48 protein-coding genes and 1 tRNA gene (2 of these 49 running past the window's edge) are annotated in these 51,313 nt (G+C 70.9%); 24 read left to right on the plus strand and 25 right to left on the minus strand.

What is annotated here, in order from left to right; all coding sequences use genetic code 11:
- The 4 genes from AC1PK7_RS02075 to AC1PK7_RS02090 all read left to right on the plus strand — a co-directional run.
- Window positions 1-661 carry the final stretch of a multidrug efflux RND transporter permease subunit gene (locus AC1PK7_RS02075; RefSeq protein WP_481099706.1) on the plus strand. Its footprint begins 2,468 nt before the window's first position, so the window shows 661 of its 3,129 coding nt (coding positions 2,469-3,129); the start codon falls outside the window, past its left edge; its stop codon occupies window positions 659-661.
- Window positions 658-2,106, plus strand: a complete 1,449-nt coding sequence (locus AC1PK7_RS02080) for an efflux transporter outer membrane subunit (RefSeq protein WP_481099707.1) — start codon at window positions 658-660, stop codon at window positions 2,104-2,106. Before AC1PK7_RS02075 ends, AC1PK7_RS02080 begins: the two co-directional genes overlap by 4 nt.
- A gap of 431 nt (window positions 2,107-2,537) precedes the next feature.
- A complete protein-coding gene (locus tag AC1PK7_RS02085) occupies window positions 2,538-3,395 on the plus strand; it encodes a PA4780 family RIO1-like protein kinase (protein ID WP_010341880.1) in 858 nt (285 codons plus the stop codon).
- Window positions 3,396-3,663: 268 nt separating this feature from the next.
- Window positions 3,664-4,617: an alpha/beta hydrolase gene (locus AC1PK7_RS02090; protein WP_010341879.1), complete on the plus strand. Its 954-nt coding sequence runs from the start codon at window positions 3,664-3,666 to the stop codon at window positions 4,615-4,617.
- A gap of 342 nt (window positions 4,618-4,959) precedes the next feature.
- On the opposite strand, the gene AC1PK7_RS02095 is transcribed toward AC1PK7_RS02090, so the two are convergent.
- The 3 genes from AC1PK7_RS02095 to AC1PK7_RS02105 form a co-directional block, all read right to left on the minus strand.
- Window positions 4,960-5,826: a nucleotidyltransferase domain-containing protein gene (locus tag AC1PK7_RS02095; protein WP_420008708.1), complete on the minus strand. Its 867-nt coding sequence runs from the start codon at window positions 5,824-5,826 to the stop codon at window positions 4,960-4,962.
- The gene (gene mnmG / locus AC1PK7_RS02100; protein WP_481099708.1) at window positions 5,826-7,715 is read right to left on the minus strand and encodes a tRNA uridine-5-carboxymethylaminomethyl(34) synthesis enzyme MnmG; all 1,890 of its coding nucleotides are present in this window, start codon (window positions 7,713-7,715) and stop codon (window positions 5,826-5,828) included. Before mnmG ends, AC1PK7_RS02095 begins: the two co-directional genes overlap by 1 nt.
- A 509-nt stretch (window positions 7,716-8,224) precedes the next feature.
- Window positions 8,225-8,746, minus strand: a complete 522-nt coding sequence (locus tag AC1PK7_RS02105; protein ID WP_420008710.1) for a hypothetical protein — start codon at window positions 8,744-8,746, stop codon at window positions 8,225-8,227.
- Window positions 8,747-8,910: 164 nt separating this feature from the next.
- Between AC1PK7_RS02105 and AC1PK7_RS02110 the strand changes: the two genes are divergently transcribed.
- The 4 genes from AC1PK7_RS02110 (at window position 8,911) to AC1PK7_RS02125 (ending at window position 12,584) form a co-directional block, all read left to right on the plus strand.
- A complete protein-coding gene (locus AC1PK7_RS02110; protein ID WP_481099709.1) occupies window positions 8,911-9,870 on the plus strand; it encodes a pyridoxal-phosphate dependent enzyme in 960 nt (319 codons plus the stop codon).
- On the plus strand, window positions 9,855-10,490 hold the full coding sequence (locus AC1PK7_RS02115) for a YdcF family protein (protein WP_420008712.1): 636 nt from the start codon (window positions 9,855-9,857) through the stop codon (window positions 10,488-10,490). Before AC1PK7_RS02110 ends, AC1PK7_RS02115 begins: the two co-directional genes overlap by 16 nt.
- Window positions 10,491-10,522: 32 nt before the next feature.
- Window positions 10,523-10,951 carry a ketosteroid isomerase-related protein gene (locus AC1PK7_RS02120; RefSeq protein WP_010341872.1) on the plus strand — a complete coding sequence of 143 codons (429 nt, stop codon included), beginning with the start codon at window positions 10,523-10,525 and terminating at the stop codon, window positions 10,949-10,951.
- A 118-nt stretch (window positions 10,952-11,069) separates the two neighbouring features.
- Window positions 11,070-12,584, plus strand: a complete 1,515-nt coding sequence (locus AC1PK7_RS02125; protein ID WP_371184394.1) for an ArnT family glycosyltransferase — start codon at window positions 11,070-11,072, stop codon at window positions 12,582-12,584.
- On the opposite strand, the gene bioC is transcribed toward AC1PK7_RS02125, so the two are convergent.
- From bioC to bioB, 6 genes are all read right to left on the minus strand, one after another.
- A complete protein-coding gene (gene bioC / locus AC1PK7_RS02130; RefSeq protein WP_481099710.1) occupies window positions 12,552-13,442 on the minus strand; it encodes a malonyl-ACP O-methyltransferase BioC in 891 nt (296 codons plus the stop codon). The two genes, AC1PK7_RS02125 and bioC, sit on opposite strands and share 33 nt — an antisense overlap.
- A gap of 251 nt (window positions 13,443-13,693) precedes the next feature.
- Window positions 13,694-14,476, minus strand: coding sequence for an SDR family oxidoreductase (locus AC1PK7_RS02135; RefSeq protein ID WP_152235892.1), 783 nt, complete (start codon window positions 14,474-14,476; stop codon window positions 13,694-13,696).
- 532 nt (window positions 14,477-15,008) lie between these two features.
- Window positions 15,009-15,770 carry a pimeloyl-ACP methyl ester esterase BioH gene (gene bioH, locus AC1PK7_RS02140; protein WP_481099711.1) on the minus strand — a complete coding sequence of 254 codons (762 nt, stop codon included), beginning with the start codon at window positions 15,768-15,770 and terminating at the stop codon, window positions 15,009-15,011.
- Window positions 15,771-15,819: 49 nt separating this feature from the next.
- A complete protein-coding gene (locus AC1PK7_RS02145; RefSeq protein WP_481099712.1) occupies window positions 15,820-16,173 on the minus strand; it encodes a DUF7079 family protein in 354 nt (117 codons plus the stop codon).
- Window positions 16,170-17,375 carry an 8-amino-7-oxononanoate synthase gene (gene bioF, locus AC1PK7_RS02150; protein ID WP_481099713.1) on the minus strand — a complete coding sequence of 402 codons (1,206 nt, stop codon included), beginning with the start codon at window positions 17,373-17,375 and terminating at the stop codon, window positions 16,170-16,172. The genes AC1PK7_RS02145 and bioF overlap by 4 nt, the downstream gene beginning before the upstream one ends.
- Before the next feature lie 100 nt (window positions 17,376-17,475).
- A complete protein-coding gene (gene bioB, locus AC1PK7_RS02155; RefSeq protein WP_420008719.1) occupies window positions 17,476-18,513 on the minus strand; it encodes a biotin synthase BioB in 1,038 nt (345 codons plus the stop codon).
- A 49-nt stretch (window positions 18,514-18,562) separates the two neighbouring features.
- Here bioB and AC1PK7_RS02160 point away from each other — a divergent pair, with 49 nt between their 5' ends.
- Entirely contained in the window at window positions 18,563-19,294 is a 732-nt protein-coding gene (locus AC1PK7_RS02160; RefSeq protein WP_481099714.1) for a double zinc ribbon domain-containing protein, read from the plus strand.
- Window positions 19,295-19,410: 116 nt separating this feature from the next.
- On the opposite strand, the gene ubiA is transcribed toward AC1PK7_RS02160, so the two are convergent.
- Complete coding sequence (ubiA, locus tag AC1PK7_RS02165; RefSeq protein ID WP_481099715.1) at window positions 19,411-20,313, minus strand: 4-hydroxybenzoate octaprenyltransferase; 903 nt, start codon at window positions 20,311-20,313, stop codon at window positions 19,411-19,413.
- 336 nt (window positions 20,314-20,649) lie between these two features.
- On the opposite strand from ubiA, the gene AC1PK7_RS02170 reads away from it, so the two are divergent.
- A tRNA-Arg gene (locus tag AC1PK7_RS02170) sits at window positions 20,650-20,726 on the plus strand.
- A 240-nt stretch (window positions 20,727-20,966) separates the two neighbouring features.
- The gene (locus AC1PK7_RS02175) at window positions 20,967-21,809 is read left to right on the plus strand and encodes an alpha/beta fold hydrolase (RefSeq protein WP_481099716.1); all 843 of its coding nucleotides are present in this window, start codon (window positions 20,967-20,969) and stop codon (window positions 21,807-21,809) included.
- A gap of 78 nt (window positions 21,810-21,887) precedes the next feature.
- Here AC1PK7_RS02175 and AC1PK7_RS02180 read toward each other — a convergent pair whose 3' ends face one another.
- Window positions 21,888-23,441 (minus strand): YifB family Mg chelatase-like AAA ATPase, encoded by a 1,554-nt coding sequence (locus AC1PK7_RS02180; RefSeq protein ID WP_481099717.1) that lies wholly within the window; start codon window positions 23,439-23,441, stop codon window positions 21,888-21,890.
- A gap of 13 nt (window positions 23,442-23,454) precedes the next feature.
- A complete protein-coding gene (ubiK, locus tag AC1PK7_RS02185; RefSeq protein ID WP_017908021.1) occupies window positions 23,455-23,724 on the minus strand; it encodes a ubiquinone biosynthesis accessory factor UbiK in 270 nt (89 codons plus the stop codon).
- Between the two features lie 176 nt (window positions 23,725-23,900).
- Between ubiK and AC1PK7_RS02190 the strand changes: the two genes are divergently transcribed.
- Window positions 23,901-24,239, plus strand: coding sequence for a P-II family nitrogen regulator (locus tag AC1PK7_RS02190; protein ID WP_010341856.1), 339 nt, complete (start codon window positions 23,901-23,903; stop codon window positions 24,237-24,239).
- 159 nt (window positions 24,240-24,398) lie between these two features.
- Here AC1PK7_RS02190 and AC1PK7_RS02195 read toward each other — a convergent pair whose 3' ends face one another.
- Both AC1PK7_RS02195 and speE read right to left on the minus strand, forming a co-directional pair.
- Window positions 24,399-25,130 (minus strand): hypothetical protein, encoded by a 732-nt coding sequence (locus AC1PK7_RS02195; RefSeq protein ID WP_481099718.1) that lies wholly within the window; start codon window positions 25,128-25,130, stop codon window positions 24,399-24,401.
- A gap of 245 nt (window positions 25,131-25,375) precedes the next feature.
- A complete protein-coding gene (gene speE, locus AC1PK7_RS02200) occupies window positions 25,376-26,227 on the minus strand; it encodes a polyamine aminopropyltransferase (RefSeq protein ID WP_017916998.1) in 852 nt (283 codons plus the stop codon).
- A 301-nt stretch (window positions 26,228-26,528) separates the two neighbouring features.
- Here speE and speA point away from each other — a divergent pair, with 301 nt between their 5' ends.
- Window positions 26,529-28,418 (plus strand): arginine decarboxylase, encoded by a 1,890-nt coding sequence (gene speA, locus AC1PK7_RS02205; protein ID WP_267093388.1) that lies wholly within the window; start codon window positions 26,529-26,531, stop codon window positions 28,416-28,418.
- A gap of 208 nt (window positions 28,419-28,626) precedes the next feature.
- Entirely contained in the window at window positions 28,627-29,745 is a 1,119-nt protein-coding gene (locus tag AC1PK7_RS02210) for an acyltransferase family protein (protein ID WP_481099719.1), read from the plus strand.
- Between the two features lie 15 nt (window positions 29,746-29,760).
- On the opposite strand, the gene AC1PK7_RS02215 is transcribed toward AC1PK7_RS02210, so the two are convergent.
- The gene (locus AC1PK7_RS02215) at window positions 29,761-30,672 is read right to left on the minus strand and encodes a LysR substrate-binding domain-containing protein (protein WP_481099720.1); all 912 of its coding nucleotides are present in this window, start codon (window positions 30,670-30,672) and stop codon (window positions 29,761-29,763) included.
- 100 nt (window positions 30,673-30,772) lie between these two features.
- On the opposite strand from AC1PK7_RS02215, the gene AC1PK7_RS02220 reads away from it, so the two are divergent.
- From AC1PK7_RS02220 to AC1PK7_RS02230, 3 genes are read left to right on the plus strand one after another with little or no spacing between them, the layout of a single operon-like run.
- Window positions 30,773-31,123, plus strand: a complete 351-nt coding sequence (locus AC1PK7_RS02220; RefSeq protein WP_481099721.1) for a carboxymuconolactone decarboxylase family protein — start codon at window positions 30,773-30,775, stop codon at window positions 31,121-31,123.
- Complete coding sequence (locus AC1PK7_RS02225) at window positions 31,123-31,521, plus strand: tautomerase family protein (protein ID WP_481099722.1); 399 nt, start codon at window positions 31,123-31,125, stop codon at window positions 31,519-31,521. Before AC1PK7_RS02220 ends, AC1PK7_RS02225 begins: the two co-directional genes overlap by 1 nt.
- A complete protein-coding gene (locus AC1PK7_RS02230; RefSeq protein ID WP_481099723.1) occupies window positions 31,518-32,072 on the plus strand; it encodes a DUF4865 family protein in 555 nt (184 codons plus the stop codon). The genes AC1PK7_RS02225 and AC1PK7_RS02230 overlap by 4 nt, the downstream gene beginning before the upstream one ends.
- An 18-nt stretch (window positions 32,073-32,090) precedes the next feature.
- On the opposite strand, the gene AC1PK7_RS02235 is transcribed toward AC1PK7_RS02230, so the two are convergent.
- The 6 genes from AC1PK7_RS02235 to radC all read right to left on the minus strand — a co-directional run bounded on the left by AC1PK7_RS02235 (window position 32,091) and on the right by radC (window position 40,274).
- Window positions 32,091-33,098, minus strand: coding sequence for a pyridoxamine 5'-phosphate oxidase family protein (locus AC1PK7_RS02235; RefSeq protein ID WP_481099724.1), 1,008 nt, complete (start codon window positions 33,096-33,098; stop codon window positions 32,091-32,093).
- Between the two features lie 323 nt (window positions 33,099-33,421).
- The gene (locus AC1PK7_RS02240; protein WP_481099725.1) at window positions 33,422-35,473 is read right to left on the minus strand and encodes a TonB-dependent receptor; all 2,052 of its coding nucleotides are present in this window, start codon (window positions 35,471-35,473) and stop codon (window positions 33,422-33,424) included.
- Window positions 35,474-35,721: 248 nt separating this feature from the next.
- Window positions 35,722-36,477 (minus strand): SDR family NAD(P)-dependent oxidoreductase, encoded by a 756-nt coding sequence (locus AC1PK7_RS02245; protein WP_010341843.1) that lies wholly within the window; start codon window positions 36,475-36,477, stop codon window positions 35,722-35,724.
- A gap of 375 nt (window positions 36,478-36,852) precedes the next feature.
- Window positions 36,853-37,689, minus strand: a complete 837-nt coding sequence (locus tag AC1PK7_RS02250) for an SPOR domain-containing protein (RefSeq protein WP_481099726.1) — start codon at window positions 37,687-37,689, stop codon at window positions 36,853-36,855.
- A 15-nt stretch (window positions 37,690-37,704) separates the two neighbouring features.
- Window positions 37,705-39,393 carry an arginine--tRNA ligase gene (gene argS, locus AC1PK7_RS02255; RefSeq protein WP_019800498.1) on the minus strand — a complete coding sequence of 563 codons (1,689 nt, stop codon included), beginning with the start codon at window positions 39,391-39,393 and terminating at the stop codon, window positions 37,705-37,707.
- A gap of 206 nt (window positions 39,394-39,599) precedes the next feature.
- Window positions 39,600-40,274 (minus strand): RadC family protein, encoded by a 675-nt coding sequence (radC, locus tag AC1PK7_RS02260; RefSeq protein ID WP_010342061.1) that lies wholly within the window; start codon window positions 40,272-40,274, stop codon window positions 39,600-39,602.
- Window positions 40,275-40,370: 96 nt separating this feature from the next.
- Between radC and coaBC the strand changes: the two genes are divergently transcribed.
- Genes coaBC through AC1PK7_RS02275 form a run of 3 tightly spaced genes read left to right on the plus strand, consistent with a single transcriptional unit; the run spans window position 40,371 to window position 44,464 of the window.
- Window positions 40,371-41,648: a bifunctional phosphopantothenoylcysteine decarboxylase/phosphopantothenate--cysteine ligase CoaBC gene (gene coaBC, locus AC1PK7_RS02265; RefSeq protein WP_481099727.1), complete on the plus strand. Its 1,278-nt coding sequence runs from the start codon at window positions 40,371-40,373 to the stop codon at window positions 41,646-41,648.
- Window positions 41,645-42,115, plus strand: coding sequence for a dUTP diphosphatase (dut, locus tag AC1PK7_RS02270; RefSeq protein WP_481099728.1), 471 nt, complete (start codon window positions 41,645-41,647; stop codon window positions 42,113-42,115). The genes coaBC and dut overlap by 4 nt, the downstream gene beginning before the upstream one ends.
- A gap of 15 nt (window positions 42,116-42,130) precedes the next feature.
- Window positions 42,131-44,464: a phosphomannomutase/phosphoglucomutase gene (locus tag AC1PK7_RS02275; RefSeq protein WP_481099729.1), complete on the plus strand. Its 2,334-nt coding sequence runs from the start codon at window positions 42,131-42,133 to the stop codon at window positions 44,462-44,464.
- 49 nt (window positions 44,465-44,513) lie between these two features.
- Here AC1PK7_RS02275 and AC1PK7_RS02280 read toward each other — a convergent pair whose 3' ends face one another.
- Entirely contained in the window at window positions 44,514-45,185 is a 672-nt protein-coding gene (locus tag AC1PK7_RS02280) for a hypothetical protein (RefSeq protein WP_481099730.1), read from the minus strand.
- Window positions 45,186-45,203: 18 nt separating this feature from the next.
- Complete coding sequence (gene pyrE, locus AC1PK7_RS02285) at window positions 45,204-45,863, minus strand: orotate phosphoribosyltransferase (RefSeq protein ID WP_481099731.1); 660 nt, start codon at window positions 45,861-45,863, stop codon at window positions 45,204-45,206.
- A 131-nt stretch (window positions 45,864-45,994) separates the two neighbouring features.
- On the opposite strand from pyrE, the gene AC1PK7_RS02290 reads away from it, so the two are divergent.
- From AC1PK7_RS02290 to AC1PK7_RS02300, 3 genes are all read left to right on the plus strand, one after another.
- A complete protein-coding gene (locus tag AC1PK7_RS02290; RefSeq protein WP_209245034.1) occupies window positions 45,995-46,795 on the plus strand; it encodes an exodeoxyribonuclease III in 801 nt (266 codons plus the stop codon).
- Complete coding sequence (locus AC1PK7_RS02295; RefSeq protein ID WP_481099732.1) at window positions 46,792-48,111, plus strand: AmpG family muropeptide MFS transporter; 1,320 nt, start codon at window positions 46,792-46,794, stop codon at window positions 48,109-48,111. Before AC1PK7_RS02290 ends, AC1PK7_RS02295 begins: the two co-directional genes overlap by 4 nt.
- Before the next feature lie 65 nt (window positions 48,112-48,176).
- Complete coding sequence (locus AC1PK7_RS02300; RefSeq protein ID WP_010342053.1) at window positions 48,177-48,404, plus strand: hypothetical protein; 228 nt, start codon at window positions 48,177-48,179, stop codon at window positions 48,402-48,404.
- Between the two features lie 15 nt (window positions 48,405-48,419).
- Here the strand turns inward: AC1PK7_RS02300 and AC1PK7_RS02305 are convergent, their stop codons facing one another.
- Both AC1PK7_RS02305 and AC1PK7_RS02310 read right to left on the minus strand, forming a co-directional pair.
- Window positions 48,420-49,550: an anhydro-N-acetylmuramic acid kinase gene (locus tag AC1PK7_RS02305; protein WP_481099733.1), complete on the minus strand. Its 1,131-nt coding sequence runs from the start codon at window positions 49,548-49,550 to the stop codon at window positions 48,420-48,422.
- An 89-nt stretch (window positions 49,551-49,639) separates the two neighbouring features.
- Window positions 49,640-51,094 (minus strand): peptidoglycan DD-metalloendopeptidase family protein, encoded by a 1,455-nt coding sequence (locus AC1PK7_RS02310; RefSeq protein WP_481099734.1) that lies wholly within the window; start codon window positions 51,092-51,094, stop codon window positions 49,640-49,642.
- Between the two features lie 168 nt (window positions 51,095-51,262).
- Here AC1PK7_RS02310 and tyrS point away from each other — a divergent pair, with 168 nt between their 5' ends.
- Window positions 51,263-51,313 carry the start of a tyrosine--tRNA ligase gene (gene tyrS, locus AC1PK7_RS02315; protein WP_481099735.1) on the plus strand. The gene runs 1,161 nt beyond the window's last position, so the window shows 51 of its 1,212 coding nt (coding positions 1-51); its start codon is at window positions 51,263-51,265; its stop codon lies beyond the right edge, outside the window.

The raw sequence follows: 51,313 nt of genomic DNA on the forward strand, positions 1-51,313 counted from the left end.
GGAACTGACCGGCCAGGCGGTGCCCGGGGTCAGCTCCGGCGCGGCGATGGATGCGATGGCCGAACTGAGCAAGCAACTGCCGCACGGCTTCGGCTACGCGTGGTCGGACATGGCCTACCAGGAAAAGCTGTCGGCCAACCAGGCGCCGGCGCTGTACGCGATCTCGCTGCTGTTCGTGTTCCTGTGCCTGGTGGCGCTGTACGAGAGCTGGTCGATCCCGTTCGCGGTGATGCTGGCGGTGCCGGTGGGCGTGTTCGGTGCGGTGCTGCTGATGACCTTGCGCGGCCTGGAGAACGACGTCTACTTCCAGGTCGGCCTGCTGACCACGGTGGGCCTGGCGGCGAAGAACGGCATCCTCATCGTCGAGTTCGCGCGCGACCTCGAGCACCGCGGCGAAAGCCTGCTCGCCGCGACCCTGCACGCAGTGCAGATGCGCCTGCGGCCGATCCTGATGACCTCGCTGGCGTTCCTGCTCGGCGTGCTGCCGCTGGTGTTCAGCAAGGGCGCCGGCTCGGCCGCGCGCCACTCGCTGGGCACCGGCGTCACCGGCGGCACCCTGGCCTCGATCACCCTGGGCTTGTTCTTCGTGCCGCTGTTCTACGTGATCGTGCGCCGCCTGTTCCCTGGACCGGCGGTCGCCAAGTCGGAGGCGCAGGCATGAGCGCGATCTCTCGGATGAGCGTGGCGGTGGCCACGTTGCTGGCCCTGTCCGGCTGCACCCTGGCGCCGACCTACGTGCGCCCGGCGGCGCCGGTGCCGGCGGACTTGGCGGCGGTCGACGCGGCACCCGCCGCGGGCACCGCCACCGATACGCTGGCGATGCCGGACTGGCAGCAGGTGTTCCTGGATCCGCGGCTGCGCCAGACCATCGCGCTGGCCTTGCAGAACAACCGCGACCTGCGCGTGGCGGTGCTGTCCATCGACAAGGCGCGTGCGCAGTACCGAATCCAGCGCGCCGCGCAGTTGCCCTCGTTCGATGCCAACGCCAGCATGAGCCGCGGCCGCAGCAGCGCCGCCAGCAACGACGACGGCGTCTCCCAGGTCAGCACCAGCGACACCCTGCAGGTGGGGCTGAGCAGCTGGCAGCTGGATCTGTTCGGGCAACTGCGCAGTCTCAAGCAGGAAGCCCTGCAGAACTGGCTGTCCAGTGCGGAAAACCAGCGTAACGTGCGCCTGACCCTGGTCGCCCAGGTCGCCGCGGCGTGGCTGACCGTGGGCGCCGACCAGGCGCAACTGGATCTGGCGCAGCAGACCCTGGACAGCCAGGCGCAGACCCTGCAACTGACCGAACGCCGCCACAGCATCGGCAGCGCGTCCGGGCTGGATCTGGCGCAGCAGCAGACCAGCGTGGAGTCGGCGCGCGTGGCCGTCGCCAGCGCCGCCACCCAGCTGGCGCAGGCGCGCGATGCGCTGCAATTGCTGGTCGGCGCGCCGGTGGAGGCGGCGCTGCTGCCCACCGCGCAGGCGATGCAGGACAGCGTGGCGCTGGCGCCGCTGCCGGCGCACCTGTCCTCGACGGTGTTGCTGCAGCGTCCGGACGTGCTCGCCGCCGAGCACAGCCTGCAGGCGGCCAATGCCGACATCGGCGCCGCGCGCGCGGCGTTCTTCCCGTCGCTGAGCCTCACCGCGTCCACCGGGCGCAGCAGCGATGCATTGTCCACGCTATTCTCCGCCGGCAGCCGCACCTGGTCGTTCGTGCCCAGCATCACCGCGCCGATCTTCCACGCGGGCGCGCTGAAGGCCTCGCTGGACGCCTCCAAGCTCGGCAAGGACATCGCCGTGGCGCAGTACGAGAAGGCGATCCAGTCGGCCTTCGCCGAAGTGGCCGACGCCCTGGCCACGCGCGACCACCTGCAGGCGCAGCTGACCGCGCAGCAGGCCCTGGTCGACGCCAGCCAGCGCAGCTACACCCTGGCCGAGGCGCGCTACCGCGCCGGCCTGGACGGCCACCTGCCGGTGCTGGATGCGCAGCGTTCGCTGTTCGCCGCGCAACAGGCGCTGATCGCACTGCGCCTGCAGGACGCCAGCAACCGCGTCACCCTGTACCAGGTGCTCGGCGGCGGCGCCGACGCCCAGGCCCAGGCTCAGGCCGCTACCGCGCCCTGAACCGCGATCGAGGCAGGCCCCAGGGCGGGCCTGCGGCGAGCGCGAAGCAGGCCTGTGCGAGCCTGAGCGAGCAGGAGCGTCGCCACGCACGACGCTTCTCTTGTGGGAGGGACTTCAGTCCCGACGCGACGGCAATCGAACGCCTATCCAACCCCATACACCCAGGCAACGCCGCGCGCGCCCTCGCCGCACACAACACGACAGCCCTGCGCCACCGTCTCGATAGCTGAACGCGGCGATGCACCCCGGCGGACGTCGTAGACAAATGCCGGATGCCGCCGCGCCGCCGATCGTTCGTCGCACACGCCGCAGGCCGCGCCGGACGCCTCTTCAGCGCATTGGCGACACCCTCGACGCCACAGCGGCATGCCGGGCACTGCACCAGGCTTGGGCCATAATCGCGGCGACTCACTCCAGGTATGCCGCACCCGATGAAGATTCCCCCGAGCCTGCAGCCGCTGATCGACGATGGCGTCATCGACGGCGTGCTGCGCCCGCTCAAGAGCGGCAAGGAGGCCGCGGTCTACGTGGTCCAGGCCGGCGACGACGTGCTCTGCGCCAAGGTCTACAAGGACATGGCACAGCGCAGTTTCCAGGCGCGCGTGCAGTACCAGGAAGGGCGCAAGGTGCGCGGCAGCCGCCAGGCGCGGGCGATCGGCAAGGCCAGCAAGTTCGGCCGCCGCGAGCAGGAAGCGGCGTGGAAGGACACCGAGGCCAACACCCTGTACCAGCTGGTGGACGCCGGCGTGCACGTGCCGCAACCGCGCGGCTACTTCCACGGCGTGCTGCTGATGGACCTGGTCACCGACGCCGATGGGCAGAGCGCGCCGCGGCTCAGCGAAGTCGAACTGGAGCCGGCGCAGGCGCAGGCCTTCCACGCGCAACTGGTCGGCGACGTGGTCAGGATGCTGTGCCTGGGCCTGGTCCACGGCGACCTGTCCGAATACAACGTGCTGGTCGGCGCCGATGGTCCGGTGGTGATCGACTTCCCGCAGGTGGTCAGCGCCGCCGGCAACAACGCCGCCCGCAGCATGCTGCTGCGCGACGTGCATAACCTGCGCGACTGCCTGGGCCGCTTCGCGCCCGAGCTCAATGCCACCCACTACGGCGAGGAGATGTGGGCGCTGTACGAGAAGGGCACGCTGCGCCCGGACAGCGTGCTCACCGGCCGCTTCACCTTCGACAGCCGTCGCGCCGACGTGCGCGCCGTGCGCGCCTCGATCGAGGACGCGCGGCAGGAAGCCATCATCCGCCAGCAGGGCCGCGAAGCCGCCGCGCAGGACGACTGAGCCGCGTTCCGCCACGCAGCGCGCAAGTCCATGCTGCGCCGCAATGTGGCGGCACCGCGTGCGCGCCCGCCGCCAGCGTGTGCCCCAAGCCGCGCAATGCCTCGCCACGCCTGCATCGCACGCGCATCCGCGCCGCGACGATCGGCCGCCTGTCGCTGATCCGCCGCTGGCGCGCACGGGCGTCCCGGTTCGCTTATTTGCGAAAATGGTTATTGAAAATAACAATCTGCCCGACGCCGCTTGCGTAGCCGCCCCGGGAGGGCCACCCATGTATTTCGATCCAGACGTCGTGCGTTTCTTCGCCCAGGCCCAGCAGTCCGGGCAGCCGCCGATGGAGGAACTGCCCTTGCCCCAGGCGCGGGCGATGATGCGCGGCGTCGCCGCGCAGTTCGGTTTCCCGCGCGTGGAGATGGCCGAGCTGCGCGACCTGCAGGCACCGGGCCCGGCCGCCCCGATTCCGCTACGCCTGTACCGCCCGCACGGCCTCGACACGGGGCCGGCGCCGACCTGCCTCTACGCGCACGGCGGCGGTGGCGTGGTCGGCGACCTCGATTCGCACGACGACGTGTGCAGGCAACTGGCTGCGCGTGCCGGTTGCCAGGTGCTGGCGGTGGACTACCGGCTGGCGCCCGAGCATCCGGCGCCGGCTGCTATCGAGGACGTGATCGCGGTGGTGCAGTGGCTGGCCGCGCACCCAGGCGAGGTCGGCGCCGATCCGCAGCGCTTGGCCATCGCCGGCGACAGCATGGGCGGCGCCCTGGCGGCCAGCGCCGCAGTGGCCGCACGCGATGCCGGCATCGCCCTGCGCTGCCAGATCCTGATCTATCCGCTGACCAACCTGCGTGCGGACAATCCCTTCCCCTCGCGCGTGCACAACGCCGGCATCCCGCCGTTGACCGAAGCGGCGATGCGCTTCTTCGACCGTCAGTACCTGCCCGACCCGTCGCTGGGGTCGGACTGGCGCATCTCGCCGGTGGTCGCGCCGGACGTGGCCGGCGTCGCCCCGGCGCTGGTGGTGCTCGCCGAGCGCGACGCGCTGCACGACGAAGGCCTGCACTACGCGCAGCGCCTGCGCGAGGCCGGCGTGGAAACCCTGGTGCGCGTCCACCCCGGCATGATCCACGGCTTCATCAACATGGGCAGCGTGATGCGCGTGGCCGGCGAAACCCTGGACCTGGCCGCGCTGCTGCTGCGCCAGCGGCTGCTGCCGGTGGCCACGTAGGACTGAGCCTCACCGCAGCGCGTACCACCTCCCGGCAATCGCCGCCGGTGCTGGCACGCGCTGCCTCGCCTGGAGCCATGTGCCAGTCGCGCGGATGCGTCGGCTTCCGTAGTCAAAGCCCCTCTCCCCCCGGGAGAGGGGTTGGGGTGAGGGTCCGGGAGCGCAGCGCCGCTCCGGACCTTAGTGCACCATCCGTACCCTCATCCGCCCCTTCGGGGCACCTTCTCCCGAGGGGAGAAGGGAAAAACAAAGGAGCGGCTGGCCGCTTGGTGACATCGGCAGCCCGCAGCGCGGATGCCGTTGATTTGCACGGTGACGCGCGGCCGGTCTGCCGCGCCGCACTCAGCGCGGAGTGATGCCCAGCAGTTGCCGGAACGCCTCGTCCAGCTCGCGCTGGTCGCCGCTGCCCGCCGGCAGCGGCGGTGCGCTGGCCTCCATCCGCTGCAACTCCGCGTCCAGGAAATCGCTGATCGCCGGAATCCGCGGGCCGTCCTCGACCTCGGCCGATGCGCGTTTCTTGTCCAGCAAGGCGTCGATCGCCTCGCGCAGGGCACCGGACGGAACCAGGGCATCCAGCAGGGAGGCGAAGGCCATCGGCGGCATGCCGTGCCCACGTTCGATCCATTGGCAGGCCAGCACGGGCCGCAACACGTAAAGGTACTTCTTGGTGCGGATGCGCTCGCCGCGCAGATAGCCGCGGTAGTTGCCCTTGGCCATGCTGAAGTAATGCCACCAGGTCGCCAGCGGCGAATAGAAGCGTTCGGCCATCTCCCGCAGCGTCGCCACGGCCGCGGCGTCCTGCCGGTACACCACCGGCGACTGCAGCCACTCCAGCAAGGTCGGGTTGGATTTGGACACCAAGCGCAAGGCCTTGCGCAGGTCCCAACCGCTGACATCCAGGTCGCTGTCGATCGGCAGCTCGATCACGTCGCGCTGTGGCTCGCCCGGCCCGGTCCGTTCGTTGACGGTGAGGTACCAGTCCGGCTGATGCACATAGACGAAGCGCGCGTCGTAGTCGCTGTCGGGCGAGGAAAAGCCCCAGCCGCGGCTGCCGGATTCGCAGGCCAGCAGGATGCGGACATCGTGGCGCTGTTCGATGTCCTGCAGCGCGGTGAGCACGGCAGCGCGCTTGTCGGCGGCGATCGGGTGGATCGCCATGTCGGGCGAGGCGGAGGGCGCGGGCGCTGCAACGTCGATCGAAGGCGCCATCACGCCACCCGGCTACGCCGCGCGCGTTCCAGATGCACCAGCAGCAGCGAGATCGCCGCCGGGGTCATGCCGGGGATGCGCTGCGCCTGGCCCACGGTCTGCGGGCGCACGCGCTCGAGCTTCTGCTGCACTTCGGCCGACAGCCCGCGCACCTGCGCGTAGTCGAAGGCGGCCGGGATCGGGGTGTCCTCGTGGCGCTGCTGGCGCGCGATCTCCTCGCGCTGGCGGTCCAGGTAGCCGGCGTACTTGATGCCGATCTCCACCTGTTCGGCCACCTGCGCGTCGGCCACGCCGGGACCCAGCGACGGCACCCGCATCAGCGCGGCGTAGTCCAGCTCCGGGCGCTTGATCAGGTCCAGCACGGTGGTCTCGCGGCTCACCGCCACGCCCAGCGTCGCCGCGACCTCGCGGCCCAGCGCGTTGCCCGGCGTGGCCCACAGCGCACGCAGACGCTCGTTCTCGCGCGCCACCGCCTCCTGCTTGGCCTGGAACCGCGCCCAGCGCGCTTCGTCGACGATGCCCAGGTCGTGGCCGATGCCGGTCAGGCGCGCGTCGGCGTTGTCCTCGCGCAACTGCAGCCGGTATTCGGCGCGGCTGGTGAACATGCGGTACGGCTCGCTGGTGCCATGGGTGATCAGGTCGTCGATCAGCACGCCGATGTAGGCCTGGTCGCGACGCGGCGACCACGGCTCCAGACCGCGCACCTGGCGCGCGGCGTTGAGGCCGGCGATCAGGCCCTGCGCGGCGGCTTCCTCGTAGCCGGTGGTGCCGTTGATCTGCCCGGCGAAGAACAGCCCGGGCATGGCCTTGGTCTCCAGCGAGGCCTTGAGCCCGCGCGGGTCGAAGAAGTCGTATTCGATGGCGTAGCCGGGGCGGGTGATGTGCGCGCGCTCGAAGCCGCGGATCGAGCGCACCAGCTCCAGTTGCACATCGAACGGCAGCGAGGTGGAGATGCCGTTGGGATAGATCTCGACCACGTCCAGGCCTTCCGGCTCGACGAAGATCTGGTGGCTGGCCTTCTCGGCGAAGCGCACGACCTTGTCCTCGATCGAGGGGCAGTAGCGCGGGCCGATGCCTTCGATCTGGCCGGTGTACAGCGGCGAGCGGTCCAGCGCACCGCGGATGATGGCGTGGGTGCGCTCGGTGGTGTGGGTGATCCAGCACGAGACTTGGCGCGGGTGCTGCGCCACCTCGCCCAGGAACGACATCACCGGCAGCGGATCGTCGCCGGGCTGTTCCTCCATCGCCGCGTAGTCCAGGCTGCGCCCGTCGATGCGCGGCGGGGTGCCGGTCTTGAGCCGGTCCACGCCGAAGCGGCCGTCGCGCAGCGCCTGCGCCAGCGCGGTGGCCGGCGGATCGCCGGCGCGGCCGCCGGCGTACTGGGTCTGGCCGATGTGGATCTTGCCGGCCAGGAAGGTGCCGGCGGTCAACACCACCGCGGCCGCCTCGAAACGCAGCCCGGTCTGGGTCAGCACGCCGCGCACGCGCTCGCCGTCCATCACCAGGTCGTCCACCGCGGCCTGGAACACGGTCAGGTTCGGCTGCGCCTCGACCAGGCGCCGGATCGCGCTGCGGTACAGGCTGCGGTCGGCCTGGCAGCGGGTCGCGCGCACCGCCGGGCCCTTGGACGCGTTGAGGGTGCGCCATTGGATGCCGGCCAGATCCGCGGCCTGGGCCATCGCCCCGCCCAGCGCGTCGATCTCCTTGACCAGGTGGCCCTTGCCGATGCCGCCGATGGCCGGGTTGCAGCTCATCGCCCCCACCGTCTCCACGTTGTGGGTCAGCAGCAGGGTGCGGGCGCCGGCGCGCGCGGACGCCAGCGCCGCCTCGGTGCCGGCATGGCCGCCGCCGATCACGATCACGTCATGGCGGTAGAAAGAGTCGCTCATCGGGGTCTCGTCGGCCGGCGCGGGGCCGGCGGCAGGGGGCGGCAAGGCGGGTCGCCCAGGGTGTGAACAGGAATTTTAGCGGTTGCATCACAAATTGCAGATCCGGGCCTCAAGTTGGCACGCAATCTGCAGATATTCCTACTGCACCCAACGTGGCAATGCGTCAGGGGCGTATGACTGGAATTGGAACAGGGGCCAGTCACGCGCACGTTGGGGGAGCTGGGGGCCGGTAGTCGGGGGACTACCGGCCCTTTTTTATGCCCGTTTTTCGCCGGTCGCCGGCGCCGCGCCAGCAATGACAAGGGCCCAACGCGAAAAGCCCCGGCGGACCGGGGCTTTTCGTTGTGAGGCGCCGACGCCCGACAGGGCCGGAACAGGGGGGATCCAGATTTCCCTGTCGGACATCGACATAGACGGTGGGGTCAACCCCTTCGGGTCATAAAGCGACGCAGGCGGTCACCCCGTAGGACGTAGATTGCGTGCTGGGACAGGCGAACGCAAGCCCTTTCTCAGGGCTCGAGTGTGCGACGTGTCCCATTGCTGCGTCCCATATTGCCGGGGCGCGGTGCGGGCGGCCGCTGGACCCCCTCGGGCCGCTGCATCGCCGGGCGCGGCGGCTGCATCGACTGCGGCCGCGGCGTCGAATTGAGCGCGTCCGGACGGCGCAGGCGGTCCAGGTTGCGCCAGGGCGACGGCACCCGGCCGCCGACGCTGGGCGGCGGCGGCGGCGGTGCCGAACCGCCGTCGTCCGGCCGCGGACGCGGCGGCGGGCGGTGGCGCGGGCCGTCGTAGCCGCGATAGTAGTAGTAAGGCACCCCGTACCCGTAGTAGCCGTAGTAGGCCGGGCCGTAACCGTAGTAGGGCACGGCGCCGTACGGCGAGTAGTACTCGGAGTAACCGGGCGGATAGCGGTATTCGACCGAGGGCGCGCCGCGGTAGTAGCCACCGTCGCCGCCTCCGGCGTAGTCGTAGGTGGCACAGCCGCCCAGTGCGGCCAGCAGTCCAGCGGCGCAGATCAGGCGCAGTTTCATGACGTTTGCCCTCCAGCAGGCTGGCTGACAGGTTCGGTCCGTTGCATTGAATCCCCCCTTAACTTCCCGCGATGCACTTGAACGCTTAAGTCGCGCGCAACGGCGGCGAACCTGCGCCGGTTGCGGACGCTGCAGTTTGGCGACGATACGCTACCCTTTCGCGCATGGTCTCACGTTTTCTGCCCGAGTTCGGCGACGTCCTGGCGGCCGCCGCACGCATTGCCGCGCATGCGCGGCCGACCCCGGTGCTGCGTTCGCGGGCGCTGGATGCCGCCACCGGCGCGCAGCTGTACTTCAAGGCCGAACACCTGCAGCGCGGCGGCGCGTTCAAGTTCCGCGGCGCCTGCAACGCGGTGTGGGCGCTGGATCCGGAACAGGTGGCCCGCGGGGTGGTCACCCACTCCTCGGGCAACCATGGCGCGGCCCTGGCCTTGGCTGCGCGTACCCGCGGCATCGGCTGCCATGTGGTGGTGCCGGAAGGCGCGGTCGCCGCCAAGCTCGCCAATATCGCCCGCCATGGCGCCACCCTGTGGCGCTGCGCGCCGAGCATCGCCGCACGCGAGGCGCTGTGCGCGCAGGTGCAGCACGACACCGGCGCGACCCTGGTGCATCCCTATGCCGATCCGGCGGTGATCGCCGGGCAGGGCACCGCCGCGCTGGAACTGCTGGACGCCAGCGGCGGGCTGGACCTGCTGGTGGTGCCGGTGGGCGGCGGCGGCCTGGCCGCGGGCAGCCGCCTGGCCCTGTCGGCGCAGGCGCCGCAGGCGCAACTGTTGCTGGCCGAGCCGGCCGGCGCCGCCGACACCGCGCGCTCGCTGGCCGCCGGCGAGCGCCGCCTGGACATGGTCCCGGATACCGTGTGCGACGGCCTGCGTGGCAGCCTGGGCGAGCCGAACTTCGCCCTGCTGCACGGCCAGGCCGAGGTGCTGGTGGTGGAGGACGCGGCCACCGTGGCGGCGATGCGGCTGCTGTGGCAGGTGCTCAAGCAGGTGGTGGAGCCGTCCTCGGCGATCGCCCTGGCGGCGGTGCTGGCGCAGCCGGCGCGCTTCGCCGGGCGCCGGGTGGGGGTGATCCTGTCCGGCGGCAACGTCGACCTGGACGCCCTGCCGTGGGGCGCGGCATGAGCGCGCGGCGCGGGTCCCGCTGGCTGCGCTGGCTGGTGCGCCTGGCGGCGCTGCTGGGGCTGTGGCTGCTGGGCGTGGCGATCTACATCGTCTGGGTCGGCGACCGCGACCAGGCGGCGCCGGCGGACGCGATCATCGTGCTCGGCGCCGCGGCCTACGACGCCAAGCCCTCGCCGGTGTTCGAGGAGCGCATCCGCCACGGCCTGGACCTGTACCAGCGCGGCTACGCGCCGACCCTGATCTTCACCGGCGGCTTCGGCAACGGCGCGCGCTTCGCCGAGTCGCAGGTGGCCCGGCGCTATGCGCTGCGCCACGACGTGCCGGCCGACGCGATCCTGATCGAGACGGTCTCGCGCACCACCCGGCAGAACCTGATCGAGGCGCGCCGGCTGATGCGCGAGCACGGCCTGCACCGGGCCATCGTGGTCAGCGATCCGCTGCACATGGCGCGGGCGCTGCGGCTGTGCGAGGAGCTGCAGATCGACGCGCTGGCCTCGTCGACGCCGAGTAGCCGCTTCCGCAGCTTCCAGACCCGCTGGCGCTTCCTGCTGCAGGAGCTGTACTTCTTCCATCGCGACCTGCTGGAGCGGGGCGTCGAGCACGGCGGCGAGACCGTATGATGGGGCCTTTCCCCGGCCGGAGGGCGGCAGCCATGAGCAACCACGGAGTTCCTGCGCAGGACCAGGCCATCGCCCTGGTCCAGGCCTATTACGCGGCGTTCAACCGCGGCGACTGGGACGGCATGCTGGGCATGCTCAGCGACGACGTCGCCCATGATCTCAACCAGGGCGCGCGCGAGACCGGCAAGGACGCGTTCGCCGCCTTCCTGCAGCGCATGAACGCCAGCTACCGCGAGCAGCTGCACGACATCGTGGTGCTGGCCGCGCAGGACGGCCGCCGCGCCGCCGCCGAGTACGTGGTGCATGGCGAATACCACCACACCGACACCGGCCTGCCGGAGGCGCGCGGCCAGCGCTACGTGCTGCCGGGCGGGGCGTTCTTCGACATCCGCGACGGCAGGATCGCCCGGGTGAGCAACTACTACAACCTGGAAGACTGGATCGCGCAGGTCTCCGCCTGAGCCGCGCGCCGGCCTGAGGCCGGGCGCGTTCGGCGCTGTCGCAAAACTGTCCGCCGGCCGTCATCTGCGGCCGCAGGCGCGGTGACTATGGTCGCCGCGTCGACCGAGAGGACTGCCGATGCGCGCGCTGCTTCGTTCCCCGGCCGTCGCGGTGGCGCTGCTGGCCTGCACGCTCGCGCTGGCCCTGCTCGGCGCCCGCGGCATCTGGGATGCCGACGAGGGCCGCTACTCCAATGTCGCGCTGAACATGCTGCACAGTGGCGACTGGCTCACGCCCCGGCGCAGCGAGGACGTGGCGCACTGGACCAAGCCGCCGCTGACCTACTGGGCGATCGCCGCCAGCGTCGCCGCGTTCGGGCCGTCGCCGTGGGCGGCGCGGTTGCCGTCGGCGCTGTCCTACCTGCTGTGCGTGCTGCTGGTGTGGCGCCTGGCCGCGCGGCTGTTTCCCGAACGCCCTGAGCTGCCGGCGCAGGCGGCGCTGCTGTACGCGACCATGCTGGCGCCGTTCGGCGCGGCGCAATGGATTTCCACCGACTTCCTGCTCGCCGCCTGCGAGACCCTGGCGGTGTGGGCCTTCGTCGAAGCGCGGGCGCATCCGCCCGGACAGGGCAAGCGCTGGATCGCGGCGATGTGGGCCGGCTTCGCCCTGGCGTTCATGACCAAGGGGCCGCCGGGCCTGCTGCCGTTGCCGGCGCTGCTGCTGTTCAACGCGGTGACGCCGGGGCCGCCGCGGCGCGCGCTGCAGCTCTCCGGCATCACGCTGTTCGTGGTGCTGGCGCTGCCCTGGTACCTGGCGGTGATCCACGGCCATCCGGGATTGCTGCAGTACTTCGTCGGCGACGAGGTGGTCAAGCGCGTGGCCAGCGACGCGTTCGGGCGCAACGCGCAGTGGTACGGCTGGGCGGTGGCGTATGCGCCGATCCTGGTCCTGGGCACGCTGCCGTGGACGCCGGCGCTGGCGCGCTGGGCCTGGCAGTTGCCGCGGCAGCTGCGGCAGTGGTGGCGCACGCCGGCGCTGCGCCTGCAGCAGGCTGCGCCGCTGCTGCTGACCCTGTGGCTGCTGCTGCCGCTGCTGGTGCTGTGCCTGTCGCGCTCGCGGCTGCCGCTGTACGTGCTGCCGCTGTTCGTGCCGCTGGCGTTGCTGGCGGCGTGGCAGCGCGCGCAGGAGGGGCGCGCGCCGTGGCGCTGGCCGTGGCTGCTGGGCTGGTGCGGGTTGCTGCTGGCGCTCGAACTGGCCGTGGCGCTGCTGCCCACGCACAAGGATGCCGGCGCCTGGGCGCAGGCGATCGCGCAGCGTGCCGGCGCGCCGGTGCGCGAGGTGGTGTTCGTCGAGGACATGGCGCGCTACGGCCTGCGCCTGGAACTGGGCGCGCAGGTGCGCAAGATCCGCCTAGAGCCGTTGCAGGACACGCCGCGTTTCGGCCCCGAATACGACGCCGATCTGCTCACGGTATTGCGGCAGCCCCGCGCCGGGCGCGTGTGGGTGTGCAAGCAGGACGTCTGGCCGCAGGTCGCCGCGCGCCTCGCGGCGCAGGGCGCGCAGGCGCAGGTGTTGGGAACGCCGTATCAGGGCCGGGTGCTGTTCCGGGTGCGGCCCGACTCAGTCGCCGCGGCGGCGGATCGGGATCGCTGACAGCGGCACCGCGGCGATCTCGCCGCCGCCCTCGCGGATCGGTGCGCCCGGCGGCGGTGCCCAGGCGTGTGCGTAGATCACTTCCCAGGTGCTGGGCAGGGTGCCGTCGGCGCCACGCAGCGGCTCGTAGGCGGCAGTGGCGGCGGCGAACCGGCCGCGCCCGGTGAGGGTGTGGCGGCGCGCCTGCAGCGCGTTGGTGGCGCCGATCGCGCGCAGTTCGCGCATCAGCGCGGGCAGGTCCGGATAGGTCAGGTTGAACACGTCGCGGTCCAGCACCGGATCGCGGAAGCCGGACAGCATCAGCGCATCGCCGAACTGCGCGATCGGCGCGAAGCGGCTCACGTGCGGCGTGGTCCGGTCGGCCTGGGCAAAAGCCTCGCGCAGCTCGATCAGGGTGTCCGGACCGAAGCTGGAACACAGCAGCAGGCCGCCGGGGCGCAGCACGCGGCGGAACCCGGCGAACACCGCCGGCAGGTCCTCGACCCACTGCAGGCACAGATTGCTGAAGATCACATCGACGCTGTACTCGGCCAGCGGCAGCGCGCGCGCGTCGGCGCAGACGCGGCCGAACGGCTTCCACCAGCCGGCCTGGCGCTTGGCCTGCTGCAGCATCGGCAGGGCCTGGTCGAGCGCGATCACCTGCGCGCGCGGCCAGCGCTTCTTCATCGCCGCCGCGGCGTGCGCTGGGCCGCTGCCCACGTCCAGCACCACCTGCGGCACGCGGTCGCCGAGGTAATCCAGCGATTCCAGCAAGCGCCCCTGCACCTCGCGCTGCAGCGCCGCGGCGGCGTCGTAACTGGCGGCCGCACGCGCGAACGCGCGGCGGATGTGCTGGGAATCGAACGCGGAAGGATCCATCCGCGCATTATCGCCGCCGCCGTCGCGCCGCGGCCAGGGGTGGCGCGGATCACCGCGTTGCGCACTTCGCGCCGATCCAGCGGCGCGAAAGCCGCTACGTCCTCCCGATGCCGAATCCAGCCGGTTCCTTATCGCCGCCTTTCCCTCGCGGCCAGCGTGGTCCGCAGATCATCATGTTCAGCACCTCGCACCGACCAGGCGGCGCGACCGCGGCTGTGCATCCCCACTCCCGAATCCCCAATTCCGGCTCTTCAGAATGTCCCCGGATAGCTGCCGCCATCCAGCAACAGGTTCTGCCCGCTCAGATACCCGGCCTGCGCGCTGCACAGGAAGGCGCAGGCCGCGCCGAACTCTTCCGCGGTACCGAAGCGCCCGGCCGGGATCTGCCGGCGCTTGCGTTCGGCCAGGTCGGCGGGGTCGATGCCCTCGCGCTGCGCGGCGTGGGCGATGTTGCCACGCAGGCGGTCGGTGTCGAACTGCCCCGGCAGCAGGTTGTTGATGGTGACGTTGTGCGCCACCGTGCGTCGCGCCAGCCCGGCGACGAAGCCGGTAAGGCCCGCCCGTGCGCCGTTGGACAGGCCCAGGCTGTCGATCGGCGCCTTCACCGCGGCGGAGGTGATGTTGACGATGCGGCCGAAGCCGCGCGCCTGCATCGCATCGACGGTGGCGCGGATCAGTGCGATCGGCGCCAGCATGTTGGCGTCGAGCGCGCGCAGCCAGTCCTCGCGTTCCCAGTCGCGAAAATCGCCCGGCGGCGGCCCGCCGGCATTGTTGATCAGGATGTCGACCTGCGGGCAGGCGGCCAGTGCGGCGGCGCGTCCGGCCTCGGTGGCGATGTCCGCGGCCACCGCGACCACCTCGCCACCGCCGTCGAGCGCGCGCAACTGCGTCGCGGCCGCATCGAGCCCGGCCTGGCCGCGCGCCACGATCGCCACGTGCACGCCCTCGCGCGCCAAGGCCTGCGCGCAACCCAGTCCCAGCCCCTTGCTCGCGGCGCACACCAGCGCCCACTTGCCGGCGATTCCCAGGTCCATGCTTGCACTCCGGTTCGATGGAGCCGCGATGATCGGACATCGGCCCGGTGGCGGCCAGCGTCACATCGCGACGTTGAGGACACGGAGTACGCACGGCAGGTGCAGGAGCGGCTTCGCTGCGCAGCGTTTTGCTGCCATGCGTCGCGACTGAAGTCGTTCCCACGGGGGTGGCCGGCATCCTTGTGGGAGGGACTTCAGTCCCGACGACGGAGGCTGTCAGTCCGCTTTCGGCGTCGCTTGTCGCGGCTGCATGACAGTTGAGTTCCGCGGTGCAGCCGCTTGCGTGTTTCTGACGTCGGCGCGGGTCGCGTGATGCAATGTGGGAGTCAACTGTCATGCAGCGCGCGACGCGCGAAATGGTGCGCGCTTTCCGATGGCGCAATGCGTTGGGACTGAAGTCCCTCCCACAGTGCGCCCGGCGGGCTCGCCGCAAGCGCCTGTAGGAGCGGCTTCAGCCGCGACCGATGAAGCAGGCGTGTCGCGGCTGAAGCCGCTCCTACGACAGCATCGTGGAACGCGCGCCGCGACGCCGCTAGTCCAGCGTTGCCAGGAATCCGCGCAGTGCTTCGGCCACGGTGTCGGCATGACCGAGGAACGGGGCGTGGCCGCCGCCGGCGACGATCAGTGCGCGCGCGTTCGGCGCCAGCGCCGCGGCGGCCTCCATGCCCGCGGGCGGGACCAGGCGGTCGCGCTGGCCGCCGATCCACAGGCTGGGCACGCGCAGGCCGGGCAGGGCGCGGCGCAGGTCGGTGCGTTCCAGCAGGGTCAGGCCGTCCTGCAGCACGTGTGGATCGGGTGCGCCGCGGGCGTCGAGCGCTTCGCGCAGGGTGCGCAGTTCGGCGCGGGCATGCGCCGAGCCGAGCGTGTCCAGCGCCAGGAAGCGATCGAGGGTGCCGCGGTAGTCCTCGGCCAGATCGCGGCCGAACTGGGCGAACACCTGCGGTTCCACGGCGTGCGGCCAATCGCTGCCGCGCACGAAGCGCGGCGTCGCCGCGAGCATCGCCAGCCCGCGCACCTGCGGTTGCGTGGCGGCGGCGTGCAGCGCGAACAGCCCGCCCAGCGACCAGCCCAGCCACACCGCCGGCGGCGTGGCCGCGGCGATCGCGCTGACCACGTGCGGCAGTGCCAGCGGCGTGTCGTCACCGCGGCTGTGGCCGTGCCCGGGCAGGTCCACCAGGTGCAGGCGGTACTGCGCCGACAGGCGCTCGACCAATGGCGCGAAGATGCCGCCGTTCAACGCCCAGCCGTGCAGCAGGACCAGATTGGGGCCCTGCCCCAGGGTGTCGATATGCATCGTCGTCTATCGTCGCGAAGGAACAGGAAAGGCCGCGTCGGCCACCGCGTCAGTGCGAAGCGCGTTGCGCCAGCACCTGTGGCAGCAGCAGGCGCCACTGTCGGCGCGGGTAGTCGCGGGTGCACCAGGCGGATACGCGATGCGCACCGCGACGCTGCTCGATCGCCGCGCTCAGCCAGTCGCCGTCGATGCCTTGCCAGGCGCCGGCCGGCGTCAGCAGGTTCGGCGCCAGCCGCGAATGTACGTCCTCGCGCAGCATCTGCCACAGCGTGTCGGTGGCGAACGGCGAGGCGGCGAGTACCGCGGCGATCTGCGCATGCCGCGCGTCGACCGCATCGTCCAGATACAGCTCGGCCAGCGCGTCCCACACCGCGCGTCGCGCGGCGAGGTCGGTTGCGCTCACGCCGGCACGCCGGGCGGATGCGCGGCCACGCGATCGCGCGCCAGCGCCAGTGCGTCCAGCAGCGCCTGCACCTGCGCCGGCGTGTGCAGTGCCGACAGGGTCACCCGCAGCCGCGACTTGCCTTCCGGCACGGTCGGCGGACGGATCGCCGAGACCAGGTAGCCGGCCTGTTCCAGCGCCGCCGACCATGCCAGCGCGGTGCGCTCCTCGCCGCACAGCAGCGGCTGGATCGGCGTGTCCGAGGCCATCAGTTCCAGGCCATGGCGACGCGCGCCGCCGCGGAACAGGGCGATCAGTTCGACCAGGCGTTCGCGCCGCCACTGGTCGCGCCGTGCCAGCTTGACCGCCGCCAACGAGGCCGCGGCCTGCGCCGGCGGCAGCGCGGTGGTGTACAGATACGGCCGCGCGGTTTCGGCCAGGTGCCGGATCAGCGTGGCATCGCCGACCACCGCCGCGCCGTAGCCGCCGAGCGCCTTGCCCAGGGTCGCCAGTTGCAGCGGAACGTCGTCGACACCCAGGCCGGCCTCGGCGACGCTGCCGCGCCCCTGCGGGCCGACCACGCCGACGCCGTGCGCATCGTCCACGTACAGCAGCGCCTGTTGCGTGCGCGCCACCAGCGCCAGCGAGCGCAGCGGAGCGACGTCGCCGTCCATGCTGAACACACCATCGGTGGCCAGCATCGCCGCACCGTCGGCGGCGTGCTTGAGCTGGCGCATCGCGCCTTCGGCATCCAGGTGCGGATAGCGGCGCAGGCGGCAGCCGGCCAGGCGGCTGGCGTCGAGCAGGCTGGCGTGGTTGAGCCGGTCCTGCACGCACACGTCCTCTTCCTCGCTCAGCAGCGCCTGCTGCACCGCCAGGTTGGCGATGAAGCCGCTGCCGAACAGCAGCGCCTGCGGATAGCCGAGCCAGTCGGCGATCTCGTGTTCCAGCGCCTCGTGCAGCGCGTGGTGGCCGCACACCAGGTGCGAGGCGGTGGCGCCGGCGCCCTCGCGCGCGGCCGCGTCCTGCAGGGCCGCGACCACTTCGAACTGCTGCGCCAGGCCCAGGTAGTCGTTGCTGCAGAAGCCGGTCAGCCAGCGGCCGTCGACTTCCAGGCGCACGCCGTCGCGGCGGCCGACGCTGCGGCGCACGCGCAGGCGCCCCTGCGCTTCGCGCAAGGCGCGCGCGGACTGGATGCGGTCGTGCAGGTCGGGACGGGCCATGGGCGCGGGACGGGCATCTGGCGGGCTAGCGTAGCGCGTCCCCGGCCAAGCCGGACGCCGCCGGCGATGGACGGCCGGATCGGCGGACGGACGCGCGGCGTCAGACCAGGGCGGCGGCGATCGCCGGCGGGGTGGTGATGTCGGCGTGCACGGTGCCGGGATGGTCGTGCGCATCGGCATCCACCATCACCTGCATCGGCCGCAGCCCCAGCCGCGCGAACAGCGCCTGGTCGCGTTCGGTGTCCGGGTTGCCGGTGGTCAGCAGCTTCTCGCCGTAGAAGATCGAGTTGGCACCGGCGCAGAAGCACAGCGCCTGCAGTTCGTCGCTCATGCTTTCGCGCCCGGCCGACAGCCGCACCATCGCCCGCGGCATCGCGATGCGGGCGACGGCGATCGTGCGCACGAACTCGAACGGATCCAGCTCGACCGTGCCGTGTAGCGGCGTGCCGGCGACCTGCACTAGGCGGTTGATCGGCACCGAATCCGGATGCACCGGCAGGTTGGCCAGCGCCTGCAGCAGGCCGGCGCGCTGGTCGCGCGACTCGCCCATGCCGACGATGCCGCCGCAGCAGGTCTTCAGGCCGGCGTCGCGCACGTGGGTCAGCGTGTCCAGGCGGTCCTGGTACTGGCGGGTGTGGATGATCGAATCGTAGAAATCCGGTGCGGTGTCCAGATTGTGGTTGTAGTAGTCCAGCCCGGCGGACTTCAGTGCCTGCGCCTGCGCGCCGTCGAGCATGCCCAGGGTGGCGCAGGTTTCCAGGCCCAGCGCCTTCACCTCGCGGATCATCTCCGCCACCTTCGGGATGTCGCGGTCCTTGGGCGAGCGCCAGGCCGCGCCCATGCAAAACCGTGACGCGCCGGCGGCCTTGGCCTGGCGCGCCTTGTCCAGCACCGCCTCGGTGCTCATCAGCTTCTGCGCCTCCACGCCGGTGGCGTAGCGCTGCGCCTGCGGGCAGTACGCGCAGTCCTCCGGGCAACCGCCGGTCTTCACCGACAGCAGCGTGGACACCTGCACCTGCGCCGGGTCGAAGTGTTCGCGGTGCACCGCGGCGGCGCGGTGCAGCAGTTCCGGGAACGGCAGATCGAACAGGGCGAGCAATTCCTGGCGTTGCCAGTCGTGTCGGACGACAGCGGACATGGGGGTTTCCTGACGGTCAGCGGCTGGGAAAGCGGGCAGTCTGGTAAGCATGCAACGTCCTGTCAACTTCACGATGGCTGTTTTGGTTGACGGTGGCTGGCGCTGGCTGCAGCGCCGCCTGCTGCCGGAACGCTGCCTGGCCTGCGGGGAGCCCGGCGTGCCGGGTCTTGACCTGTGCGCGGCCTGTGTCGCTGGCGTGCCCTGGAATGCGGCGGCCTGTTGCCGCTGCGCGCTGCCGTTGCCGGCGCTGGATGCCGAGCAGGTCTGCGGCGCGTGCCAGCGTCGGCCGCCGTTGCTGGAGCGGGTGGCCAGCGCTTGCGTGTATGCGGCGCCGGTCGATGGCCTGTTGCGCCGCTTCAAGTTCCACCAGGACCTGGCCGCCGGGCGTCTGCTCGCCGCGCTGCTGCAGGCACGCTGCGCGACGTTGCCGCGGCCGCAGGCGCTGCTGCCGGTGCCGCTGCATCCGGCCCGGCTGCGCCAGCGCGGCTACGACCAGGCGCTGGAACTGGCGCGGCCACTGGCGCGCGCGCTGGCGCTGCCGCTGTGCCTGGAGCTGCAGCGGGTGCGGGCGACCGCGGCGCAATCCGAACTGGACGCCCGCGCACGCCGGTGCAATCTGCGTGGCGCGTTCGCGGTGCCGGATTCGGCAGTATTGCCGGCACATGTGGCGCTGATCGATGACGTGATGACCACCGGCGCGACCCTGCACGCCGCGGCAAAGGCGCTTCGCCGCGCCGGTGTGGAACGGGTCGATGCCTGGGTGGTGGCGCGGGTGCCGTGAGCGCTGCACCGGCTGTGCCTGCACTGCGTTGTGGACCTGGACCCGTGGCTATCGCGTGGCCTGTGGCCACGGCGTTGTTGCGTGCCGACGAAGCGCGCTGCCGAACCGCGTCCGTGTCAGCCGGCGCGCAACGCCAACGCTGCGGCAATGCCGGCGAAGATCGCCAGGCCGACCCAGTTGTTGTGCAGGAAGGCGCGGAAGCACGCGGCACGTTCGCGGTGCCGGGCCATGCGGAACTCGGCGGCGACCAGCAGCGCCGCCACGCCCAGCCCGGCCCAGTACCACACGCCCAGGTCCGCGCGGTGGCCGACGAAGGCGAGGGCGACGATCATCAGCGCGTACAGCACGCCCTGGATGACCAGGTCCAGTTCGCCGAACAGGATCGCGGTGGACTTGGAGCCGGCGCGCAGGTCGTCTTCGCGATCGACCATCGCATACCAGGTGTCGTAGGCGGTGGCCCACAGGATATTGACCGCGTACAGCAGCCAGCCCAGCGCAGGCACCTCGCCGCGCACCGCGGCGAAGGCCATCGGGATGCCCCAGCCGAAGGCCATGCCCAGGTAGACCTGCGGCAGGTAGGTGTAGCGCTTGAGGTAGGGATAGCTGGCGGCCAGGAACAGCCCGACCACGCTCAGGCCGATGGTCAGCGCGTTCATCGTCAGCACCAGTGCGAACGCGACCAGCATCAGCACCGCGAACACCGCCAGCGCCTCGCGGCCGCTGACCGCACCGGTGGCCAGCGGCCGGCTGCGGGTACGCTCGACCTGCGGGTCCAGCCAGCGGTCGGCGTAGTCGTTGATCACGCAGCCGGCCGAGCGGGTCAGCCAGACCCCGGCGGTGAACACGAACAGGGTCCACAGCGGCGGTACCCCGTCGGCAGCCAGCCACAGCGCCCACCAGGTCGGCCACAGCAGCAGCAGCACGCCGATCGGCCGGTCGCCGCGCAGCAGTTTCCAGTACTGGCCCAGGCGCGCGCGCGGCGGCAGCGCGGCAGGCGTTTCGTAGCGTTCGTAACCCATCGTGCAAGGGTAGCAGCCGGGTGGTGTGGGCGGCAGCACGCGGTGCCGTGGCTGCCTGCGCAGCTCGTCGGGCGGCTGTGAGGCCGCGAGGGGCGGGCATGGCGGGTGGAGGTGCGGACGGCGTGCCGGGCGGGCTGTTCTGCGCGGCCTGCAGAAGCGCCGGGAAACGAATCGGGCAGGCCCGGTTCGGTCGGCATCGGCGTCGCTGGCACGTCCGGCGCGAACGGGGTTGGAGCGGTGGCTGCGGATGCCGCACGCCCGTCGGCGCCCGGCTGTGGCCGGTATCGCCGATGGGGGAGACGCGGCCGACGAATGTCGTTAGAATGCGCGTCCGTTGCGCCCGTAGCTCAGCCGGATAGAGTAGTGGCTTCCGAAGCCATTGGTCGGGGGTTCGAATCCCTCCGGGCGCGCCATCCAGTCCTGCCCCTGCGTCCTTCGCATCGCCTTTTCCGACGAGCGCGTGCTCGGTCAACAGGCCCGCAGGCGCCGCAGCGCGCATGCCGGCGACGCGGCTATCGTATGCGCATGCCAGCGCTCATCGTTCCCATTCCTGCTCTTGTGCCTGCCCATCCTGCCGCCTGTTGCGCCGCAGATGCCGGCATCGTCGGCCCGTGCCTGCGCATCCGGCGCACCGCGCAGGTTTGCGCTCTGACATGACCATTCCGCGTACCGTCAGTCCGCGCACCGCGTTGCCCAAGCCCGCGGTGCGCAGGTTGGGTGCGGACGATGCGCTGGCCTATCTGCGGGTAGGCGAGGGCGCACCAGTGTTTCTGGTGCACGGGGCGCTGTGCGACTACCGCTACTGGGCGCCGCAGGTGCGCGGACTGGCCGACCGCTTCCAGCTCAGCGCGCTGAGCCTGGGCCAGTACTACCCGCGGCTGCCGTCGGCGTCGCGGCATGCATTCGGCTGGCGCTGGCATGCGCAGCAGCTCGCCGCCTTCATCGCCGAGGAGGCGCGGCCGGTGCACCTGGTCGGCCATTCTCGCGGCGCGGCCGTCGCCTGGCAGGCGGCATTGCTGCGTCCGGACGCCATCGCCAGCCTGACCCTGTTCGATCCCGGCGGCCCGCAACCGCAGGGCCTGCCGGCCGCGGTGCAGGCGGTCCGCGCGCAGGCGATCGCGTTGCTGCAGGGCGGCCAGGTCGAGGCCGGCCTGGAATGCTTCGTCGATTCGGTCAGCCAGCCCGGCGCCTGGGCGCGCAGCAGCGCGAGCTTCCGGCAGATGGTGCGCGACAACGCGCAGACCCTGGTGCCGCAGATCGCCGACGCGCTGCCGGCGTACCGGCCCGAGCAGGCTGCTGCTCTGGCGATGCCGGTGTTGCTGGTCGCCGGCGAACGCAGCCCGGCGCAGTACCGCGACAACGCCGCCGCGCTGGCGACCTGGCTGCCGCACGCGCGCCATGAGGTGCTGGCCGGCGCGTCGCATGGCATGACCTTCACCCATGCCAGGCGGTGCAATGCCTTGCTTGCCGAGTGGGTGGACGCTGCCAGTGGGTAGGCGTGTATGGCAGGAGATGCGCTCGTCCATCGCTGCCGGGTGCCGAAGAGCGGGACACACTGGCCCGCTGCGGCGTCTTCAACCGACCAGGCGGCGAGCCCCGGGTGACGTCGGACCCACGGCGCTCGCCGCCGGCTCGCCACGATCCAACTGCCGGTAGGCGATGGCCTCGGTCAGGTGCGCGGTGGCGATCGCGTCGCTGGCGTCCAGGTCGGCGATGGTGCGGGCCACGCGCAGGATCCGGTGCAGCGAGCGTGCCGACAGCCGCAGGCGCTCGATGGCCTGTTCCAGCAGCGCCTCGTCTCGCGGTTGCAGGCGGCAGTCGCGCAGGGTTTCGCTGTGGCCGAGCTGGCCGTTGGGCCGGCCGGCGCGGGCCTGCTGGCGTTGTCGCGCCTGTTCCACGCGTTCGCGCACGGCGGCACTGGACTCGCCTGGCGGCGCATCGGCGCGCAACGCCTGTGGCGGCAGCCGCGGCACTTCCACGTGCAGGTCGATGCGGTCCAGCAGTGGCCCGGAGATGCGTGCGCGATAGCGCCGCACCGCGTCCTCGCTGCAGCGACAGCGGCCGCTGGAGTCGCCGGCCCAGCCGCAGGGGCAGGGATTCATCGCCGCCACCAACTGGAAGCGCGCGGGAAACTCGGCGCTGCGCGCCGCGCGCGACACGGTCACCTGGCCCGACTCCAGTGGCTCGCGCAGCACTTCCAGCGCATGCCGGTTCCACTCGGGCAGCTCGTCCAGGAACAGCACGCCATGGTGCGCGAGCGAGATCTCGCCAGGACGCGGATGGCTGCCGCCACCGACCAGGGACACCGCGCTGGCGGTGTGGTGCGGTGCGCGGTACGGGCGTTGCCGCCAGCGTGCCGGATCCACGCCGCGGCCGCTGACCGAGGCGATGGCCGCGCTCTCCAGTGCCTCGGCTTCGCTGGCGGCGGGCAGGATCCCGGGCAGGCGCGAGGCCAGCAGGGTCTTGCCGCAGCCGGGACTGCCGATCAGCAGGAGGTGGTGATGTCCGGCCGCGGCGATCTCCAGCGCGCGCCGCGCCTGCGCCTGACCGCGCACGTCGCTCAGGTCGGGAAAGGGCACGGCGACCGCCGGCGGCGCCGTCGCCGCCGGCAGGGTCTTGCTGCCGTTGAGCAATCCGCAGACTTCCAGCAGGGTGCGCGCGGTGAAGGCCTGCACGTGTTGCGCCAGCGCGGCCTCGGCGCCGTTGTCGGCCGGCACGATCAGGGTGCGCCCGGCCTGGGCGGCGGCCAGCGCGGCCGGCAGGACCCCGTCGACCGGACGCAGTTCGCCGGTCAGGGCCAGTTCGCCGAGGAATTCGTACTGGCCGAGCACCTGCGGGTCGAGCTGGCCGGCGGCGGCGAGGATGCCCAGCGCGATCGGCAGATCGAAGCGGCCGCCCTCCTTGGGAAGGTCCGCCGGCGCCAGGTTGACGGTGATCCGCCGTGCCGGGAATTCGTACTGCGCACAGAGCAGGGCGGCGCGGACCCGGTCGCGCGACTCGCGCACCGCCGCCTCGGGCAGGCCGACGATCTGGGTGGCCGGCAGGCCGCCGGAGAGATGGACTTCGACCCGAACCGGAGGCGCGAGCACCCCCGCGCGGGCACGGCTGTGCACCAGCGCCAGGCTCATGGTGGCGGGTGGATCAGGCGGTGGGGCTGGGCGACTGCCCGCTGCGTGCCGCTTCCAGCGCGGCGACGCTGCGCTCCAGCGCTTCGAGCTTCTCGCGGGTGCGCAGAAGCACCGCGCGCTGCACTTCGAACTCCTCGCGGGTGACCAGGTCGAGCTTGCCCAGCCCGGCCTGCAGCGCGCTCTTGAAGGTGCTCTGCAGTTCGTCGCGGGATTGGCGCAGGCCCGGCGGCACCAGGTCGCTGAGGCGGCGGGCGAGGTCGTCGAGATGGTTGAGGTCGATCATGGCTGTGCTCCGGCAGGTGGCGTCAGAGTGCGGTACCCGGCAGGTCGGGACCATCGGGATCGGACGCGGCGCGCTGTCGGAAAATTCCGGCGTTGGGGGCGCGCGGCCATTGAACCCGACGGCCGGGAATCGCGCAACCGCGCTATCCTGACGCCATTGTGATTGGAGAACGCCGCATGAAGATGATCATGGCCGTGATCAAGCCGTTCAAGCTCGACGACGTGCGCGAAGCGCTCGCCGCGCAGGGCGTGGCCGGCATCACCGTCACCGAAGTCAAGGGCTTCGGCCGGCAGAAGGGCCACACCGAGCTGTACCGCGGCGCCGAGTACGTGGTCGATTTCCTGCCCAAGGTGAAGCTGGAAGTGGCGGTCAGCGAGGACCAGGTGGAGCGCGTGGTCGAAGCCATCGTCAAGGCCGCCGCCACCGGCAAGATCGGCGACGGCAAGGTGTTCGTCTACGACCTGGGCACGGTGGTGCGGATCCGCACCGGCGAACTGGACGCGGACGCGCTGTAACGCAGTCACCGCGCCTGCATCGCCGTGGCATGGATGGTGTCGTGTAGGAGCGGCTTCAGCCGCGATGGGTGTTCCCGATAGAACCTGTCGTGGTTGAAGCCGCCCCTACAGGCTGGCGGGCCAGCCGGATGGGCCGCCCACGCTGCGCCATGCGCCGGCTCAGACGCCGCCGTAGCCGCGGCCAAGGGTGAGCCAGAACGCCGCCACCACCAGCACCGCCACAATGACCGTGGCGCGGCTGGACGGTAGCTGCAGCGGCGCGCGCGACCGGCGCGACAACGCAATAACCACCAGGCCGATCGGTGCCAACAGGCCTTCCTGCGCCGCCTCGCGCAATGCCGGCAGCACCGGCCCGGCATGAAACAGCACGCTCACGCAGGCCACCGTGCCGGCAGTGGCGTAGGCCGCCAGCATTGGCCTGCCTTTCGGCAGCCACGGGGCGATGGCGCGCAGCACCTGCAGATACAGCCAGGCACCGGCCAGTCCCATCCCCAGCCGCCAGGCCCAGGCCGGCGGCAGGGCGAGATCGCGCAGAACGAAGGCGAGGTCGCCGTCATCGGTGATCGCGGAGAACAGCAGATAGCCGGCGCCCCACAGTCCGTTGAAGGCGGCGATCAGCGCGAGCGCCAGGCGCGGCATGTCCGCGCGACGGCGGTGTGCCGCCAGGATGCACACTGCGGCCACGCACAGATTCGCCAGCGGCCCGGCGGCATCGACGAAGGGGCGCCCAGGCTGGCAGCGGAAGTACACCGACGTGAGCCAGCGGACGGTGCCGCCGCTGCCCAGGCAGGCCAGGCCATGGCCCACCGCTTCGTGGGCGACGCAGGCGACGACGAAGCCGAACGCGGCCAGCGCGCACAGGGTCCACGGCGACGTCGTCTGGGAGCGCATGGCAGGCTCGCGGTTTGTGCGATGGAGGCCGGCGCATCGTCGCACGCGCGGGCCATGGCGTGCGGCATCGTTTGGCGCCCACAGCGCGCGATCGCGGCAACCGGCGAGGCGATGCCATGCGCGATGCAGCGCGCCTGTCTATGCGCATGCGCACGCGTTTGGGGCTGGCCTTGCCGAGGACCCCGACAGCGCTCCGCGGCATCGACGCACGTCATGCGCGCGCCGATGCCGACGGATGTCTGGCCTTAGCCGCCCAGCGCCTCGGCCACGAACGGCGGCAGCACCTGGGTGCCGGTGTGCAGGTGCGCGCTGTAGTAGCGGGTGGCGAACGGCTTGGCCGCGGCGTCGTCCTGGCGGAAGTCGAAGCCGCCCTGCTTGCGGGCCATGGTCACGCTCCACCAGCCGGTCGGGTAGCACGGCTGCGGGAACGGCACGGTGTGGAAGCTGGCGAAGCCGGCCTTGCCCATTTCCGCGCGCATTTCCTTGATCAGGTCCAGCAGCGCCAGCGGCGATTCGGACTGCTGCACCAGGATGCCGTCGTCCTTCAGCGCCTTGAAGCAGCTCTCGTAGAAGGCCTTGTTGAACAGGCCTTCGGCCGGGCCGACCGGGTCGGTGGAGTCGACGATGACGATGTCCACGCTGCCGGCCGGGCAGTTGGCCATGTAGGCCACCCCGTCGTCGAACAGCAGTTCCGCGCGCGGGTCGTTGTTGGAGTCGCACAGCTCCGGGAAATACTTCTCGGCCATGCGCGTGACCTGCTCGTCGATGTCGCACTGGGTGGCGCTTTCCACGCCCGGGTGCTTGAGCACTTCGCGCAGGGTGCCGCAGTCGCCGCCGCCGATGATCACCACGCGCTTGGGCGCGGCGTGGGTGAACAGCGCCGGGTGGCTGATCATCTCGTGGTAGAAGAAGTTGTCGCGCGTGGTCAGCATCACCGCGCCGTCGATCACCATCAGCTTGCCCCAGTCGGTGGTGTCGTAGATCTCGATCTTCTGGAACGGCGACTGCACCTCGTCCAGCTTGCCGGTGATGCGGTAGCCGATGGCCGAGCCGGTGGGCTGGAAGTGTTCGATGTACCAGTTGTCGTTGGCGCTCATGGAATGTCCTAGGAAAGCAAAAAGAATGCAGCGTTTCCTTCTCCCCCCGGGAGAAGGTGGCGCGAAGCGCCGGATGAGGGTCGGGCGCAGCCTCGTGCAGCCGAGCCACACGACGCTGTTACCACACCTTTCCGGATGAGGGTCGGGCGCAGCCTCGCGCATCCAGCCCGCACCACGCGCCCACGAACCCGGCGCGGCTCCACCAGGAGCCGAGGGCATCGGAATGGCGCGGATTGTAACGGACCCCACGCGTAGCAGGGGTTACAATCCACGCCCTTTTTCCGTCAGCCGAGCCGCCACGATGAGCGATTGGTCCCTCGACCAAGCCCGCAAGACCTACTCGATCCCGCACTGGGCCGACGGGTACTTCGACGTGGACGCGGCCGGCCGGGTGGTGGTGCGGCCGCAGGGCGCCGACGGCGTGGCGATCGCGCTGCCGGAGGTGGTGGACGCCGCGCGCGCGGCCGGCGCCAAGCTGCCGATGCTGGTGCGCTTCCCCGACATCCTCGGCGAGCGCCTGGGCAAGCTGCAGGCCGCCTTCGCCCAGGCCCAGGCCGACTGGGACTACACCGGCGGCTACACCGCCGTGTACCCGATCAAGGTCAACCAGCACCGCGGCGTGGCCGGCACCCTGGCCAGCCACCAGGGCGAGGGCTTCGGCCTGGAGGCCGGCAGCAAGCCGGAACTGATGGCGGTGCTGGCGCTGTCGCGGCCGGGCGGGCTGATCGTCTGCAACGGCTACAAGGACCGCGAATACATCCGCTTGGCGCTGATCGGGCGCAAGCTCGGCCTGCAGACCTTCATCGTCATCGAGAAGCCGTCGGAGCTGAAGCTGGTGCTGGAGGAGGCGCGCGCGCTGGACGTGAAGCCGGGCCTGGGCGTGCGCATGCGCCTGGCCTCGCTGGGCGCGGGCAAGTGGCAGAACAGCGGCGGCGACAAGGCCAAGTTCGGGCTGTCGCCGCGGCAGGTGCTGGACCTGTGGAAGACCCTGCGCGACACCGAGTACGCCGACGCGCTGAACCTGCTGCACTTCCACATGGGCTCGCAGATCTCCAACGTGCGCGACATCGCCAACGGCATGCGCGAGGCCACCCGCTATTTCGTCGAGCTGTCCAAGCTGGGCGCGAAGATCAGCCACGTCGACGTCGGCGGCGGCCTGGGCATCGACTACGAAGGCACCCGCTCGCGCAGCTATTGCTCGATCAACTACGGCCTGCATTCCTACGCCAGCAACATCGTGCAGCCGCTGGCCAGCGCCTGCGAGGAGCACGGCCTGGCGCCGCCGCGCATCGTCACCGAGTGCGGGCGTGCGATGACCGCGCACCACGCCGTGCTGATCGCCAACGTGTCCGAGGTGGAGCAGGCGCCGGAAGGCCGCGTGCCCGACGCGCACGACGACGAACCGGCGGCGATCCGCCACCTGCGCGAGATCCATGCCGAACTGGATCAGCGCCCGGCGGTGGAGCTGTTCCAGGAGGCGCAGCATTTCCATGCCGAAGGCCTCAGTGGCTACGCCCTGGGCCAGATCGACCTGACCCACCGCGCGCGCATCGACGACCTGTTCTACGCCATCGCCCATGGCGTGCGGGCGCGGCTGAGCCACGAGGAAAAGAGCCATCGCCCGGTGCTGGACGAGCTCAACGAGCGCCTGGTCGACAAGTACTTCGTCAACTTCAGTGTGTTCGAGTCGATCCCCGACGTGTGGGCGATCGACCAGGTGTTCCCGATCGTGCCGATCGAACGCCTGAACGAGGCGCCGGCACGGCGCGGCGTGGTCTGCGACATGACCTGCGATTCCGACGGCATGGTCAAGACCTACGTCGAGAACGAAAGCCTGGACAGCTCGCTGCCGCTGCACGCGCTGCGCCCGGGCGAGAGCTACCGCATCGGCTTCTTCCTGGTCGGCGCCTACCAGGAGATCCTCGGCGACATCCACAACCTGTTCGGCGACACCGACGCGGTGGAAGTGGCGGTGGACGGCGACGGCTACCGCATCGCCCAGCAGCGCCGCGGCGACACCACCGACGTGATGCTGGACTACGTCGGCTACCGCCTGGACGACCTGCGCGCCGCCTACGCCGAACGCGTGGCCGCCGCGCAGTTGCCGGCCGCGCAGGCGACGGAACTGGCCGACGCGCTCGAGGCCGGCCTGACCGGTTACACCTACCTGTCGGACGAACCGCTGGGCTGACAGCGGCGACCCACGCAAGCCCCTCTCCCCCCGGGAGAGGGGTTGGGGTGAAGGTACGCCCGTGCACGCAGCATGGAGGCCAGGCTTAGCCGCCTGGCGCCGCGGCTGCATCTTCCAGGCGCGATCGTTTGGGCGTCGGTAGACGGCCACTGCCGCAACCGGCGATGCAACCAGTAAGCTGCGCGCTCCCCACCGCCACCGTCCCACGATGCGCTATCCCGGCCTCGACCTGCTGCGCGCCATCGCCATCGTCTGGGTGATGTTGTTCCACTCCTTCGTGGTCGGCGGGCTGGGCCCGGATTGGGAGTGGCTGTCGCGCTATGGCTGGATGGGCGTGGACCTGTTCTTCGTGCTCAGCGGTTTCCTGATCGGCGGCCAGGTGCTGGCGCCGCTGGCCCGCGGCGAGCGGCTGCGCTACGGCGAGTTCTACTGCCGCCGCGCCTACCGCATCCTGCCGGCGTACGTGGTGGTGCTGGCGTTGTACCTGGCCTGGCCCGGCTTCCGCGAAGCGCCGGGGATCGCGCCGTGGTGGCTGTTCGCCAGCTTCACCCTCAACCTGGGCATCGACTACGCCAACCAGCAGGCGTTCTCGCATGCCTGGTCGCTGTGCGTGGAAGAGCACTTCTACCTGGTGTTCCCGCTGCTGGCGGCGTGGCTGCTGCGGCGGCCGTCCGCGCCGCGTGTCGTGGCGCTGTGCGTGACCGTGGTGCTGGCCGGCATCGCCCTGCGCAGCGCCATCTGGCTGCACGACAGCGCGCTAGATCGGATCGGCGCCGGGTTGCAGCGCAACTGGTTCATCGAGGATCTCTACTACCCGACCTGGAACCGCCTGGACGGCCTGCTGGCCGGCGTGGCGCTGGCGGTGCTGAAGACCTTCCGACCGCAGCAGTGGCAGCGCCTGCTGCGCCATGCCAGCACGGTGGCGCTTGCCGGGATCGTGGTCTGCGCGCTGGCGATGTGGCTGTTCCGCGACCGCACCGGCCTGCTCGGCAATGCGGTCGGCTGGCCGGTGCTGTCGTTGGGGCTGGCGTTGCTGGTCGGCGCCGGTGCCTCCACGCAGGGATGGCTGGGGCGTTGCCGGGTGCCGGGTGCGGCCTGGCTGGCCGCGGTGTCCTACAGCCTGTACCTGAGCCACAAGGCCGCGTTCCATCTGACCCAGGTGTGGTTCGGCGCGCTGCTGGACGAGCGCGGGCCGCTCGCCTTCGCCGCCTACGCCGGGATGGCGCTGCTATTCGCGGCTGGCCTGCACTACGCGGTGGAGCGGCCGTTCCTGCGCCTGCGCGAGCGGCGCAGCGCTCCCGCCCCGATCGCGCTGTCCGGCCGCTGACGTTCTGCGACGTCCTCATCCGCGCTCGGCCAGCGCCGCATGCGCCGCCTGCAGGCGCTGTTGCAGGATCTCCGCCAGCCGCGTCACCGCCGGCGGTGGCGTGGCGACCGCGCGGTGCAGGGTCAGTCCCAGTGTCGGCAGCGCCGGCAGGCCGCCGGCGCCGGGCGCCAGCAGGGTCAGTCCGGCCGGCACGCCGGCCGGGGTGCGCAGGGTGATGCCCAATCCGGCGCGGACCGCCGCCCACACCCCGCCAAGGCTGGCGCTGGTGAAGGCGATGCGCCACGGGATGCCGGCACGGTCCAGGGCGGTGGTCGCGGCGGTGCGCAGCAGACACGGTGCTTCCAGCATCACCAGCGGCAGCGGCGCGTCGCCGCTCCAGGTGGGCGTCGTGGACAGGCTGCTGCGGTCGTCTGCGGCGATCCAGCGCAGCGGCCACGCCGCTTGCGCCTGCCGATGCGGCGAGGCGGCGCCGGACTCCCAGGCCAGGGCCAGGTCCAGGTGCCCTGCCTCCACCCGTGCCAGCAGTTCCTGGTGGCGGGCGATGCGCGCTTCGATCCGCACCTGCGGGTGGGCGCGGGCGAAGCGCCCCAGCACGTCCGGCAGCATGTGCTCGCCGAAGTCCTCCTGTAGCCCCAGCCGCACCCAGCCCTGCAGCGCCGTGTCCTGCAGCGCCACGACGGCCTCGTCGTTGAGCTCAAGCAGCCGCCGCGCGTAGCCCAGCAAGGCTTCGCCGGCCTCGGTCAGGGCCAGGCCGCGGCCCTGGCGGCGCAGCACCGGCTGCCCGGCCTGCTCCTCCAGCTTCTTCAACTGCGCGCTAATCGCTGAGGTGGAGCGCCCGCGGCGGTCGGCTGCCTTGGCGAAGCTGCCCAGTTCCACGCCGGCGACGAAGCTGCGCAGCGCGTCGAGGTCAAAGGTGAGGGGGCGCATCGGTCGATCCTGATTTTCCGGACAGTCGTTTCGATATTTTCCGATTTTTCGGAAGGTTGTGCGCGGCTAGGCTGTGCCCGTTCCCACGCGAGACCTTCCGATGTCCGATCCAGCCACCCCGTTTCCTTCCCCGCAGGCCGCGTTCGGCGACATCGCGCCGGCCTTCGCCCGCCTGACCGACGAGGTGCTGTTCGCCGAGGTGTGGCAGCGCCCGGGGTTGTCGCCGCGCGAACGCAGCCTGATCACGGTGGCCACGCTGGTCGCGCTGTCTCGGCTGGAGCAGTTGCCGTTTCACCTGGCGCGCGCGCTGGACAACGGCCTGGACCGCGAGGCCCTGGCCGAAGCCATCACCCACCTGGCGTTCTACGCCGGCTGGCCGTGCGCGGCATCGGCACTGCCGTTGCTGCGCGCCGCCAGTGCGGCGAAGCCGGCCACGACGGAGACGCGCTGATGCCGTACGCCCGCATCTCGCTACTGCGCGGTCATCCGCCTGCCTATCTGCGCGCGCTGTCGGCCAGCCTCTACCAGGCCATGCACGAGGCCTTCGACGTGCCGGCTGGCGACTGCTTCCAGGTCATCCACCAGCACGACCCGGACGAACTGGTGTTCGACCGCCACTACCTGGGCGGGCCGCGCTCGGATGGCTTCGTGCTGATCGCCATCACCGCCGGCCGCGAACGCAGCGACGCCTGCAAGCAGGCGTTCTACCGGCGCCTGGTCGAGCTGCTGGCGATCGCGCCGGGGATCGCCCCGGAGGACGTGATGGTCACCATCGTCACCACCGCGGCGCAGGACTGGTCCTTCGGCGGCGGCCGCGCCGGCATTGCCGCCAGCGGAGCACCGGCATGATCGCCATGCAGTACAGCATCGCGCTGCCGGCGGACTACGACATGGCGATCATCCGCCGCCGCATCGCCGACAAAGGGCCCTTGCTCGACACGCTGCCGGGGCTGCGGTTCAAGGCCTACCTGGTCGCCGACCGACACGATCCGCACCTGCACGCCCGGCAGAACCTGTATGCGCCGTTCTATCTGTGGCGCGATGCGGCGGCGATGCACGCATTCCTCGCCGGCCCCGCGTTCGTCGCGCTGTGCGAGGCCTTCGGCCGCCCGCCAGTGCAGTCGTGGATGGTCGGCACGGCATGGACGTCCGCGGCGCTGCGCACGGCGCGCTATGCCACGCGCGTGCTGCAAGCGCCGTCGCCGGCCTTGGAGAACGATGCCGACGCTGTGCGTGCGCCCGACGAACGCATGCTGGCCACGGTGCACGGTTACGAACCGCAGGGATGGACGCGGCTGCGGTTTCATCTGTGGCGCGACCTGCCGCCGGCGGATGACGATGCGCACTGCTATGCGGTGCATCACCTCAGCGCGCCCGGCGCGATCGACGCAGACGGGTGAACCGGCGGCGTTGCGCGCTCAGTACATGTTCTTCTTGTAGTCGGCCTGCAGTCCTTTGCGGACCATGCCGGGCACCGAGACCGCCGCGCGCAGCAGCGTGGCCTGGGCGCCGCGCGCGCCGCTGCGCCTGACGTGGTCGCGGAAGATCGTCGGCGGGTCCAGGTCGTGTGCGATGGCAGTGGGCGGCCAGTGGTCGAAGCGGCCCAGCGCAGCACTGTGGATGTCTTCGAGCACCGCCGGCAGCACCCGCACCGCCAGATGCGGAACGCGTCCATCAACCGCGAGCGCGCTGCGGATCGCTGCATCGGTGCTGGGACGAGCGAGCCCTTCGATGCGCACGCAGCGCGCGCTGCCGGGGCGCAGCGCCAGCAGCGCGATCTGCGGCCGCGCCAGCAGATTGCCCAGGCTGTCGACGCGGCGATTGCCTGGCCGGTCGGCGAACCACCAGGCGTCGCGGTGGGCTTGCAGCAAGGCGCCGGCGCGATCGCCGCGCGGGCTGACATCGACGCGGCCTTCGGCATCGGCGGTGGCCAGCACCAGCAGCCGGCAACTTCCCAGAAATCCATCCGGCGTCTGCGGCGGCGCTTCGTCGGTGGATTCCGCGGCCTGCCACCAGTCGGCGCGGAGCAGGGCCTTGGCGCAGTGCAGATAGCATTCCTCGACGGCAACGAACACGCGCGTGCCGTCGTCGCCGGCGATGCGGCCATTGATGCGCAGGGTCTCGCCCAGGCCGGGCACCAGGAACAGCGAGCCGAAGCCGGCGCCGACAGGCGTGGGGGCCGCATCCAGCGCCTGCAGCGGGAGCGACAGCAGGTGCGGGGTGTCGCCGCACGCAAAGCCGGGCGCACCGCTGCCCACGCTCAGCGCCAGGCGCTGAGCCGCGACGCCGGCGAACAGCAGCGGGCTGGCGGCCAGCCAGCGCAGTGCGTGCGCGTCCAGATGGTCGATCACCTTCATGTCGCGCGGGCCAGGCAGACGGCCCACGCAATCCTGCAGCTGTGCCGCGTCTGTAATGAAGTCGGTCATCGCCGCGGCCCCTGCGAGGAAAGGACGGCGCGGTCGAACGGAGAGGGAGAGAGCATCGCAAAGCACTCCGGTGAAAGGGCGGAAGGCTTGCGCGAAGGCTGGCGACGCCGGAACCGTACCACATGCGGCGAGGACGTCGCATCCGATGACTGCGCGGCTATCCTTGCCCAGGCAAACGCCGCTGCCGGGCACCTCTCACCCCGGGACGTGCCCCATCGGCGCGGTTTCTTCAGACGCGATGGTCGCGTTCGCGGTGAAGCCCGTCGCGGCTGAAGCCGCTCCTGCGCAGCACGCTGTGGCGGATGCAGGTGATGCGAGTTGCCCTACAGCCGCAGTTCGAAACCGAGATAGGCGGAACGTGCGGGCGCTGGCGAAAACATCGGCTGGTCGTTGCCGCCCCAGAAGAAGTTGTCGTACCAGACGTAGGCATAGCGCGCGTCGGTGAGGTTCTTCATCTGCAGGTCGAGGCTTGCGCGCGGGCTGAGCTGGTAACGCACGCTGGCATCGACCACGCGGAAGCCGCCGTACTTGCCCTGCGTGTTGCGTTCGTCGATGTAGTAGTCGCCCTGCGCGCGCGCCTGCACGCCGAACTTCCAGCGCGCGTCGGGCCGGTAGTCGAGGCCGACGTTGCTGATGTAGCGCGGCGTGGAGAACACCTCGCGTCCGCGCAGCGACTCGCCGGTGGCGGTGTAGGCGCTGACCACCTTGGCTTCCTGCAGCGCGTGCGAGATCCACGCCGTCCAGCGTTCGCCCAGTTGTGTGTTCAGTTGCAGGTCCACGCCTTGCCGACGGGTCTGGCCGAGGCCGACCGTGGTGCCGGTGCTGGGCATGTTCGCCACTTCGTCGGTGGCGTCCTGGCGCCAGACCGCCACGCGCGCCTCGGTGCCGGCCACCGGCTGCAGTTTCAGGCCCAGTTCCTTGCCGGTGTTGATCGAGGGCCGGAACGCCGGTTGGCCCGGGGTGAGATAGGCCGGCGCGGTGGAGCCGGTGAGGATCTGGAAGGTACGGCCCCAATTGGCGTACACGCTCAGCTGCGGCGTCAGCGCGTAGATCACGCTGAGCTTGGGCTGGTCGATCCAGCCGTAGCGCTGCAGCGGCGCGTGGATGCCGCCCGGCAGCGCGGTCTCACCGGAGAAGCGGTCGGCACGGAATGCGGGGACGATCTTCAGCGCATCGCTCGGTTGGATCACCGCCTGCAGGTACAGGCCGAGGTTGTCCAGGCTGTAGCGGTCGTCGTTCTGCACGCGTGCCGGGGCGCGATCGAAATCGGTCGGCACGCTGTAGGCATAGCGCGCGCGGCGGTAGCGATTGTCCTGGTGCTCGGCGTTGACGCCGGCTTCCACGCTGAGCAGGGCGCTGGCCTGCCAGGTGACCGTGCTGAGCAGGCCGGTCTGGGTTTCGTCCCACTGCCGACGCTGCCGCGGCGCATTGCCCAGCGGGTAATTGGTGAAGGTGACGCGGCGGTCGTCTTCATAGCGGTTGAAGTACAGCGTATTGCGCAGGTGCAGGCCGTCGCCGAGTTTGAAGTCGGCATGCACGCTGGCCTGGCGCATGTAGCGGTCGTCGCCGTCGTTGGCGTTCTTCGGCGGCGATTGTTCGCGGTCCTCGGCCAACTCGGTGGCAGTGAGGAAGCCGGGTTCGTCGGCGTCGTGATGGTAGGCGCGGGCGATCAGGCCGATGCGGGCGGCATCGTCGTCTTCGCCATAGAACCATTTGCCGCCCAGGGTGTACTTGCGCGAGCTGTCGTGCTGGCGATAGCCATGCGCGGCCTGCGCGCCGACGAAATAGTTCTGCGCCAGACCATTGGCCTCATGGCCGACGGCGTACTGCAGTTCGCGGGTGGCGAAGCTGCCATAGCTCAGGCGCAGGTCCTGGTAGTTGCCGCCCTGGCGGGTGGCGATGTTGAAGTTGCCGCCGATGTTGTGCAGGCCGTAACGCGGATCGTTGGTGCCGCGCACTACCTCGATGTAGGCGATCTCCAGCGGGAAGATCATGTCGATGAAGCGTTGGTTGCCGCTGTTGACGTTGCTCGGCACGCCGTCGATCAGCACCTTGATGCCGTTGATGTAGCCCTCGCCGTTGAAGCCACGGAAGGTGACCTTGCCGGACTCGGCGCCCTGGCGGGTTTCGGTGAGCTGCATGCCGGGCATCTGCCCGAGCAGCTCCCAGCTGTTCATGACGGCCTTGTCGCCGATCTGTTCGCTGCCGAGCACGTCGACCGAGCTGAGGATGTTGCGCGTGGACAGCGAGGCGGCGCTGTGGCGCCGCGCTTCCACGGTGCCGAGCGTGGTGGTGGTGTCGGTTGTCGTCTGCGCGGCGCCGTCGCCGGCCGCGAGCCCGGCCAGCACGGCGAGGGCATGGGTGTAGGTCTTCATGGTGGCTGTGGACGAAGCGGAAGTGGGGGGGGCTGGCGGCAGCGGTGGGCTGCAGGCGAGCAAGTGGTGCGCCGCCCGATACCGGGCATGGCTCCATGAAAGATATGTTATATCATTTCGTTAACGCATTGTCGGAATTGCCATCCGACCGGCGCAATCGATACGCGTCGCTGCCGCGTGGCGGCATAGGGGCTCGCATGAGAAAAGAAGCGTCGTGGCGGAGCCGCGCGTCGCGGCCCCGCGGCTGTTCAGGCCGGTTGCCGCGCGACCTGGAAGCCGGCGAAGGACTGCGTCACCGGCATGATTTCCAGCCGATTGATGTTCAGGTGCGGCGGCAGCGTCGCCACCCAGAAGATCTGTTCGGCGATGTCCTCGGCGGTCATCGGCTGCGCGCCCTGGTAGAGCGTGTCCGAAGCCTTCTGGTCGCCATGGGTGCGGACCAGGGTGAACTCGGTTTCGGCCATGCCCGGTTCGATCGCGGTCACGCGCACGCCGGTGCCGTGCAGGTCCGAGCGCAGGCCCAGCGAGAACTGGCTGACGAAGGCCTTGGTGCCGCCGTAGGTGTTGCCGCCGGGATAGGGATACAGCGCGGCGACCGAACTGATGTTGATGATCGCGCCGCGGCGCTGGATCAGCGTCGGCAGCAGGCGATGGGTCAGCGTCACCAGCGCGGTGACGTTGGTGTCGATCATCGTGCGCCAGTCGTCCAGTTGCGCGGCCTGCGCCGGCGCGGTGCCCTGGGCCAGGCCGGCATTGTTGACCAGCAGGTCGATGCCGCGGAACGCCTCGGGCAGCGCCGCCAGCATCGCGTCCAGCGCGTCGGTGTCGCGGATGTCGAAGGCGGCGATGTGCACGCGTTCGGCGCCGAAGGCGTCCAGCAGCGGCTGCAGGCGCTCGGCGCGGCGGCCGGTGGCGATCACGCGCCAGCCCGCGTCGACGAAGCGGCGCACGGCGGCGGCGCCAAAACCGGAGGTGGCACCGGTGATCAGGGCAGTCTGGGTCATTGGGGGGCCGGGAATGGGGAGGGGAGAATCGGGAATGGTAAAAGCAAATGCGGTGGCAGGGCGTCGACGCCGCCTTGCGCACGCGGAGGATCACCGCACGCGCGCGATCAGCGCCGCCGCCGCGGCGTCGCAGACAACCCAGCATTCTGTCCCGTAGCCACAGGTCTCAGGGAACGGGCGAGCACGCGCTCTTCCCATTCCCGATTCCCGGCACTACTGCGCCCTGATCGATCGCCGGCAGCCCGCGGCCATTGAACTGCATCGCCGCGTCAGCGTCGACGCGTCATTGGCGACGCGGCATGCATGCACGCGAAGACGAAAACGACACGGAACCCGCTTCTCCGAATCCCGATTCCCGATTCCCCAATCCCGGCTTCACTGCGCCTTGATCGCGATCGCCGACAACCCGCTGCCGTTCAACTTCTGCTTGGCCTCGGCCAGTTCGCTGGCAGTGCCGTAGGGCCCCATGCGCACGCGGTACACGGTCTTGCCGCTGATCTGCGCCGATTCCACGCGTGCCGACAGGCCCAGCATCGCCAGCTTGGCCTTGGTCGACTCGGCATCGCCGGAGGCGCCGAACGAGCCGGCCTGCAGGATGTAGCGTGCGGTGTCGGGGGCTGCAGTCGCCGCGGTTGCCGCCGGTGCGGTGGTCGCGGCCGGCGTTGCCGCCGCAGCCGCTGGCCTGGAGGCGGCCGGCGTGGCGCTGGCCGCGGTGCTCGGCGTTTCCGGCAACGGGGTCGGATTGGCGGCCGTCGTGGTCGGCGCAGTGGCGACCGCGGTCGGGGTGGTGCCGGCGGCCGCCGTGCCTGCGGCGGTCTGCGCCTTGGCCTGGCGAATGGCCTCGGCGCGCGCGCTGGCGGCCAGTTCGGCGTCGGACATCTGCACTTCCTTGCCGGGCAGCAAGGTGTAGAAGTCGTACTGGGTCTGCGCGTCCTTCTTCGCTTCCGGCTTGGTGCTGCCGGCCGCGTTGGCGGCGGGCTTGGGCAGCTCCGGGGCCGCATCGACGTCGGCATCGGCCACCGGTGCGGGCTGCGCGTCCGGATTGGCGCGCGGGCCGCCCACGCGCAGGAAATCGCCGTCCTTCTTGAACAGGCCCGGCGCGCCGAGGAACACCACCGCGGCGATCGCCGCGCCGGCGATCAGCCACACCCATCCGGGCGTGCCGTTGCCGGTGTTGCGCCGGGCCTGGGTCTTACCGCGTCGTGCTGCCATTTACCGCTTCTCCACTCACATTTTTTCCGGGGCCGAGACGCCCAGGAGATTCAGACCGTTCGCCAGTACCTGCTGCGCCGCCACCGCCAGGGTCAGCTTGGCGTTGCGCTCGCCGGCGTCGTCCACCAGCACCGGAGTGCCGTGGTACCAGGTGTGGAAGGCCGTGGCCAGTTCGCGCAGGTATTGCGCGATCAGGTGCGGCTCCAGCGCATGTCCCGCATTCTCCACCACTTCCGGGTAGCGCGAGAGTTCCTGCATCAGTTCCAGCGAGGTCGCGTCGCTGAGCCGGTTCAGCTGCGCCTGGCCGTCGGCCTGGTCGTAGTCCAGCTTCTTCTCCTGCGCCTGGCGCAGCAGGCTGCACACGCGGGCATGCGCGTACTGCACGTAGAACACCGGGTTGTCGTTGCTCTGCTGGCGCGCCAGGTCGATGTCGAAGGTGAGCTGCGAATCGGGCTTGCGCGCGATCAGGAACCAGCGCGTGGCGTCGCGGCCGGCTTCCTCGATCAGGTCGCGCAGGGTCAGGTAGCTGCCGGCGCGCTTGGACAGCTTCACTTCCTCGCCGCCGCGCATCACCGTGACCATCTGGTGCAGCACGTATTCCGGCCAGCCCTTGGGGATGCCCAGGTCCATCGCCTGCAGGCCGGCGCGCACGCGCGCCAGCGAGCCGTGGTGGTCGGCGCCCAGTTCGGTGATGGCGCGCACATAGCCGCGCTGCCACTTGCTCAGGTGGTAGGCCACGTCCGGCACGAAATAGGTATACGTGCCGTCGGACTTGCGCATCACCCGGTCCTTGTCGTCGCCGAAATCGGTGGATTTCAGCCACAGCGCACCACCGTCCTCGTAGGTGTGGCCGGAGGCGACCAGCTTCTGCACCGCCTCCTCGACCTTGCCGTCGCGGTACAGCGAGCTTTCCAGGAAGTAGATGTCGAAATCCACGCCGAACGCGGCCAGGTCGTGGTTCTGCTCGTTGCGCAGATAGGCCACGGCGAAGCGGCGGATCGCGTCCAGGTCCTGCGGGTCCTTGGCGCCGGTGACCACGTGGCCCTCCAGGTCCACTGCGGCGCCGGCCATGTAGGCCTCGGCCACGTCCTGGATGTAGTCGCCGCGGTAGCCTTCTTCCGGCCAGTCCGGGCTGTCCGGGGTCTTGCCCAGGGCGCGCGCCTGCACCGAGCGCGCCAGGTTCTCGATCTGGTTGCCGCCGTCGTTGTAGTAGAACTCGCGCTTGGCATTCCAGCCGTTGGCCTCAAGCAGGCGCGCCAGGCAGTCGCCGATGGCCGCGGCACGGCCGTGGCCGACGTGCAGCGGCCCGGTCGGGTTGGCCGAGACGTACTCCACGCCCACGGTGCGGCCGTTGCCGACCAGGCTGCGGCCGTAGTCCTCGCCCTGCTTGAGCACCGCCAGCACCTCGCGCTGATAGGCGCCGGGGCCGAGGTGGAAATTGATGAAGCCGGGGCCGGCGATCTCGACCTTGCTGACATCGTCGTTGGCCGGCAGCGCGTCCACCAATTGCTGGGCGAGGGCGCGCGGATTGGTGCGCGCGGCCTTGGCCAGCAGCATTGCCGCGTTGGTGGCGAAGTCGCCGTGCTCGCGGGTCTTGGGGCGCTCGACCACGAAGTCCGGCGGCAGGGTGTCGGCCGGCAGGGTGCCATTGGCGCGCAAGGCTTCGATGCCTTGACCGATCAGGGCGCGGAGTTGGGATTTCACGAGATCTCTGCTTGAAGCGCGGAACCGGCGATTTTACCCGACCCGCCGCCTCCCGGCCCGTCCCGGGTTCAGCCCGACCTCAGCCGTGACGCCGTGACCGGGCGCAGGCCTGCGCCCGGGCCCGGGCCCGCTGCGCGCCCGCCGGGCCGGGTGTCGCCTTGTGGGGCACGCGCGCCACCCCGGCACCGCCCGCCACGCGCATCGGTTCAGGCCCAGCCGCGCGAAGCCATCGAGACCGGGACGCCGTCGCCGACGATGAAGTGGTCGAGCAGGCGCACGTCGATCAAGTCCAGCGCCTGTTTCAGCCGGTCGGTGACGGCGCGGTCGGCGGGCGAGGGTTCCGGGTTCCCGGACGGATGGTTGTGGCCGATGATCACGGCGGCGGCATTGAGCGTGAGCGCACGCCGGACCACCTCGCGCGGATGCACCTCGGCGCCGTCCACGGTGCCCTGGAACAGCTCCTCGAAGGCCAGCCAGCGGTGCCGGGTGTCCAGGAACAAGGCGGCGAAGACCTCGTATGGCCGCGCCCGCAGGCGTTGCGCGAAGTAGCGGCCGGCGGTGACCGGGTTGCTGAGGGTGTCGCCGCGCTGCAGTTCCGCGGCCAGGTGGCGCTGGCCCAGTTCCAGCGCCGCCGACAGCTGGCAGGCCCGCGCCGGCCCCAGCCCGGGCAGGCGCACCAGGTCGCCGGGCGACCGGTCCAGCAGCGTGCGCAACGGCCCGTGCCGGTGCAGCAGGTCGCGTGAGGTGCGTACCGCGTCGCTGCCGGGCAGACCGGAGCCGAGAAAGATCGCCAGCAGTTCGGCGTCGGAAAGGGCCCGGGGACCGCGCGCCAGCAGCTTTTCCCGGGGACGTTCTTCGCAGGGCCAGTCGGAGATGTGCATATCGCCAGGGTGCCGGCCGACATGGCGCAACGGTATCAGGCCGCCAAAAGCCATCGGGTAAGCTAATCGTCCTTGTATGGGTAGGACATTCCCGACGTGACCGCGATTTTCGAGAGGCCCCTGCCGGGGCGACGTGTGCTGTTGTGCGTCGGCGGGGGAATCGCCGCCTACAAGGCGCTGGAACTGGTGCGGCGGCTGCGCGATGCCGGCGCCGAGGTCCAAGTGGCGATGACCGCCGGCGCGCAGCAGTTCGTCACCCCGCTGAGCTTCCAGGCGCTGTCCGGCCATCTCACCCGCACCACGCTGTGGGACAGCGGCGCGGAGCAGGCGATGGGCCATCTGGAACTGGCCCGCTGGGCCGAACACATCGTGGTGGCGCCGGCCACCGCCGACCTGCTGGCGCGCCTGGCGCATGGGCTGGCCGACGACCTGGTCGGCACGCTGTGCCTGGCCAGCACAGCCCCGCTGACCGTGTGCCCGGCGATGAACCACCGCATGTGGCTGCACCCGGCCACCCAGGCCAACATCGCCACCCTGCGCCAGCGCGGCGCACAGGTGGTCGGCCCCAACGACGGCCCGCTGGCCGAAGGCGAGTCCGGCCCCGGCCGCCTGGCCGAACCCGGGCAGATCGTCGCCGCGCTCGCCGGGCGCACGGACCAGGGCGCCGCGTCGGCCACGCCGGCCGCCGCCACCGCCGTCCCGTCGCGTTCCGACACTGGCGCCACCGGCGCCCTGCGCGGGCTGCGCCTGCTGATCAGCGCCGGTCCCACCTACGAAGACCTGGATCCGGTGCGCTACTTGGGCAATCGCAGCAGCGGCAAGATGGGCTACGCGCTGGCCGCGGCCGCGGCCCGGCAGGGCGCCGAGGTGGTGCTGGTCAGCGGTCCGGTGCATTTGTCTACGCCCGATGGCGTGCAGCGCATCGACGTGCGCTCGGCCGCGCAGATGCGCGAGGCGGTGCTGGGCGCATTGCCCGCGGACATCTACATCGGCACTGCCGCGGTCGCCGATTACACGCCAAAACAGGTGGCGGCGCAGAAGATCAAGAAGAGCGGCGAGACCCTGACCCTGGAGCTGACCCGGACCCCGGACATCCTGGCCGAGGTCGCCGCGCAGACCCAGGCGCTGAAGCTGGTGGTCGGCTTCGCCGCCGAGACCCACGACATCGAGCGCTATGCCCGTGGCAAACTCGCTGACAAGCACCTGGACCTGATCGTGGCCAACCGGGTGGGGGTGGCCGGCAACGGCTTCGAGAGCGACCAGAACGCGGCCACCGCCTATTGGCAGGACGGCGAACGCGACTTCCCGGCGGTCTCCAAGACGCAACTGGCCGAACAACTGCTGGACCTGATCGCGCAGAGGCTGCACGCATGAGCACTCCCACGCCCCATCCGCTGCAGGTGAAGCTGCTGGATCCGCGCTTCGGCGACAGCTGGCCGCTGCCCGACTACGCCACCGAAGCCAGCGCCGGGCTCGACCTGCGCGCGGCCACCGAGGCGCCGCTGACCCTGGCCCCGGGCGACACCGCGCTGATCCCCAGCGGCCTGTCCATCTACATCGCCGATCCGCAGCTGTGCGCGGTGGTGCTGCCGCGTTCGGGCCTGGGCCACCGCCACGGCATCGTGCTCGGCAACGGCACCGGCCTGATCGATGCCGACTACCAGGGACCGCTGCTGATCAGCATCTGGAACCGCGGCCGCGAGGACTTCACCATCGCCCCCGGCGACCGCATCGCGCAACTGGTGGTGATGCCGGTCGTGCGTGTTGCCCTGCAGGTGGTGGATACTTTCGCCGACAGCGCCAGGGGAACGGGTGGATTCGGCCATACCGGAGTGCGCTGACAGGGGATCGTCTGCATGAGCGAGGCAACACAAGCGCGGCCGGTGCCGCAGGGTTTGCGCAAGGTGGCGCCTCTGCTGACGGTGCTGCTGGTGCTGATGGTCGTCTGGTTCGGCTGGAGCGGGGTGGAGCAATGGCGCGCCGAACAGGCCGCCACCACCCTGGAGCAGGCGCGCGATGCCGCGGTGACGCAGACCCAGCAGGCGCTGGCGGGCGTGGGCAAACGCCTGTCCGAGCGCCTGCAGCAGCCGGCCGTGCAGGCGGCCCTGAGCCGCGGCGACGCCGCGGCCGCGGCCCAGGCGCTGCGCGCGGACTGGGCGCAGGCCGAGGACGCGCAGGTACTGCCGGCCGACCTGGAACCGGGCTACGCCGATGCGGCGCGCTTCGGTTACGGCCGCCTGGCGCTGCTGGAAAAGACCCTGCTGAGCGACAAGCTCGCCAGCGCGGTGATTCGCGACGGCGGCGGCCCGCGGCTCGGGCTGGCCGCGCCGGTGTCGCTGGGAGGCAACGCCGCGGTGGTCTACCTGCGCCTGCCGCTGGCGCTGGTGACCGACCCGGTCGCGCAGGCGCCGGTGCCGGGCAGCGGCTATCTGGCGCTGCGCCAGGGCAACTACGACGTGATTGCCGCCGGCAACAATGCGCTGCACGACCGTGCCGACGCGCTGTCGCGCCCGGTCGGCGACAGCGGCCTGCGCATGGTCGCCTCGCTGCCGGATGGCGAGGCCGGCCCGCTGGGGCTGGGGGCGATGCCCTGCCTGCTGGTCGCCGGCCTCTGCCTGGTGCTGGGCGCACTGCTGTTGCTGGCCGCGCGCGGGCGCCTGCCGCAGCCGCGGGTACGCCGCGCCGACGCCGCGGCCACCGAAGAACACACTCTGCAGCAGAGCCTGCAGCGCCAGGAGCCGCCCCCGCCGCCGCCTGCCGCCGAGGAGGCCGCGCCGGCCAAGCCGGTGCCGGCGTTCGCGGTGGCGCCGGAGATCTTCCGCGCCTACGACATCCGCGGCGTGGTCGGCCGCGACCTCAGCCCGCAGGTCGCGGCGCTGATCGGCCAGGCGATCGGCGCGGTGATGCAGGAGCAGGGACTCAACGAGGTGGTGGTCGGCCGCGATGGCCGCCTGTCCGGGCCGGAACTGTCGGCCGCGCTGATCGAAGGCCTGCGCCGCGCCGGTTGCCATGTCACCGACATCGGCCTGGCGCCGACCCCGGTGGTCTACTTCGCCGCCTACCACCTGCGCGCCGGCAGCTGCGTGGCGGTGACCGGCAGCCACAACCCGGCCGACTACAACGGCTTCAAGATCGTGGTCGGCGGCGAGACGCTGTCCGGCGCGGCCATCGCCGACCTGTACGCGCGGATCAGCGCCGGCCGCCTGCCCACGGCCGAGGAGCCGGGCCGGCTGCAGCAGCGCGACGTCGGCGACGATTACATCCAGCGCATCGCCGACGACGTGCAGCTGGACCGCCCGCTCAAGGTCGTGGCCGATGCCGGCAACGGCGTCGGCGGCGAACTGGCGCCGCGGCTGCTGGAAGCGATCGGCGCCGAGGTCGTGCCGCTGTACTGCGACGTCGACGGCACCTTCCCCAACCACCATCCCGATCCCAGCGAGCCGCACAACCTCGAGGACCTGGTGCAGACGGTGCGGCGCTTCGATGCCGACCTGGGCGTGGCCTTCGACGGCGACGCCGACCGCCTCGGCGTGGTCACCAAGGAAGGTACGGTGATCTACCCGGACCGCCTGCTGATGCTGTTCGCCGCCGACGTGCTGCAACGCAATCCCGGCGCGCTGGTGATCTACGACGTCAAGTGCACCGGCAAGCTGTCCGACTACGTGCTGCGCAACGGCGGCAGCCCGCTGGTGTGGAAGACCGGGCATTCGCTGATCAAGGCGAAGATGCGCGAGACCGACGCCGAACTGGCCGGCGAGATGAGCGGCCATTTCTTCTTCAAGGAGCGCTGGTACGGCTTCGACGACGGCCTGTACGCGGCGGCGCGATTGCTGGAGATCCTGGCCCAGCGCGAGGAATCGCCGTCGGAGGTGCTGGCCGAACTGCCCGACAGCGTGGCCACGCCGGAGATCAAGCTGCCGGTGGACGGGCAGGACGCGCACGCGCTGGTCGCCGACCTGGTCGCCCAGGCCCAGCAGGAGGGCTCGCCGTTCGCCGGCGCGCGGCTGCTGACCATCGACGGCCTGCGCGTCGACTTCCCGGATGGCTGGGGGCTGGTCCGCGCGTCCAACACCACGCCGGTGCTGGTGCTGCGCTTCGAGGCCGACAACGCGGCGGCGCTGGAGCGGATCAAGGCGCTGTTCCGCGGCCAGGTGCAGGCGGTGCTGCCCGGCGTGGCGCCGACCTTCTGAGCCAACGGCACGCGCCCGGGCTGGTCCGGGCGCCGGGCGCCACGGCGGCTCAGCCGCCGGCGGTGGTCGCGGTCGCTGCCGGGCCGCCGCCGCGGGCCGCCCGATAACGCTGCAGCACGTCCTCGATTTCCTGGTCCAGGCCGAGCCGCTGCTGTTCGAAGTTCTTCTGCATGCGCAGTTGCCACAGCAGGGCGCGGTGCCGTTGCTGCACGTCGTCGGCGATCTTGGCGGGCACGCTCTGCCCGGCCAGTTCGCGCGCGCCGGCGCCGGACAGCAGGCCGATCAGACCCTGGCGCAGGCTGTCGACGTTGTAGCGGGCGGTGTTGATGTTGTTGTCGACGATGCCGATGCGCTCGGCGAACACCCGGCGCAGTTCGTCCTCGGTCTGGTACGACAGCAGCATCGCCTGGTCGGTACGCTTGCGCGTCTCCAGCGCGGCCTGGTCGGCGCGCTGCTGCGCGGCATCGGCCGCGGCCGCGGCGCGTTCGTCGGCGTTGAGCGCACGCCCGACCTCGGCGCTGCGCATGCCGCTGGTGGCGTTGAACTCGTCGCGCGCCTGGTTCACCGCTTCCGGCGGCAGCGCGTCGCTGCAGGTGCGTTGGCCGCCCTGGTTCCAGCAATACAGCTTCTTGGACGGTGCCGACGCCTGTTGCGCGGTGGCCGGCAAGGCCAGCAGCGCCAACACGGCTGGCAGGACGCGGTTGCGTGGTCGGATCGGCATCTCGGCAGCCCCCTGCTGTCAGCCAGACGAAGCGCAACCGTAGCGGACCCGGTAGGCCAGCAGCGGTTCGCGGAAGCCGACAAGGTCTGCGTTTCCGTCGATGAATGCAAGCAGGTCGCCCAGATGCGCGACCGACACCACAGGAACGCCGGCTTCGGCGGCCACCGCCTGCGCCGCCGAGCGGCGGTCGTCCTCGGCCGCGATCTCCTGGCGGTCCAGCGCGACCAGGATCGCGGCCGGCTCGCCGCCGGCGGCGCGGATGATGCCCAGCGCCTCGCGGATCGCGGTGCCGGCGGTGATCACGTCGTCGACGATCAGCACCCGGCGGCCGGCCAGCGGCGCGCCGATCAGGCTGCCGCCTTCGCCGTGCGCCTTGGCTTCCTTGCGGTTGAACGCCAGCGGCAGGTCGCGCCCGCGCCGCGCGTATTCGCAGGCCACCGCCGTCGCCAGCGGGATGCCCTTGTAGGCCGGGCCGAACAGCAGGTCGAAGTCGAGCCCGGCCGCGTCGGCCGCATCGGCGTAGCACGCCGCCAGCCGCGCCATGCTGGCACCGGAGTCGAAGCGCCCGGCGTTGAAGAAATAGGGGCTGAGGCGCCCGGACTTCAGCGTGAACTCGCCGAAGCGCAGCGCTTCCGCGTCCAGGGCCAGTTGCAGGAAACGTTGCCGGTAGTCGGTCATTTGGGGGGCCGGGATTCGGGATTAGAGATTGGGGATTCGTAAAAGCGTACCCCATGCGCGGACGCTGCACGGGCGTGACCGGCTATGCTTTCACACATCCCGTCATCCCCAATCCCGAATCCCAGCACCTCATGCGCATCATCAGCTTCAACGCCAACGGCCTGCGGTCGGCCGCCACCAAGGGCTTTTTCGAGTGGTTCGCCACCCAGCAGGCGGATGTGCTGTGCGTGCAGGAGACCAAGGCGCAGGAGCATCAACTGGCCGGGCCGGCGTTCCTGCCGGACGGCTACCGGGTCTGGTTCCGCGACGCCAGCACCAAGAAGGGCTACAGCGGCGTGGCCATCTACAGCAAGCGTGAACCCGACGAGGTGCGCACCGCGCTGGGCTGGCCGGAGTTCGACGAGGAAGGCCGCTACCTCGAGGCGCGCTTCGGCAACCTGAGCGTGGTGTCCTTCTACATTCCCTCCGGGTCCTCCGGCGAGCTGCGCCAGGGCTACAAGTTCCAGGTCATGGACTGGCTGCGGCCGATCCTGGTGGAGTGGCTGCACAGCGGCCGCGACTACGTGCTGTGCGGCGACTGGAACATCGTGCGCTCGGCGCTGGACATCAAGAACTGGAAGTCGAACCAGAAGAACTCCGGCTGCCTGCCGGCCGAGCGCGACTGGCTCAACGGCCTGTGCGCCGACCGTGCCGACGAGGCCGACCCGGCCAGCGGCCGCGGCTGGGTCGACGCCTACCGCGCGCTGCATCCGGACGGCCAGGACTACACCTGGTGGAGCAACCGCGGCGCGGCGCGCGCCAACGACGTGGGTTGGCGCATCGACTACCAGTTCGTCACTCCAACCCTGCGCGAGCGCCTGCAAGGCTGTTCCATCTATACCGCGCAGCGCTTCTCCGACCATGCGCCGTTCACGGTGGACTACCGCGAATGAGCGGCAGCACCTCCGCGGCGCCGGTGTCCTACAAGGGCTGGGCCGGGATCAAGCGCGCCTTCGCCACGCCGTCGGCGGCGACGATGGCGTTGCTGGGCTTCGGCAGCGGCCTGCCGTTCCTGCTGATCGCCTCGCAGACCCTGTCCACGCGCCTGCGCGACGTCGGCCTGGACCTGGGCAGCATCGGCCTGATCAGCCTGGCCAGCTTCTTCTACCTGCTCAAGTTCCTGTGGGCGCCGTTGCTGGACCGCTCCCGCTTCCCGTTGTTCGGCTTCCTCGGCCGGCGCCGTTCGTGGCTGCTGGTCGCGCAGCTCGGCGTGGCCATCGGGCTGGTGGCGCTTGCCTTCACCCGCCCGGAACTGAGCGTGGGCGCGCTGGTGCTGTGGGTGCTGATCGCCTCCTTCGCCGGCGCCACCCAGGATTCGGTGGTGGACGCCTACCGCATCGAGATCGCGCCGTCCTCGGCGCAGGCCGCGCTCGCTGCGACCTACACCTTCGGCTACCGCATCGGCCTGATCCTGTCCGGCGCCGGCGCGCTGTATCTGGCGCAGTTCGGCAACTGGACCTTGGCCTATCTGGTCATGGCCGGGCTGATGCTGCTGCCGATCGTCACCACTCTGGTGTGCCGCGAGCCGGAGGTGCCGGCCTCGACGGTGGTGCGCAGGATCGACGTGGTCGGTGCGTTCTGGCAGCCGATCTCCAGCTTCTTCTCCAGCAACGGCCTGGCGCTGGGCCTGGCGCTGCTGCTGTTCGTGGGCCTGTTCAAGTTCCCGGACCAGGTGATCGGGGTGATGTCCGGCCCGTTCTACCTGGACTCGGGCTTCGACAAGGCCGACATCGCCACCGTCTCCAAGCTGTTCGGGGTCTGGATGGGGATTGCCGGCGCCTTCGCCGGCGGCCTGGCGGTGGCCGCCTTCGGCTTCCGACGCATGCTGCTCGTCGCCGCGCTGGGCGTGGCGCTGTCCAACCTGGCGTTCCTGCTGATGGCGCACAACCCCGGCCAGCTCTGGTCGTTCTACGCCGCGCTCAGCGCCGACAACCTGTTCCAGGGCTTCGCCGGCACGGTGCTGGTCGCCTTCATGTCCTCGCTGACCGACCGCAACTTCACCGCCACCCAGTACGCGCTGCTGGTGTCGCTGGCCAACCTGCCGGGCAAGTTCGTCGGCGGCGTCTCCGGCTACATCGTCGAAGCCACCTCCTACAGCACCTTCTTCGTGCTCAGCGCCTTCACCGTGATCCCGACTCTGTTGCTGCTGGCCTGGCTGTGGCCGCGGATCCGCGAACAGACGCCGCAGGCGGCCGCCTCCAGCGATTGAAAGGCGGTCCCCGGGCAGGGATGATGGGCAGCGGCGCATGCGTGCGCCGCCGTCCGGGAGTCCGCATGAGCGACCTTGTGTTGCGCGATATCGACCCGTTCCTGCTCGAACGCATCCGCCGCATCGCCGTCGCGCGCGGCTGGACCCAGCGCCAGGCGGTGCTGGCGCTGATCGAGCAGGGCCTGTTCTCCAGCGAGTACGACGTACGCAGCGGGTTCGAGCACCGCGAAGTGGATGCGCTGTCGGAGGCGATCGCGGCCTTGCGCGCGCTGCCCGCCGGCAGCGGTTTCTGAATCCCGACGCCTCGCTTACGCGGGGTGGATCGCGCCAAGGATGCGCGGCCCGCGCGCACCGCTGACCGACGGCAGGTTGCCCGGCAGCCCGGCCAGGGTCTGCCGCGCCAGCCAGGCGAAGCCCATCGCTTCGATGTAGTCAGGGTCCAGGCCCTGCGTTTGGGTCGACTGCACCTGCACGCCCGGCAGCCGCGCCTGCAACTGCGCCAGCAATAGCGGGTTGTGCACGCCACCGCCGCACACCAGCAACTGCCGGGTCGCCGGCTGCTGCGTCAGCAAGGCATCGGCGATGGTGGCCGCGGTCAGTTCCAGCAGCGTCGCCTGCACGCTGGCCGGCGCGGGCGCCGGGCTGTCCAGGCAGGCCTCCAGCCAACGCAGGTGGAACTGCTCGCGCCCGGTGCTCTTGGGCGGCGGCAGCGCGAACCACGGATCGGCCAGCAGGCGCTGCAGCAGGTCGGCGTCGACCGTGCCGCTGGCGGCGAAGGCGCCGCCGGCATCGTAGGGCTGGCCGCGATGGCGCTGGCACCAGGCATCGAGCAGCGCGTTGGCCGGGCCGGTGTCGAAACCGCGCACGGCACCGTGCGCCGGCAGCAGGGTCAGGTTGCCGATGCCGCCGAGATTGAGCACCGCCCGGTCCTCGTGCGCCGCCCCCAGCATCGCCGCATGGAAGGCCGGCATCAGCGGCGCGCCGTGGCCGCCGGCGGCGACGTCGCGGCGGCGGAAATCGCAGACCGTGGCGATGCCGGTCAGTTCGGCGATGCGGTTGCCGTCGCCGAGCTGCCAGGTGAAGGCGGGGTTCGCCAGCGGGCGATGGCGCACGGTCTGCCCGTGCGACCCGATCGCGCGCACCGCTGCCGGCGCCACCCCAGCGTCGTCGAGCAGGCGCAGCGCCGCCTCGGCGAAGGCGATCGCGACCTCGGCATCGAGTTGCCCCAGCGCGTCCAGCGAGGCGATGTCGCCGCCTTCGCCCAGCGCGATCAGCGCCGCGCGCTGCTGCGGTGCCCAGGCATAAGTGCGGCCCAGCTGCAGCTGCGGGTTGCCGTCGTGGCCGAAGCGCACCAGCGCGGCATCGATGCCGTCGGCGCTGGTGCCGGACATCAGGCCCAGGAACAGGGCGTCGTCGGGAACGGCGGAAGGCGGGGACATGTTAGGCACCAGGCGGCGATCGGCGCCGCAGCGTGTGCCAGGCGCCGCCGCCCGTCAATGCGCGGCGCGGCGGAAGCGGACGCCAGTGCTCAGCCGGCGTCGTGCGAGGCGGCGGCCTTTGACGAGGCGACGACCTTCTTCTTCTTCGCCCCCTGCTCGTCGGCATCGGCGTAGATCAGCTTTTCCACGCGCTGGATGCGCGCCAGCGCCGGCGAGGTCTGCGCACGGAACGCGGCCAGTTCGGCCCCGGCCAGCGGGGTCGGCGGCGGCATCGTCACCGAGGCCGGATTGCGCTGCACGCCGTCCACGCGGAATTCGTAGTGCAGGTGCGGACCGGTGGCCATGCCGGTCATGCCGACGTAGCCGATCACCGTGCCCTGGTTGATGCGCTGGCCGGCCTTGATCCCGCCGAAGCGCGACATGTGCCCGTACAGCGTGCTGTAGCCCTTGCCGTGATCCAGGATGACGACGTTGCCATAGCCGCGCTGGGTGCCGACGAACTGCACCCGCGCATCGCCGGCGGCCATGATCGGGGTGCCGGTCGGCGCCGCGTAGTCGATGCCCTTGTGCATGCGCATGGTGCCCAGCACCGGGTGCTTGCGCGCGCCGAAGGTGGAGCTGATGCGGCTGTAGGACACCGGCATGCGGATGAAGCTCTTCTTCAGCGGCCGCCCGGTCACGTCGAAGTACTCGGCCGGCTTGCCGCCGCGCTCGAAGCGGAAGCCGCTGTAGGTCTTGCCGCGGGTGGTGAAGGTCGCCGCCAGGATCTTGCTGGTGTCGATGCGCTCGCCTTCGCGCCAGGTCTCGTCCATGACCACGCTGAAGCGGTCGCCCGGCTGCAGGTCCTTGTCGAAGTCGATGTCGTACTTGAAGATCTCGTCGGTCATCGTCGCGATCGCCGACGGCGACAGCCCGGCCTTGCGTGCGGCCACGTACAGCGAGCTGGTGATCTCGCCGCTGGTGACCACGGTGCGCGTGCTGGTCTCGCGCTCGATCACCTTCTCCTTGATGTCGTCGCCCAGCAGCGACAGTTCCACCCGGTGGGTGGCATCGCGATCGAAGCGCAGGGCGCGCAGATCGCCCGTCGTCGCCAGGTCGAAGCCGATCTCGGCGCCCGGGCGCAGCTTGGTCAGCGCGTCGTGGGTGCCCGGATGGTCCAGCACCCGCTGCATCACCGTGGCGGGGATGCCGAGCTGCTCGAACACCGAGCCCAGGGTCTGCCCGGACTCGATCCGCACCACCTGCCAGTTGTCGGTGATCGCCGCCTGCTGTTGCTGGGCAAGCGAGATCGGCGGCAACGGCAGCGCCAGCGTCGCCTGCGTGGTCTGCAGCGGCACGTCGATGGCGTTGGAGAAGCCCGGGACGATGGTGGCGACCATCGCGCCGATGGTGGCGAACAGGCTGGCGTGGATCCAGTGACGGCGCGTCCAGCGGCCGGCGGGAAGATGTTCCTTCAACTTGCGATGCAGCGCAGTGTCGTGGAGAACGTGAAGGCGTTGCTGGAACCGCTGCCGGCGCGCGCGTTCTTGATCACTGTTGGGCATCAAGGCTTCCTCACGAGCCCGAAGCGCGAGCTCAAAACTCGGCTACCATAAACATCGTTCCACAGCGCGTCAAACCATTGAGAAGGCTCGGATTTTCACCTGGCTGCACGGTTAACTCGCTCTTAACGCCATTCACGTTTGTTGACGCCATTCGCCGGAGTTCCTGTTTTGTCCACGATCGAAGAGTCCCTTGTCCTGATCGGCCGCGGTGCCGACGAA

The organism is Xanthomonas sp. NCPPB 3174 (assembly GCF_056725205.1).

Bases quoted from the DNA above. Each gene is read 5' to 3' on its own strand.
- ubiK (WP_017908021.1), bottom strand. From the start codon at position 23,724: ATGATCGACCTCAACCATCTCGACGACCTCGCCCGCCGCCTCAGCGAC.
- AC1PK7_RS02160 (WP_481099714.1), top strand. From the start codon at position 18,563: ATGCAACGTCCTGTCAACTTCACGATGGCTGTTTTGGTTGACGGTGGC.
- AC1PK7_RS02310 (WP_481099734.1), bottom strand. From the start codon at position 51,094: ATGCCCAACAGTGATCAAGAACGCGCGCGCCGGCAGCGGTTCCAGCAA.
- bioF (WP_481099713.1), bottom strand. From the start codon at position 17,375: ATGGCCCGTCCCGACCTGCACGACCGCATCCAGTCCGCGCGCGCCTTG.
- AC1PK7_RS02290 (WP_209245034.1), top strand. From the start codon at position 45,995: ATGCGCATCATCAGCTTCAACGCCAACGGCCTGCGGTCGGCCGCCACC.
- AC1PK7_RS02275 (WP_481099729.1), top strand. From the start codon at position 42,131: ATGAGCGAGGCAACACAAGCGCGGCCGGTGCCGCAGGGTTTGCGCAAG.
- AC1PK7_RS02240 (WP_481099725.1), bottom strand. From the start codon at position 35,473: ATGAAGACCTACACCCATGCCCTCGCCGTGCTGGCCGGGCTCGCGGCC.
- pyrE (WP_481099731.1), bottom strand. From the start codon at position 45,863: ATGACCGACTACCGGCAACGTTTCCTGCAACTGGCCCTGGACGCGGAA.
- AC1PK7_RS02135 (WP_152235892.1), bottom strand. From the start codon at position 14,476: ATGGACCTGGGAATCGCCGGCAAGTGGGCGCTGGTGTGCGCCGCGAGC.
- radC (WP_010342061.1), bottom strand. From the start codon at position 40,274: ATGCACATCTCCGACTGGCCCTGCGAAGAACGTCCCCGGGAAAAGCTG.
- AC1PK7_RS02190 (WP_010341856.1), top strand. From the start codon at position 23,901: ATGAAGATGATCATGGCCGTGATCAAGCCGTTCAAGCTCGACGACGTG.
- bioC (WP_481099710.1), bottom strand. From the start codon at position 13,442: ATGGATCCTTCCGCGTTCGATTCCCAGCACATCCGCCGCGCGTTCGCG.
- ubiA (WP_481099715.1), bottom strand. From the start codon at position 20,313: ATGGGTTACGAACGCTACGAAACGCCTGCCGCGCTGCCGCCGCGCGCG.
- AC1PK7_RS02105 (WP_420008710.1), bottom strand. From the start codon at position 8,746: ATGAAACTGCGCCTGATCTGCGCCGCTGGACTGCTGGCCGCACTGGGC.
- AC1PK7_RS02210 (WP_481099719.1), top strand. From the start codon at position 28,627: ATGCGCTATCCCGGCCTCGACCTGCTGCGCGCCATCGCCATCGTCTGG.
- AC1PK7_RS02245 (WP_010341843.1), bottom strand. From the start codon at position 36,477: ATGACCCAGACTGCCCTGATCACCGGTGCCACCTCCGGTTTTGGCGCC.
- AC1PK7_RS02300 (WP_010342053.1), top strand. From the start codon at position 48,177: ATGAGCGACCTTGTGTTGCGCGATATCGACCCGTTCCTGCTCGAACGC.
- speE (WP_017916998.1), bottom strand. From the start codon at position 26,227: ATGAGCGCCAACGACAACTGGTACATCGAACACTTCCAGCCCACCGGC.
- AC1PK7_RS02235 (WP_481099724.1), bottom strand. From the start codon at position 33,098: ATGACCGACTTCATTACAGACGCGGCACAGCTGCAGGATTGCGTGGGC.
- AC1PK7_RS02085 (WP_010341880.1), top strand. From the start codon at position 2,538: ATGAAGATTCCCCCGAGCCTGCAGCCGCTGATCGACGATGGCGTCATC.
- AC1PK7_RS02195 (WP_481099718.1), bottom strand. From the start codon at position 25,130: ATGCGCTCCCAGACGACGTCGCCGTGGACCCTGTGCGCGCTGGCCGCG.
- AC1PK7_RS02095 (WP_420008708.1), bottom strand. From the start codon at position 5,826: ATGGCGCCTTCGATCGACGTTGCAGCGCCCGCGCCCTCCGCCTCGCCC.
- AC1PK7_RS02230 (WP_481099723.1), top strand. From the start codon at position 31,518: ATGATCGCCATGCAGTACAGCATCGCGCTGCCGGCGGACTACGACATG.
- AC1PK7_RS02220 (WP_481099721.1), top strand. From the start codon at position 30,773: ATGTCCGATCCAGCCACCCCGTTTCCTTCCCCGCAGGCCGCGTTCGGC.
- AC1PK7_RS02125 (WP_371184394.1), top strand. From the start codon at position 11,070: ATGCGCGCGCTGCTTCGTTCCCCGGCCGTCGCGGTGGCGCTGCTGGCC.
- AC1PK7_RS02225 (WP_481099722.1), top strand. From the start codon at position 31,123: ATGCCGTACGCCCGCATCTCGCTACTGCGCGGTCATCCGCCTGCCTAT.
- AC1PK7_RS02280 (WP_481099730.1), bottom strand. From the start codon at position 45,185: ATGCCGATCCGACCACGCAACCGCGTCCTGCCAGCCGTGTTGGCGCTG.
- AC1PK7_RS02110 (WP_481099709.1), top strand. From the start codon at position 8,911: ATGGTCTCACGTTTTCTGCCCGAGTTCGGCGACGTCCTGGCGGCCGCC.
- AC1PK7_RS02295 (WP_481099732.1), top strand. From the start codon at position 46,792: ATGAGCGGCAGCACCTCCGCGGCGCCGGTGTCCTACAAGGGCTGGGCC.
- dut (WP_481099728.1), top strand. From the start codon at position 41,645: ATGAGCACTCCCACGCCCCATCCGCTGCAGGTGAAGCTGCTGGATCCG.
- AC1PK7_RS02080 (WP_481099707.1), top strand. From the start codon at position 658: ATGAGCGCGATCTCTCGGATGAGCGTGGCGGTGGCCACGTTGCTGGCC.
- mnmG (WP_481099708.1), bottom strand. From the start codon at position 7,715: ATGAGCGACTCTTTCTACCGCCATGACGTGATCGTGATCGGCGGCGGC.
- AC1PK7_RS02120 (WP_010341872.1), top strand. From the start codon at position 10,523: ATGAGCAACCACGGAGTTCCTGCGCAGGACCAGGCCATCGCCCTGGTC.
- AC1PK7_RS02090 (WP_010341879.1), top strand. From the start codon at position 3,664: ATGTATTTCGATCCAGACGTCGTGCGTTTCTTCGCCCAGGCCCAGCAG.
- speA (WP_267093388.1), top strand. From the start codon at position 26,529: ATGAGCGATTGGTCCCTCGACCAAGCCCGCAAGACCTACTCGATCCCG.
- AC1PK7_RS02180 (WP_481099717.1), bottom strand. From the start codon at position 23,441: ATGAGCCTGGCGCTGGTGCACAGCCGTGCCCGCGCGGGGGTGCTCGCG.
- AC1PK7_RS02175 (WP_481099716.1), top strand. From the start codon at position 20,967: ATGACCATTCCGCGTACCGTCAGTCCGCGCACCGCGTTGCCCAAGCCC.
- bioB (WP_420008719.1), bottom strand. From the start codon at position 18,513: ATGTCCGCTGTCGTCCGACACGACTGGCAACGCCAGGAATTGCTCGCC.
- bioH (WP_481099711.1), bottom strand. From the start codon at position 15,770: ATGCATATCGACACCCTGGGGCAGGGCCCCAATCTGGTCCTGCTGCAC.
- AC1PK7_RS02250 (WP_481099726.1), bottom strand. From the start codon at position 37,689: ATGGCAGCACGACGCGGTAAGACCCAGGCCCGGCGCAACACCGGCAAC.
- AC1PK7_RS02215 (WP_481099720.1), bottom strand. From the start codon at position 30,672: ATGCGCCCCCTCACCTTTGACCTCGACGCGCTGCGCAGCTTCGTCGCC.
- AC1PK7_RS02305 (WP_481099733.1), bottom strand. From the start codon at position 49,550: ATGTCCCCGCCTTCCGCCGTTCCCGACGACGCCCTGTTCCTGGGCCTG.